The sequence below is a fragment of the Companilactobacillus formosensis genome (genome assembly GCF_005405305.1).
In the GTDB taxonomy this organism is placed as follows: Bacteria; Bacillota; Bacilli; order Lactobacillales; family Lactobacillaceae; genus Companilactobacillus; species Companilactobacillus formosensis.
In genome coordinates this window covers 1-57,671 of record NZ_BJDU01000006.1, presented here as the reverse complement: position 1 = coordinate 57,671, position 57,671 = coordinate 1, and the positions used below count along the sequence as shown (strand labels likewise).

The 57,671-nt window shown below is 35.7% G+C and carries 49 protein-coding genes and 1 pseudogene (1 of these 50 running past the window's edge); 29 read left to right on the top strand and 21 right to left on the bottom strand.

Features of this window, described 5'->3' with window-relative positions:
* Positions 1 to 1,727 carry the 5' portion of a sigma-54-dependent transcriptional regulator gene (locus tag FFM65_RS08055; protein WP_119316932.1) on the bottom strand. Its footprint begins 1,042 nt before the window's first position, so only the first 1,727 of its 2,769 coding nucleotides appear in the window; the start codon lies at positions 1,725 to 1,727; its stop codon lies beyond the left edge, outside the window.
* A gap of 142 nt (positions 1,728 to 1,869) precedes the next feature.
* Between FFM65_RS08055 and FFM65_RS08050 the strand changes: the two genes are divergently transcribed.
* A complete protein-coding gene (locus FFM65_RS08050) occupies positions 1,870 to 2,631 on the top strand; it encodes a DUF1003 domain-containing protein (protein WP_119316931.1) in 762 nt (253 codons plus the stop codon).
* 52 nt (positions 2,632 to 2,683) lie between these two features.
* Here the strand turns inward: FFM65_RS08050 and FFM65_RS08045 are convergent, their stop codons facing one another.
* Positions 2,684 to 3,859 (bottom strand): ammonium transporter, encoded by a 1,176-nt coding sequence (locus tag FFM65_RS08045; protein WP_119316930.1) that lies wholly within the window; start codon positions 3,857 to 3,859, stop codon positions 2,684 to 2,686.
* A gap of 184 nt (positions 3,860 to 4,043) precedes the next feature.
* Between FFM65_RS08045 and FFM65_RS08040 the strand changes: the two genes are divergently transcribed.
* The gene (locus FFM65_RS08040) at positions 4,044 to 6,059 is read left to right on the top strand and encodes a KUP/HAK/KT family potassium transporter (RefSeq protein WP_174795670.1); all 2,016 of its coding nucleotides are present in this window, start codon (positions 4,044 to 4,046) and stop codon (positions 6,057 to 6,059) included.
* A gap of 24 nt (positions 6,060 to 6,083) precedes the next feature.
* On the opposite strand, the gene FFM65_RS08035 is transcribed toward FFM65_RS08040, so the two are convergent.
* A complete protein-coding gene (locus FFM65_RS08035) occupies positions 6,084 to 6,638 on the bottom strand; it encodes a cysteine hydrolase family protein (RefSeq protein WP_119316929.1) in 555 nt (184 codons plus the stop codon).
* Positions 6,639 to 6,787: 149 nt separating this feature from the next.
* Between FFM65_RS08035 and FFM65_RS08030 the strand changes: the two genes are divergently transcribed.
* Positions 6,788 to 7,297: a hypothetical protein gene (locus tag FFM65_RS08030; protein WP_119316928.1), complete on the top strand. Its 510-nt coding sequence runs from the start codon at positions 6,788 to 6,790 to the stop codon at positions 7,295 to 7,297.
* A 26-nt stretch (positions 7,298 to 7,323) separates the two neighbouring features.
* Here FFM65_RS08030 and FFM65_RS08025 read toward each other — a convergent pair whose 3' ends face one another.
* Both FFM65_RS08025 and FFM65_RS08020 read right to left on the bottom strand, forming a co-directional pair.
* Positions 7,324 to 8,139: a hypothetical protein gene (locus FFM65_RS08025; protein ID WP_119316927.1), complete on the bottom strand. Its 816-nt coding sequence runs from the start codon at positions 8,137 to 8,139 to the stop codon at positions 7,324 to 7,326.
* 99 nt (positions 8,140 to 8,238) lie between these two features.
* The gene (locus FFM65_RS08020; RefSeq protein ID WP_119316926.1) at positions 8,239 to 9,099 is read right to left on the bottom strand and encodes an alpha/beta fold hydrolase; all 861 of its coding nucleotides are present in this window, start codon (positions 9,097 to 9,099) and stop codon (positions 8,239 to 8,241) included.
* 179 nt (positions 9,100 to 9,278) lie between these two features.
* On the opposite strand from FFM65_RS08020, the gene nagB reads away from it, so the two are divergent.
* On the top strand, positions 9,279 to 9,983 hold the full coding sequence (gene nagB / locus FFM65_RS08015; RefSeq protein WP_119316925.1) for a glucosamine-6-phosphate deaminase: 705 nt from the start codon (positions 9,279 to 9,281) through the stop codon (positions 9,981 to 9,983).
* A gap of 94 nt (positions 9,984 to 10,077) precedes the next feature.
* Here nagB and FFM65_RS08010 read toward each other — a convergent pair.
* Positions 10,078 to 11,812: pseudogene (locus FFM65_RS08010) on the bottom strand (1-deoxy-D-xylulose-5-phosphate synthase).
* Between the two features lie 153 nt (positions 11,813 to 11,965).
* Between FFM65_RS08010 and FFM65_RS08005 the strand changes: the two are divergent.
* Positions 11,966 to 13,339 (top strand): amino acid permease, encoded by a 1,374-nt coding sequence (locus FFM65_RS08005; RefSeq protein ID WP_162897845.1) that lies wholly within the window; start codon positions 11,966 to 11,968, stop codon positions 13,337 to 13,339.
* Between the two features lie 274 nt (positions 13,340 to 13,613).
* Here the strand turns inward: FFM65_RS08005 and FFM65_RS08000 are convergent, their stop codons facing one another.
* Positions 13,614 to 14,087, bottom strand: coding sequence for an RrF2 family transcriptional regulator (locus FFM65_RS08000; RefSeq protein ID WP_059074788.1), 474 nt, complete (start codon positions 14,085 to 14,087; stop codon positions 13,614 to 13,616).
* Between the two features lie 184 nt (positions 14,088 to 14,271).
* On the opposite strand from FFM65_RS08000, the gene lacA reads away from it, so the two are divergent.
* The 3 genes from lacA (at position 14,272) to FFM65_RS07985 (ending at position 16,031) form a co-directional block, all read left to right on the top strand.
* Positions 14,272 to 14,700: a galactose-6-phosphate isomerase subunit LacA gene (gene lacA, locus FFM65_RS07995; protein WP_057813448.1), complete on the top strand. Its 429-nt coding sequence runs from the start codon at positions 14,272 to 14,274 to the stop codon at positions 14,698 to 14,700.
* Positions 14,701 to 14,822: 122 nt separating this feature from the next.
* Complete coding sequence (locus tag FFM65_RS07990; RefSeq protein ID WP_059074790.1) at positions 14,823 to 15,296, top strand: RpiB/LacA/LacB family sugar-phosphate isomerase; 474 nt, start codon at positions 14,823 to 14,825, stop codon at positions 15,294 to 15,296.
* Between the two features lie 144 nt (positions 15,297 to 15,440).
* The gene (locus FFM65_RS07985; protein WP_119316924.1) at positions 15,441 to 16,031 is read left to right on the top strand and encodes a helix-turn-helix domain-containing protein; all 591 of its coding nucleotides are present in this window, start codon (positions 15,441 to 15,443) and stop codon (positions 16,029 to 16,031) included.
* A gap of 7 nt (positions 16,032 to 16,038) precedes the next feature.
* Here FFM65_RS07985 and FFM65_RS07980 read toward each other — a convergent pair whose 3' ends face one another.
* The 12 genes from FFM65_RS07980 to rpmH form a co-directional block, all read right to left on the bottom strand.
* Positions 16,039 to 17,256: a chloride channel protein gene (locus FFM65_RS07980; protein ID WP_119316923.1), complete on the bottom strand. Its 1,218-nt coding sequence runs from the start codon at positions 17,254 to 17,256 to the stop codon at positions 16,039 to 16,041.
* A gap of 328 nt (positions 17,257 to 17,584) precedes the next feature.
* Entirely contained in the window at positions 17,585 to 18,496 is a 912-nt protein-coding gene (locus tag FFM65_RS07975) for a Gfo/Idh/MocA family protein (protein ID WP_119316922.1), read from the bottom strand.
* 386 nt (positions 18,497 to 18,882) lie between these two features.
* A complete protein-coding gene (locus tag FFM65_RS07970; RefSeq protein ID WP_119316921.1) occupies positions 18,883 to 20,559 on the bottom strand; it encodes an adenine deaminase C-terminal domain-containing protein in 1,677 nt (558 codons plus the stop codon).
* 14 nt (positions 20,560 to 20,573) lie between these two features.
* Positions 20,574 to 21,635 (bottom strand): ABC transporter substrate-binding protein, encoded by a 1,062-nt coding sequence (locus FFM65_RS07965; RefSeq protein WP_119316920.1) that lies wholly within the window; start codon positions 21,633 to 21,635, stop codon positions 20,574 to 20,576.
* A 17-nt stretch (positions 21,636 to 21,652) separates the two neighbouring features.
* Complete coding sequence (locus FFM65_RS07960) at positions 21,653 to 22,654, bottom strand: ABC transporter ATP-binding protein (protein ID WP_119316919.1); 1,002 nt, start codon at positions 22,652 to 22,654, stop codon at positions 21,653 to 21,655.
* A gap of 10 nt (positions 22,655 to 22,664) precedes the next feature.
* Positions 22,665 to 23,450, bottom strand: a complete 786-nt coding sequence (locus FFM65_RS07955) for an ABC transporter permease (RefSeq protein WP_371851282.1) — start codon at positions 23,448 to 23,450, stop codon at positions 22,665 to 22,667.
* Positions 23,431 to 24,156, bottom strand: a complete 726-nt coding sequence (locus tag FFM65_RS07950) for an ABC transporter permease (protein WP_245954190.1) — start codon at positions 24,154 to 24,156, stop codon at positions 23,431 to 23,433. Before FFM65_RS07950 ends, FFM65_RS07955 begins: the two co-directional genes overlap by 20 nt.
* A 426-nt stretch (positions 24,157 to 24,582) precedes the next feature.
* A complete protein-coding gene (gene mnmG / locus FFM65_RS07945; RefSeq protein ID WP_119316917.1) occupies positions 24,583 to 26,490 on the bottom strand; it encodes a tRNA uridine-5-carboxymethylaminomethyl(34) synthesis enzyme MnmG in 1,908 nt (635 codons plus the stop codon).
* 19 nt (positions 26,491 to 26,509) lie between these two features.
* Complete coding sequence (gene mnmE / locus FFM65_RS07940; protein WP_059074778.1) at positions 26,510 to 27,901, bottom strand: tRNA uridine-5-carboxymethylaminomethyl(34) synthesis GTPase MnmE; 1,392 nt, start codon at positions 27,899 to 27,901, stop codon at positions 26,510 to 26,512.
* 144 nt (positions 27,902 to 28,045) lie between these two features.
* Entirely contained in the window at positions 28,046 to 28,888 is an 843-nt protein-coding gene (gene yidC, locus FFM65_RS07935) for a membrane protein insertase YidC (protein WP_059074777.1), read from the bottom strand.
* 30 nt (positions 28,889 to 28,918) lie between these two features.
* Complete coding sequence (gene rnpA / locus FFM65_RS07930; protein ID WP_010017928.1) at positions 28,919 to 29,260, bottom strand: ribonuclease P protein component; 342 nt, start codon at positions 29,258 to 29,260, stop codon at positions 28,919 to 28,921.
* Positions 29,261 to 29,326: 66 nt separating this feature from the next.
* Positions 29,327 to 29,467 carry a 50S ribosomal protein L34 gene (gene rpmH / locus FFM65_RS07925; protein ID WP_010625561.1) on the bottom strand — a complete coding sequence of 47 codons (141 nt, stop codon included), beginning with the start codon at positions 29,465 to 29,467 and terminating at the stop codon, positions 29,327 to 29,329.
* 498 nt (positions 29,468 to 29,965) lie between these two features.
* Between rpmH and dnaA the strand changes: the two genes are divergently transcribed.
* From dnaA to FFM65_RS07840, 17 genes are all read left to right on the top strand, one after another.
* A complete protein-coding gene (dnaA, locus tag FFM65_RS07920; protein ID WP_371851280.1) occupies positions 29,966 to 31,342 on the top strand; it encodes a chromosomal replication initiator protein DnaA in 1,377 nt (458 codons plus the stop codon).
* Between the two features lie 157 nt (positions 31,343 to 31,499).
* Complete coding sequence (gene dnaN / locus FFM65_RS07915; RefSeq protein WP_119316916.1) at positions 31,500 to 32,636, top strand: DNA polymerase III subunit beta; 1,137 nt, start codon at positions 31,500 to 31,502, stop codon at positions 32,634 to 32,636.
* A 238-nt stretch (positions 32,637 to 32,874) separates the two neighbouring features.
* A complete protein-coding gene (yaaA, locus tag FFM65_RS07910) occupies positions 32,875 to 33,084 on the top strand; it encodes a S4 domain-containing protein YaaA (RefSeq protein WP_010017924.1) in 210 nt (69 codons plus the stop codon).
* Positions 33,085 to 34,206, top strand: coding sequence for a DNA replication/repair protein RecF (gene recF, locus FFM65_RS07905; RefSeq protein ID WP_119316915.1), 1,122 nt, complete (start codon positions 33,085 to 33,087; stop codon positions 34,204 to 34,206). It abuts the gene before it with no gap.
* Complete coding sequence (gyrB, locus tag FFM65_RS07900; protein ID WP_059074775.1) at positions 34,206 to 36,155, top strand: DNA topoisomerase (ATP-hydrolyzing) subunit B; 1,950 nt, start codon at positions 34,206 to 34,208, stop codon at positions 36,153 to 36,155. Before recF ends, gyrB begins: the two co-directional genes overlap by 1 nt.
* A 16-nt stretch (positions 36,156 to 36,171) precedes the next feature.
* The gene (gyrA, locus tag FFM65_RS07895; RefSeq protein WP_119316914.1) at positions 36,172 to 38,664 is read left to right on the top strand and encodes a DNA gyrase subunit A; all 2,493 of its coding nucleotides are present in this window, start codon (positions 36,172 to 36,174) and stop codon (positions 38,662 to 38,664) included.
* A 201-nt stretch (positions 38,665 to 38,865) separates the two neighbouring features.
* A complete protein-coding gene (rpsF, locus tag FFM65_RS07890) occupies positions 38,866 to 39,162 on the top strand; it encodes a 30S ribosomal protein S6 (RefSeq protein WP_059074773.1) in 297 nt (98 codons plus the stop codon).
* Between the two features lie 37 nt (positions 39,163 to 39,199).
* A complete protein-coding gene (gene ssb / locus FFM65_RS07885) occupies positions 39,200 to 39,775 on the top strand; it encodes a single-stranded DNA-binding protein (protein WP_119316913.1) in 576 nt (191 codons plus the stop codon).
* 21 nt (positions 39,776 to 39,796) lie between these two features.
* Positions 39,797 to 40,033 carry a 30S ribosomal protein S18 gene (gene rpsR, locus FFM65_RS07880; protein ID WP_010017915.1) on the top strand — a complete coding sequence of 79 codons (237 nt, stop codon included), beginning with the start codon at positions 39,797 to 39,799 and terminating at the stop codon, positions 40,031 to 40,033.
* Between the two features lie 401 nt (positions 40,034 to 40,434).
* Positions 40,435 to 40,635 carry a helix-turn-helix transcriptional regulator gene (locus FFM65_RS07875; protein WP_119316912.1) on the top strand — a complete coding sequence of 67 codons (201 nt, stop codon included), beginning with the start codon at positions 40,435 to 40,437 and terminating at the stop codon, positions 40,633 to 40,635.
* Positions 40,636 to 40,665: 30 nt separating this feature from the next.
* Positions 40,666 to 40,950 carry a hypothetical protein gene (locus FFM65_RS07870; protein ID WP_119316911.1) on the top strand — a complete coding sequence of 95 codons (285 nt, stop codon included), beginning with the start codon at positions 40,666 to 40,668 and terminating at the stop codon, positions 40,948 to 40,950.
* A gap of 156 nt (positions 40,951 to 41,106) precedes the next feature.
* Complete coding sequence (locus tag FFM65_RS07865; RefSeq protein WP_119316910.1) at positions 41,107 to 43,107, top strand: DHH family phosphoesterase; 2,001 nt, start codon at positions 41,107 to 41,109, stop codon at positions 43,105 to 43,107.
* Between the two features lie 13 nt (positions 43,108 to 43,120).
* Entirely contained in the window at positions 43,121 to 43,576 is a 456-nt protein-coding gene (gene rplI / locus FFM65_RS07860) for a 50S ribosomal protein L9 (RefSeq protein WP_119316909.1), read from the top strand.
* A 7-nt stretch (positions 43,577 to 43,583) separates the two neighbouring features.
* Positions 43,584 to 44,957, top strand: a complete 1,374-nt coding sequence (gene dnaB, locus FFM65_RS07855) for a replicative DNA helicase (RefSeq protein WP_119316908.1) — start codon at positions 43,584 to 43,586, stop codon at positions 44,955 to 44,957.
* 20 nt (positions 44,958 to 44,977) lie between these two features.
* Positions 44,978 to 46,264, top strand: a complete 1,287-nt coding sequence (locus FFM65_RS07850; protein WP_119316907.1) for an adenylosuccinate synthase — start codon at positions 44,978 to 44,980, stop codon at positions 46,262 to 46,264.
* A 163-nt stretch (positions 46,265 to 46,427) separates the two neighbouring features.
* Positions 46,428 to 47,264, top strand: a complete 837-nt coding sequence (locus FFM65_RS07845; RefSeq protein WP_119316906.1) for an SDR family oxidoreductase — start codon at positions 46,428 to 46,430, stop codon at positions 47,262 to 47,264.
* 60 nt (positions 47,265 to 47,324) lie between these two features.
* Positions 47,325 to 47,756, top strand: coding sequence for an Rrf2 family transcriptional regulator (locus FFM65_RS07840; protein WP_119317447.1), 432 nt, complete (start codon positions 47,325 to 47,327; stop codon positions 47,754 to 47,756).
* 38 nt (positions 47,757 to 47,794) lie between these two features.
* On the opposite strand, the gene FFM65_RS07835 is transcribed toward FFM65_RS07840, so the two are convergent.
* Positions 47,795 to 48,721, bottom strand: coding sequence for a hypothetical protein (locus FFM65_RS07835; RefSeq protein ID WP_119316905.1), 927 nt, complete (start codon positions 48,719 to 48,721; stop codon positions 47,795 to 47,797).
* 73 nt (positions 48,722 to 48,794) lie between these two features.
* Between FFM65_RS07835 and FFM65_RS07830 the strand changes: the two genes are divergently transcribed.
* The gene (locus tag FFM65_RS07830) at positions 48,795 to 50,090 is read left to right on the top strand and encodes a hypothetical protein (protein ID WP_119316904.1); all 1,296 of its coding nucleotides are present in this window, start codon (positions 48,795 to 48,797) and stop codon (positions 50,088 to 50,090) included.
* 8 nt (positions 50,091 to 50,098) lie between these two features.
* Complete coding sequence (locus tag FFM65_RS07825) at positions 50,099 to 52,765, top strand: transglycosylase domain-containing protein (protein WP_119316903.1); 2,667 nt, start codon at positions 50,099 to 50,101, stop codon at positions 52,763 to 52,765.
* 64 nt (positions 52,766 to 52,829) lie between these two features.
* Here the strand turns inward: FFM65_RS07825 and FFM65_RS07820 are convergent, their stop codons facing one another.
* On the bottom strand, positions 52,830 to 54,281 hold the full coding sequence (locus tag FFM65_RS07820; RefSeq protein WP_119316902.1) for an amino acid permease: 1,452 nt from the start codon (positions 54,279 to 54,281) through the stop codon (positions 52,830 to 52,832).
* 298 nt (positions 54,282 to 54,579) lie between these two features.
* On the opposite strand from FFM65_RS07820, the gene FFM65_RS07815 reads away from it, so the two are divergent.
* Positions 54,580 to 55,713, top strand: a complete 1,134-nt coding sequence (locus FFM65_RS07815; RefSeq protein ID WP_371851281.1) for an LCP family glycopolymer transferase — start codon at positions 54,580 to 54,582, stop codon at positions 55,711 to 55,713.
* Between the two features lie 58 nt (positions 55,714 to 55,771).
* On the top strand, positions 55,772 to 57,316 hold the full coding sequence (locus FFM65_RS07810) for an ABC-F family ATP-binding cassette domain-containing protein (RefSeq protein ID WP_119316900.1): 1,545 nt from the start codon (positions 55,772 to 55,774) through the stop codon (positions 57,314 to 57,316).
* Positions 57,317 to 57,671: the final 355 nt, after the last annotated feature.

The window sequence follows — 57,671 nt, the reverse complement described above, 5'->3', positions numbered from 1 at the left end:
ACACTAACACTCTTATTGTCATTAAAGTTTTCTATGGAATTAATTAGCATGGTCAAATAAATTATTTCCATCTCTGGTAACTCAATCCCTAAATCATTATTAATTACCTGGGCAAAAGTCTGAGCAACGTGATATTCATTTGAATACTTAGTTTTGACATCATGAATATTAATATTTTGAACATTACTCTCTTGCTTATCCCTTTTATAATAAGAATCCACGTGCATTCCGACATAATACAGGAAGCGACGGTCAAATTTAACTTTTAATGCTTTTTCACCAATATTTTTTAATTTCAAAGTAACCGCAAAAACTTTGGGATCAATGAATTTTAATAAGTGATAATTGACATTGTTGTTGGAAATAAATTTATTTACATGTAATTTCAAATCATTCAAAACATATTTATAGATTTGTTCTTTATCCATACCTTTATTTTGTAAATAATTATATTTTTCCTCAATCATGTTATAAATATTAGAATCATCGTATCTATCCAAAGTTTCATTATTAAATTTTCCCGGTGAAATTAACGTTACAACATCAACATATTTTGAAATTTCCTTAGACCTTTGAATATTTTGGCTACTTGAAATCCAGTCGTCTCGAATCTCTTCTGGCAGATCTTTAATCCCAATTTTTATTTCATCGTTCTGATAAAGATTATTTAAAAAGGCCTGGGCACAAGTTAATTGAATTTGCGATTTCAGTTGACCAACATTTCCATAATTAACTGAATGAATCAAGGCATTGATAACATCGATATCAACTCGAAAAGCTTTTTTGACTCGTTTCGATTCATTCAACATCAAAAATTTGATTAACTCGACCTTTTCTTTCATACTCCGATCTTTTAAAGATGGAATTTGTATGGTCATTGGAATACGTCTTAAAAAAGTTTCTAACATCGTTGAATTAGGATTCTCGGTGGTAGCACAAATAATCAAAACATTGGCTTTTCTCTTCGTACCATTTTCACCTAACCTACTAAACAAGCCATTGTCGATAAAATAAAACAGCATTTCTTGTCCTTCGGGAGTTAACCGATGTACTTCATCTAGAAGCAGAATTCCTCCATCAGCCTCTTCAACCAATCCTTTATGGTCTGAATCAGCACCAGTAAAAGCGCCTTTCGCATACCCAAATAATTGTGATAATAGTAATTGAGGATTTTGATAATAGTCAGCACAATTAAAGCTTTTAAATGGTGCGTCTTCAGGCAAGATATGCTCATATTTAGCATATTCATATATTTTGTTAGCGAAAAAAGTTTTACCAGAACCAGTTGGCCCTAACAACAACATATGCAATCCATGTGGTGGATAATAAACTGCTGCTTTCGCTTGGGATATTGGTTTCTTTAAACTGCCATCAAAACCAATAATGCCTTCAAATGGATCTTTATTTTTAGTTAAATGTTCTTCAACTCTGTTATTTACATTTTGCAAATCTTTAATATCATCAAATTCATGCTTGGTTAAATCCCTAATCCCAAAAACATCTTCAATTGTTTTTAAACCTATGTAACCAACAGGATATGATTTAATTTTTATGATTTTTCCGTCTCGATACAATTTATTGAGATCAGAACTAACGTTAGGTCGATTTAAATGCATTTTTGTTGCTAATTCAGTCGCAGAAACTCCACCTTGTTTAATGATTGATTCTTTAGTGGAATCTTTATAAACATCTAGTATTTCATTAAAGACTTTCTCTATTCTCCTCATTGCTACTTCCTTTCCTCAATTTTTGCAATCGCTTACCATTCATTTTAAACATTATTTATATTTAATCTAGAATTGTTTTATTTTTGCTTTACAAACATCTCAATAATATACTGACACTGAATAACTCCAAGGGGTGTTAATTATGGCAATTAAAAAGAATCAAATTTGTGCAATCTGTGGCAATCGTTTTACTATCATGGAAGGTCTTTTCTTAAGAGATCTTAGCGATTTATTAAAAGAACAAGTCATTCATACTAACAGTTATGCTAAAGAATCATCGTTTATTTGTTTAAAGGATCTACAAAAATTACGTATTTCCAAAATGCAAGACGTTATCGATGATGATTTAAAAATTGACCATGAAATGAGCGATAAACTCAAAAAGGAATTGGCCAAAGAAACCTATGTCATCAAAAATATCAATGATACCGTCTATGGAAAACGTACTAAAGGACAAAAATTGGCTGATGGCGTGGCTAAATTTGGTGGTAGTTGGGGCTTTATCATTGCCTTTACTGTCATTCTGATAGTTTGGATGACCATTAACGTCATTCATCTTTTCGGAGTGAATTTTGATCCCTACCCATTTATTTTATTGAATCTATTCCTCAGTTGTGTAGCAGCTATTCAGGCACCAATCATCATGATGAGTCAAAACCGTCAAGCTGAACGTGATCGCTTTGATTCCGAAAATGATTATAAAACTAACACTAAATCAGAAATGGAAATTCGTATTCTTCATGAAAAAATCGACCAGCTAAATGAAGTTCAATGGCCTCATATTTTAGATATTCAAAAGATGCAAATCGAAGTTCTCAGCGAAATCGAAAATGAGATTCAATCGTTACGAGCCGAAAATAAGCCTAAAAAAGAACGTAATACTAGACATCCCAGTCGAAACTAAGCACAAAAAGGGCTCTACTAAAATAAATTTATTTTAGTAGAGCCCTTTTAATCTAAGCTAATTTAATTTCTGGTCTGATTCCAACGTCATCTTTCAAAGCTTTTTTCAGAACCGTTACAATTACTACACCCAGTACTGCTACGAAAACAATCGTAAATATAACGCCGAATATTTGTAAGCCTAACAATTTAAATCCACCACCGTAAAATAGACCATTCGTAACGACGTTTTCATTAACCGATTTAGTTGCAAATAAGCCAACACAAATTGAACCAATTATCCCACTGACACCATGGCATCCAAAGATATCCAGATAATCATTTAGATGCAATTGATATTTCAAGAAATTCATAAAATAAAAACTACTGATAGAAGAAATTATTCCAATTAAAAACGATCCTAAAACCGTTACATATCCAGTACCCGGAGTAATTCCCACTAGGCCACAAATACTACCTGTACAAATACCACTCAAAGTAACTTTGCCTTTATACATCTCTTCCAAAAAAATCCAGGTAATTAGAGCGCTGCAAGCTGCCACCGTAGTCGTAAAGAACGCATTGATAGCTTGGAAATTAACTTTTAAAGCACTCCCCGCATTGAAGCCGTACCAACCGATCCATAAAAGGACTGTTCCCAACAGTATCCATAACGGATTACCTTTAACTTGTTGCTTATATTGATATGGTCCACGTAAAGTAATTGCCAAAATCAACGCTGTAATACCAGCGTCAATGTGAATAACTGTTCCTCCTGCAAAATCCAATACACCTAACTTAGCTAGAAAACCACTACTCGACCAAACGATGTGAGCTAATGGATAATAAATCAAAAGCGACCACAATAAAACAAACAGGATGACGAATCTAATCTTTACACGACTAGCCATTGCCCCTAAAAATAATGCTGGTGTCAAAATTGCAAACATCATTTGAAAAAGTAAATAGACTGCAGTTGGCAATCCCGTCTGACCAAAAGTAGACGATAAGTCTATTCCTCTCAAAAAGAGATGGCTGAAATTACCTATTAACCCTAAATTATCTCCTTCAAATGAAGCTGAAAATCCAACGATGATCCACAATATTCCTGCTAATCCAAACATCAAAAAACTGTCGAATAAAATTCGGGTAACATCTTTGTGTGGTACAAAGCCACTGTAAAAAACAGCAATGCCAGGTACCATTATCCAAACCAACATAGTTGAAAGTATCATAAATACTACATTCATAGAAATCACATTCTTTTCACTGAAATTAACTATTTATTTTCAGTATTGTATTACGTTTTTTATTTCATGTATAACAAAAAGAATTACTAAAAAATGACAAAATCATAATAATTTTTAAATAGTTATAAAAAAACTATAATATAACTTGTATAAACACATATGATGAATTTTGAAGGAGCACATCATGAATAAAAGAATGTCATCACTGTCTACCTTGGGTATGTTGATTACTCTAGGTATCGTTTATGGCGATATTGGGACTTCGCCACTCTACGTTATGAATGCCATTATCAATGACGCTGGCACGATGGCTGATACCAAACCAGAGTATATTTTGGGCAGCGTTTCATTGATATTTTGGACATTGATGCTAATTACCACATTAAAATACGTTTTAATAGCTATGAAAGCTGATAACAACAATGAAGGTGGAATCTTTGCTCTTTACGCCTTAGTCAAAACAAAAAAATGGTTGATCATCCCTGCCTTGATTGGTGGTTCTGCCTTACTTGCTGATGGTACATTGACCCCTGCTGTTACCGTTACTTCCGCTATGGAAGGTGTCAAAGGACAACAATTTGGCAATTTCATTTTCTCTAACAAACAATCGACCGTTTTAGTCATCGTAACGATAATCTTGTTAACCATCTTTATCATTCAAAAATTTGGTACTGAAAAGATTGGTCGTTCATTCGGTCCAATCATGCTCATTTGGTTTAGTTTTATCGGATTAGCAGGACTATTCAATTTGTTAGGTAATTTAAGTGTCCTCAAAGCTCTTTCGCCAGTCTACGCTATTAAAGTTTTATTCAGTCCTGTCAATAAGACTGGTATTTTTATTCTCGGCAGTGTCTTCTTAGCCACAACTGGTGCTGAAGCCTTGTATTCTGATATGGGACAAGTTGGAAAACACAATATCTACGCTACTTGGCCTTTCGTCTATACAATGTTGATGTTGAACTATCTGGGACAAGCAGCTTGGGTCATCGCTAATTTTCAGAATAAACAGTACAACCATATTTCTGGCATCAATCCTTTTTATGAAATGTTGCCTAGCGATTTCAAAATCTTTGCCATTATCATCGCTACTTTAGCTGCCATCATTGCCTCTCAAGCTTTGATAACTGGTTCCTATACCTTAGTTCAAGAAGCAATTGGTTTGAAAATATTACCTCGTCTCAAAGTTAAATTCCCTGGTAAAGTGCAAAGCCAACTCTATATTGAATCAGTTAATTGGTTGCTCTGTGCCATTACCATTAGCATCGTTTGGGGCTTTGGTACTTCGGAACACATGGAAGCCGCTTACGGTTTAGCAATCACTTTGACAATGCTAATGACGACTTTACTCTTGCACCAATTCTTAATTATGAAAAAGCACCCTCTTGGAGCAAACATTTTCCTAGTTGTTTTCTTTGCCATTGAAGGATTATTCTTGATTTCCAGTTTGGTCAAATTCATCCATGGTGGATACGTTACAGTAATCATAACGATGGCAATTCTAGCAATCATGGTTATTTGGTACTTTGGTAATAAACGCCGTGATGCTCATATGGCTGAAAGTGAAAACGTCAATCTACTCGACTTCATCCCTCAATTGGAAAAACTCAGTCAAGATTCTTCAATTCCCACTTACGCCACGAATCTCGTTTACATGACAAAATTGGGCAAGGATTATTCCATCAAACGTTCGATTATTTATTCGATTTTGGATCAAGATCCCAAACGAGCCAAAGTATACTGGTTCATTACTGTCAACCAAACCGCTGCCCCTTATGAGTGCAATTACTCAGTTGATATGATGAATACGAGAAACGTCGTCAATGTTACCTTAAATCTTGGTTTCAAGAAGTCGCAACACGTCAATATTTATATTCGCCAAATTATTAACAGTCTATTGGACAAAAACATCATCGACCAACAAGCACCAACTTATTCGATGATGCCCAATCGTCGTGTTGGTTCCTTTAAATTCGTCATTCAAAACCAACAATTCCAAGACCTTGGAGCACAGGTTTATATGAGCGGTCTCGACAGAATGTTAATTGGTGGCCGACTCCTACTTCAAAACATTACCGTTCCTCCTGCCCTTTGGTATGGTCTGGAATTTAGTGATGTGGTTGAAGAAAAAGTCCCACTATTCTTGGGCAATCACACTGACCAATACTTAACTGAAAAAGAAATTCGTCATAATGTTAAATAAAAAAGAGACCAAATGGTCTCTTTTTTATAATACTTGTGCGCCTAAACTGGCTTTGAAATGACCTAAAGCCCATTCGTGTCCAGCTTGATTAAATGATGCCACAGCATTTTCATGAACGATAATATTGTAGTTTAAATTGTAGGCGTCAATTGCCGTATGTAGAACACAAATATCGGTACAAACGCCAACTAGATGTAGTGTATCAACCTTTCTTTCACGTAATCTAATATCAAGATCAGTTCCGGCAAAGGCGCTATAACGGGTCTTATCAAATAACTTAACTTGCTCACCATCGCTATGTTCGTCATACCAATCTTTTAGACTACCGTATAATTCTCGTCCCCAAGTTCCACGAACATTGTGAGGTGGGAAAAGTTTTGTTTCCGGATGATATGGGTCGTTTGGTTTATGGACATCAGTCGGGAACCAAACGAAATCATTATTTTGATACATTCTTTCTGCTAAATCGAAGATCTTGGATTCAATTGCCTGACCTGGCTCTTTACAAGTCAAAGCCCCATCATCAGCTACAAAATCATTCGTATAGTCGATAATCAGTAATGCTTGATGTGTAGACATAATTTTCCTACTTTCTTCTAAGTATTTAGTTATATCAAAATTATTCAAAATAAGTATTCAGAAGTCAATTTATCCAACTCTTTGTAAAAAAAATTTACATTCAAACCTGTGTTATAATCACTCTAATTAGAGGCTAGGGGCGTTAAATCATGCATAGAAAATATCGTGAACCTATCAATAAAAAATATTTAATTATTTCATTGGTTGCCGTATTAATTTTCGCAACTGTCTTATCTGTTTTCACTTTTAAAACATCTAATCAAGCTACTACCAAGGCACCAACGACTGAATACAAAGCTATCAGAAAAAGTCTTGATCACAAATTCAATCAAAATGGCAAAGTCGTCACGATCAAAGAGGATCACAACATCAATGACGATACGAGCAAGCATCCCCACACCGTTATTGTCGTTCGCCTAACTGACAAGCAGACTCAAAAGTATTTAAAGGCTTCTTTTGAAGCAGTCCAAAATAACCAAGCAACTGACGACCAAAAAGATTATATTCGTGCTTTACAAAATATCGTCGCCAATCAAGCTAAGAAACTGGACAACAATTATGATGTTATACAATTTGTCTACAAAGATGGTAAATCATTCGTTCCAGTAGCCAGCTCGCAAAAAAATCGCAATTTAATCAAACTCGTCAGTACAAAGTAAAAAACGACCAATTTGGTCGTTTTTTTTTACATAAAGGGATCATTTCTGCCCATATAATAACCTTCGTCGAACCCAGCATCATAATCACTATTGCCTAAATCTGAACCACTACCGGGATGATTATGCATATACTTCCAAATTAAGTAAATAGCAAGGATGACAACTATTGTTCCCAATGTGTATAAAATTCTATTTCTAACTCGTTTTATATCAGCAATTTCTTTAGATTTTAGTTTCTTCGAACTCTGAGCAACATCTTGCAACTTAGGTTCCAACCGAGCTGCTAACGCAAATAAAGCTTTCACTTGTGTGTCCTTATTATTGGATTTAAAATCATTTGCCAATCCTCTTCTCAGTTTCCAAAACATTAAATCAGTCACATAACGATCAGCTTGTTCAGACGCACTGAAAAAGATCTTTTTATCTTTTAAATCTAAAATTAAATAATTGCTTTCATTATCAATATCGTCATTGTCTAAACGCATATCGATGTATTTTTCTCGGCCATACAGGAGATAACCTATGTTAGTGCCAATGTTGCCAATAATATTAGAGGATGCATCACGTGAATCAACCTCAGCACCAGTCATTTGCACAAAATCATTGATATCAGTTGAATCGTCAAAAATCAAAACGTATAGTTTTTGTGGATGAACGCCAGTATAAATATCATCGTTGATTGCATCAAGCTGGTCATATTGAGCATTAGTGATAAATTCTCTATTTTCATAAACGTAGTCACCTGTATTAGGTCCACCAAGCCCATCCGCCTGTACATCCTGTGTCGAATACAAAATACCGATAAAAGCTAACAACATTGCCAGTAAGTATCTTAGTTTCATAACGCACCCTCCATACTTAGACAATATCACTTAATCCTTAATTTGGGACAAAAATTAGGCAATAAAAAAATCCCAGATTTATCATCTAGGATTAAAAAGTTAATCAGCGTCGTTCTCGCTCTCTTCTTCTTTTTTCTTAGTTGTTGTTTCATCGAATGTGATAATCTTTTGGGCAATTTCTTGAGGTTTTTCCATCATAGCTAAATGACCGGCACCCTTGATATCTTCTATTTGTAAATCAGGTACACGACCGATTGAAGCTTTAGCATCTTTGATTCCATTTTCTGTTAAGATTTGGTCCCCTTCACCAAACATGGCTAGCGTCGGAATCTTAACTGCACGCAAACGTTTATTTAAAGCTTTTTCTTCCAAATAATCCATTGGCATTTTTTGCAAGAACTTAGCTGTCTTGTGATCGACCAAATTAGCCGCTTCATCAACGATTTTAGGATTTTCCAAACTGCTACGGTCAAAATCCTTATCAAAGTACAAAGCAGATTTTACTGGCGATTTAGCAAGCTTACCTAATAATGGAATACTTGCTACAGACGAATGAGCGTCCATGTCAGCGTATTTATCGTTAGCAGGTGTATTTAATAGGACTAGCTTAGAAATCGTAAAGCCACGCAATTCTGCCATATTTACGGCAACTAAACCACCGACACCATAACCAAAGATAACTAATTGATCAGTAATCTTTAATCTAGCGATCGACTCTAACATGTTCCATGCTTCTGCATCGATCGTATAGTGATCATTTTTAGCCTTAGTTGATTTGCCTTGACCTAATAAATCAAGTGCTACAACGGTATATTTGTCTTTTAGATAGGGAATAATTGAGTTGAAATACTCAAGGGAACCACCAAGACCGGGTACTAGAACGATAATACTCTTAGTATTGATGCCTCTAATTAGATTTGTGTTTACACTGCCCTCAGATGTAGATAATATTTTTTCCAAATTTTTCTGCCTCTTTAGTTTTTTCTCTTATTAAAAAATATACCTAACTTGTGAAGATTTTGCATTGATTCTAGAAATTTTTAATTTATTTTTATTTAATGACACTATTTTATTGACAATTTACTAAAAATGAATTAGATTGGACTAGACCAGAAAGATAGAGATGGGAGATTAATAAGATGAACATAATTAAAGTAAAAGATCAACAAATGGGTGGAAAAGAAGCTTTCAACTTAGTTAAAGCTGATATCGAAAATGGTGCAAAAGTTTTGGGATTAGCAACAGGTAGTAGCCCAATTACACTTTACAACGAAATGACAAGCAGCGACATCGATTTTTCAAATATGACATCTGTTAACTTGGATGAATACGTTGGTCTAGAAGCTGATAACAAACAAAGTTACCACTACTTCATGAATGAACACCTATTCAGCAAGAAACCTTTTAAGAATTCATATGTTCCTGATGGTTCAAATCCTGACGCAGAAGCTGCTACAAAGGCTTACGACAAGATTATCGAAGACAACCCTATTGACCTTCAAATTCTTGGTATTGGTAGAAATGGTCACATCGGTTTCAACGAACCAGGCTCACCATTTGATGGCAAGACTAGAAAAGTTGGTTTGACAGAATCAACAATCGAAGCTAACACTCGTTTCTTTGATGATGAAAAAGACGTTCCACGCTTTGCCTACTCAATGGGTATCGGCTCAATCATGAAAGCTAAGAAGATCGTTCTTCTAGCTTACGGCGAAAACAAAGCTGACGCTATTGCTGCTACTGTTGACGGTCCTGTTACTGAAGACTGCCCAGCAAGTGCTTTACAAAACCACCCAGATGTAACAATCATCGTTGATGAAGCTGCTGCATCAAAACTTAAATAATTGATAAATATAACGATAGTCCTAATTAATTTTAGGGCTATTTTTTTTCGCAAAAAAAGCATTGATAATTATTATCAATACTTTTTGTCTATCATTATAAATTAGCTTTAATTTCTGTAACGATTTGTTCTGGCGTCAATTTAAATTCATGCCACAATTCATCTGTAGTTTCATGATCATTGAATCGTTTAGCAGCACCAAAGTTTAGAGTACGCATCTTAGTATTGCCATAGAAACGACTTACTTTTTCACCAAAACCACCGCTCAAGCTAGCTTCTTCTAAAGTAACTACTAGTTGATGATTTTTTTTCCAAATCAGTTAACGTTTTTTCATCTAACTCTGAAACATCACGTGGATCGATCACTGTTGCATCAACGTCAAGCTGTTGTTGAACTTCTTCAGCCAAAGGCAACAAACTGCCGACACCTAGAATTGCGACTTTTTGACCAGAATGCAAAATATTCATTCTATGTGCATCAAAATCAGCTAATGGTGCCGAATGAACATCATTACTTGGAACTCTGATTGCAACTGGACCATTATTTTGGTGCAAAGCATAATGCATCATAGCTTGTAATTCTTCTTTAGTTGTTGGAGCTAAGTAAGTTAAACCAGGAATATTACTCAACATTGCTAAATCAAAAATTCCTTGATGAGTTGGGTCTCCAGCACTGATACTTCCCCCAGAAACCATAATCGTAACTGGCAATTTGTTGATACCTAAATCATGTGACAATTGGTCATAAGCCCTTTGCAAAAATGTTCCTGATTCAAAAGCAATTGGACGTAATCCCATCTTTGTTTGACCAGCAGCCAAAGTAATTGATTCTTGTTCAGCAATACCAACATCAAAATAATTCTTAGGGTGTTTTCTGCCAAAGCGTTTCAAATCATACATTCCAGGAATGGCAGCTGTAATAGCTGTAATTGGTGTACCTGCTGTAAATTCTTTTTCTAGTTGATCGTGAATCACATCAGTATATGTTTCTCCAGTTACTGGATGTAAAGTTTTTCCAGTAGCTAGATCAAATGGTACATGCCAGTGAAAGGCTTCTTTGTGATCGACAGCTGGTTGATAACCATGTCCTTTTTCCGTGTGAACGTGTAAAACGATAGGGTGATCAATGTCCTTGATTTCTTTGAACGTCTCTAACATCGTTTCTAGATCATTACCTTTTTCAACATAACGATAGTCAAGTCCCATAGCTTTAAAGATGTTGTGAGAGCTTTGACCGTTAGTTTCACGTAATTCCTTGAGTCCTTCATAAAGACCACCGTGATTTTCAGCAATTGCCATGCCATTATCGTTGACTAAAATAATCAGATTAGATTTTAAAGTAGCAGCAATATTCAATCCTTCCAAAGCTAAGCCACCAGATAATGAGCCGTCACCGATCACCGCCATAACGTTACCAGTTTCACCTTGCAAATCTCTAGCACTAGCCATACCGGTTGCTAAAGCTATCGAAGTTGAAGTATGACCAATATTGAAGAAATCATGAGGACTTTCTTCCGGTTCCGTATAGCCACTGACATCATCAAAATGTTTCTTATCAAGCCATGCTTGTTTTCTACCTGTCAAAATCTTGTGAGTGTAAGACTGATGTGAAACATCCCAGACAACTTTGTCGATTGGTGAATTAAAGATTGTATGAAAAGCAATCGTCAACTCAACCACACCCAAATTTGGTCCGACATGTCCTCCGGTTTGACTAACTTTATTTAATAGTACGTAACGTATTTCAGCAGCTAATTTTGTTAGTTGTTCAAGTGATAGTTTCTTCAAATCAGCTGGTTCGCTAATTGTATTTAAAATTGGTGTTTCCATTAGTTTCCTCGTTTCTTTAAATATCGATAAATTAATTCTAGGCCCTAAACCTAACTTTAGGTCAAGAAATAAATCAAAGCTTATTGACAAAATATCTTAACGACAAGTAACCTAGTAAAGTTGTGTTAATTTTTTAGGTGGTATTTATGGATTATGAAAGAAAAATTATTTAAAAAAGCCGACTACAAACAATTTGTAGCTGGCGATGCTCAATTTGAAAAAGTTTTAACGCGAAACAATTTGATCTCCATGGGAATCGGAGCCATTATCGGGACAGGAATCTTCATTCTACCCGGTATTGTCGCCTATGGAACTGCTGGACCGGGAATTACGGTTTCCTTTATCCTAGCCGCAATCGTCTGTATTTTGACAGCGATGTGTTTTGCAGAATTATCTTCGACCTTTCCTGTAGCCGGTAGTACTTATTCATACGGCAGTATTATCTTCGGTCAATTTCCCGGTTGGCTGATTGGTTGGGCTTTGTGTTTGGAATACATTTTAGGAGTATCAGCTGTCTCTTCAGGATTTTCGGCTTACTTTGTCAGTCTGTTCAACAGTTTTGGCATCATCCTTCCTAAAAGTCTCGTTGGACCATTTGATCCTAGTCACGGTAGTTTTATTAATCTACCAGCAATAATCGTTCTACTTTTGATTTATTTTCTTTTGCGTCGTGGTATTCAAGCTTCGACAAGAATGAACACCGTTATGGTTTTCGTCAAAATCGCCGTTGTTTTAACCTTTATCGGCGTAGGTTTGTTTTACATTAAGCCAGCCAATTATCATCCTTACTTCCCAATGGGAGGTTTTGGTGTTGTCAAAGGAGCTGCCTTAGTTTTCTTCGCTTATTTAGGATTTGATGTCATTCCATCATCAGCACCGGAAGTTAAAAATCCTCAAAAAAACATTCCTATCAGTATCATGATTTCATTAGCCGTTTGTGCATTCTTGTACGTTCTTTTATCTTTTGTTTTGACCGGAATGGTCAATTATAAATCACTCAATTATGCTGATCCTGTAGTATTTGCTTTGAATTATGTCAAATTAGGTAAATTAGCCTTCTTGATTACTATTGGAGCTTTGGCAGGGATGTTTACTATGATGCTCAACACAGTCTACGGTGGTTCACGTCTAATTTATGCTTTGGGCCGTGACAAAATGATTCCAGAAGCATTCGGTAAAATCGATAAAAAAGCTAAGATGCCTATTTTATCTCTCAACACGATTACTATCTTGGCAGTTTTATTAGGTGGTTTCGTATCACTTAACGAATTAACTAGTTTAGTTAATATCGGAACTTTAGTTTCCTTTACGTTCGTAGCTTCAGGGATCATCAAATTACGTCATCGTAAAGATGTTCCCGATAGTGAATTCAAAGTTCCCTTCTATCCTTGGCTACCAATCATTTCAGTTATTCTTTGTGTTTTATTGATGACTCAAGTAAGTATCAATTCTTGGATAACCTTCATCGGTTGGTTTGCAATTGGTGTAGTTGTCTATTTCACTTACGGATACAAAAAGGTCAACTGAGACCGTATCGTTATAACGGTTAAATCCGAGTAAAGTCCTCAAATGTGTTTTGCCATTCCGGACTAGAGGTTTTATTTCTTATATCAATAAATTAAAAGCATCTACTTAGATAAAGTGTGCAGCATGCGATACACACTATATATCTAAAGTAGATGCTTTTTGAATTGCACGAAATAAATAATAAAAACGTTATAGTCGGTACTGAGCATCCACAAAACGTAACGGACGACGACGTCTAACAGTAACCTAACTAAAAGCGAGATTCTTTTAAGTATTATTTAGCGACAGTCTTAATCCATTCATCCAAATCATCAATATCATAATTTTCTTGAATCTGTTTCATCATCGTATTCAAAGTAATGCTATTCATTGTTGTTTTTAAAGTATTCTCAATATTATCCATCGCCGAACTAACCGCACAAGGCTCTAATTTAGGCTTGTCTTTATTTAAGAACTGCACCAGCAAGTGTTGACTAGCAAAAACCTTTTCTCGACCTTCGATAGCCATAAAGACCTTATAAAAATCAATTTCATCAAGTGGTATTGCCAAAGAAAAACCACCTAGCTTACCAGGAGACGATTTTACTAATCCTTCCTTTACTAGTGATTTAATTGTTTTTTTCAAATACGAGTGTGATACATGAAGCCGTTCACTTAGTGCCAAAGAGTTGATATGCTTGCCCTTTGGTAGCCGAGATAAGATTAACAAAACATAAATAGATTGTTCCCAACCTGATGATATTTTCACTTGACACACCTTCTTCATAAAACTATTATCGTTATTAGGGATACATTATATCCCTAAATGATTTGATTAAACATTTGTCTTAATTTTATCATCTAATATGTTGATTAGAAAGTGTTTCTGAGGGGTCAAATGAACACTTCTAATGCACATAACAATAATAGTTCGTGGAAAAGAGGAAGTAAATATGCAAGTAGTTTTAGGTTCTGATAAAGACGGATTTGAACTAAAAGAATTCGTTAAGAATAATTTGACTAAGCAAGGCTACGATGTAATCGATCTTACACCTACTCCTGCTAAGGACTTTATTGAATCCTCATTGGCAGTTACTCATAAGGTTCTTGAAAGCGGTATTAAAAAAGCAATTATGTTTGATGCTTATGGTGTCGGTAGTACTATGGCTTCCGATAAAGTTAAAGGTATGGTTACAGCCAACGTTGAGGAAGAACGTACTGGCCATATGACAGCTTTACATAATGGTGCTAAAGCAATTGCCATTGGTTCTGGAATTGTCGGACCACAATTAGCTTTATCAATTATTAACCGTTACTTAAAGACTGATTATGCTGCTGGTAGACACCAAGTACGTCTAAATATGCTTGAGGAGATGATTTAATTATGGCTACTGATAAATATGACTATGATGAAGATAGAGCTCAACCTGAGTACGTTGATCCAAAAATTGATAAGCACACTATTGTTGCTTTAGCTAATGATCACATCGTAACTGATCTAAAGATGTTGATTTCTGATCACTTAAAGTCTGAAGGCTATCGGGTCTTAGATGTCGGAACTTACGATCATACAAGAACTCACTACCCAATTTATGGTAAACGTGCTGCTGATGCAGTAAACGACGGCCGTGCTGACTGTGCTATCGTTCTTTGTGGTACTGGTATTGGTATCGGTACTGCTGCAGATAAAAATGACGGTATCCGTGCTGCAATCGTTGGTAATATTGCTCAAGCTGTTTATGCCAAGGAACAATTGAATGCTAACGTTTTGGCCTTTGCCGGAATTGTTTTAGGACGTGATTTTGTTTTCGATATCGTTGATTATTACTTAAATGCTAAGTACAAGCCAGACGATCACAATAAAGATTTGATTGATAGAATCAACAAGATTGCTACACCAAATCCTGATCAAACTGACAACCCTAATTTCTTCGACAGTGAAAATAAGAAATGGGCTCAAGGCATTTATCACGACTAACTAAAAAATTAATTATATTTGAATTTTACCCCCAAAGTTGTTCTAACTTTGAGGGTATTTTTGTGTTATTTACTATGCTTAGAATCTTTGCTAGGTTTCCAGCAACCATAAGTTTAATATCAAAATTGAAAAGAGGAGATAACGATGAAATTTGGCAATCATTTGAAACAAGAACGACTACAACGTAAATTTACTCAACAAAAAGTAGCACAAGATTTACATGTCTCTCGACAAACTATTTCCAGTTGGGAAACTGAACACAGCTATCCCGATATTGATAGTCTGATTCGTTTGAGTGACTACTACCAGGTTTCATTAGATCAACTTCTCAAGGAGGATACTGGTATGACCGAATATTTGAAAAAACAAGAAATCTTGCAAAGCATTAGACCCATCATTTGGATCTTGACAGCAATCGACATTATATTCCTGGGCTTTCTCATGCTGAGCCTGTTCGATATTATCAAGCTAACAGCTTTAGTCAGCATAATCATTTTTATAATGGGACTCTTAAACATTACCGCTATGATTATTCTTGCTCGTTTTAAAAATAAAATTGAAGAAAGGTCCAACAATCAATCTATCGCTTTGAAAATGGTGCCTTTTCTAACCGTTCTATCTTTAATTGCTGCTTTAATACTCTACTTTGCTAATGAATATAAATTCTCTGGCCTTTTCACAGGAATATTTGCTGGTCTTTTAGTAATTATGATAGTGAGAAAATTTAAAAAATAACAAAATTCTATTTTTGTCGTACAGAAGCAGTTTTTTTATTAATTACGTATAGTAATCCAGCTACCACTAAGATAATTACCCATAACTGAATCGGAAAGAAAAATATCAAGAAAATTCCGCCAATGATTGGTGAAACCATTTCTGACAAAAATGTCGTAGCCACTACTGCTACAATCAGCAATTTATCAAAGTTTGGTAGCAACTGAGCTGCCGCAAAACCTAAAGTCATTGCCGCAAAAGTTAATGGAAAAATATCTCCTCCACGCCAATTGAAATTTAAACACCAAGCGAGGAAAATCAGTTTTAAAATTGCCATTCCAATCAAAAATAAAGCTGTCCTTTGTGACCAGTCACCTACCAATAGATGCAAACTATGTTGACCTGAAAATAGTAATTCTGGCTCTAATAAAACAATAACTATGATTCCTAAAGCTCCAATTGCTACTTTCACTGACAAGGACAAAGAAATATTGGACATTTGCTTAGTAAAAACACGATCTCCCCACTTGCAAATTCGAGCAAAAATCATTCCGAAAATCATTAATACCGGTACAATCCAAATTTGTTTTACATTCCAATTAGTTTGCCCTAGCTTGGTCACAAATGATGGTTGATCAGTTTGACGTAATAATAATCCGAAACTAATGACACCGTTGAGAGCGAATATTCCATACAATATTTTCTTCTGTCTAACGATTTTGGTAGCTTTGGGAGCTATTTTTTGATCATATTTTTGTCGATATGCAAAAGGATTGAACAATCGTTGCATGCGTTCATTAACTTGAAGCTGTTTTAATTCATCGTAGTGAAAATATAAGTAACGTAAATTATCAGCTTGCCAAATTGACAGCGAAATAATGGCGCTTAATAAGGCCGCTTCTGGTCCAACTCCAGCTCCAAAAGTTAAAATAACCAAAGTAATCAATAAATTAACGAAGACATCTTGATAATCAATTGTTTGACTGGTTTTTAACTCTACTATTGAATCATGAGCTGTTTTAGGAAGATTTGGCCATTTTTTCAAAAGAAAATACAAAATAAAACTACCAACTACTACCAACAAAATCTGTAGTAATTGATTATTTGTCATCCAAAGTAATTGATTATTTGTCATCCAAACTGACTCCGACAATAAATTTTCAATTATTAAAAATAAAGCTGCAATCACACCGATAACAGCACTTAAAATCAATCCATAACTAACTAATGCTATTCTTTTTGTCATTTGTACGCCTTTTAAAAATTTATAAAATTATAAAAAAAACTCCACATAAAATGTGAAGTCTTCGTGATAAGGTGCATCGATTTTCCAAACGCTAATGCGCCAACCAAATTCCCTTATCTAGGTTTGGCACCGCCAGTAGTATGACATGCTTTCCTAGTACAAGTCAATTATTTTTTAAACTACAATTAGTTACTTCTCATTTAAAAAATCGGATTCTTTTTCAATCTTCAAGAGTTTTCGATCTTACTACATCAAGCTTTTATTGTAATTTGTTCCACATGGAACATCTTGTAGCAAAATTCATATCTACCCCAAGATATTGGGTCAATTATTTTTGTAAGGATTTCACCAAATCAAAACATAATTTATGACTTAAAATGGACGATTCTGGACTTACTGGATTATCTAAATGTTCACTCACAGCTTTTAGAAAGGCACGAATAATCGGATCAAAGCCTCTTGTTACTAAAGTCTCTTCCCAATCTGGACGTGAAGTTTGTGTCGTCATCCCAGTTTGGAAAGTTTCCAAAAGATTCAAGTTCGTTACTGTTTGACGTGTTGTTGATCCTTGAACAGTCGACAATTCCAAGTTGCTGCCGCCGACCATATTCGTAATTACCTGAACGTGACTCTTTTGACCTTCAATTGTGATATAACCTTGTTCCAAATCACCTTCGTCATTAGTTACTACAAAGTTATTCACTCGTTCAATTTTTTCATCCATCAAATAAAGAGCCGTATCTACTGAATGAATCATCAAATCAAAAATAGCAAATTCTGCTGGTTGGGGCGAATTCTCACGAATTTTTTCTGAGACAATTGTTCGCTTATCAGAAATTTGTTTCAATTTTTGATCAAATGGTGCGAAACGGCGGTTGAAGCCACAAGTTAGCATCAGACCCCTGGTTTCAGCTAATTTATACAATTCTTCAACCTGATCCAAATCTTCAGAAATTGGCTTATCAACATAAACATTAATATCATTATTTAGCAGCTGTTTAATGATTTCATAATGAGTTTTAGTTGGCGTATGTACAAAAACTGCCAATGGTTTCTCAGCAATCAATTCATCAAGTGTTTGATGGAAGTGCTTGAAACCATACTTAGTTTCCAACATTTTACCTTTTTGTTCATTTCTAGTAGTTAAATGCCACTCAAATTTATCTTGTAATGTAGCCATAACTGGTAAATAAGCCTTTTGTGCAATATTTCCTAGACCGATGACTCCAATTTTTTCCATACTATCACCTCTTAAAATATTTCCTGAGATATCTTTCGAACAAATCCAAAGGATTATCTGTAATCGTTTTCGAAACATCTATTGAAACAATTTTACCACCAATGATAGTTTCTTCGAATCCAAATCAATTAAATGAATCCATATTGGCATTATTTTAAAGTCTTTTCATTAATCATAACGTCGTTACGTTTTTGATTATCACTCGATAATTTCCTTGTTTTGTGTAGTTTGCTAAATGCTTATTTAAAAATGGATGATCAATCCTGCTATGTTTTTCACGTTATAACGCCTATCAGTTTTATTTATCATATGATAAATAAAACTTAAAAATAAAACTCTAAAAGAATAAAAAATATATTCTAATAGAGTCTTATTCACTATCTCGATTATTCTTCAAAGAGTGGGACCTTACGTTGTGATTTAACATCAAACATCCCTACATCAGAAATCTTTAATTCTGGAGAAACTAAAAGTGAGATTGTCGAGAAGGACATTATTTCGTTGAAATTGTGATATCCCAAGTTTTGCATTTCTGTACGTACTTGTTTAATCTCCTCTGCTAATTCAGCTACTGGTTTTGAACTAATGATTCCACCAATATTTAATAGCGCATTCGCAACTAATTGACCATGTTTTACTACAACGTAGCCACCTTGCTCATCCATCAATTTGTGTTGGGCTACGACCATTGATTCTAAGTCAGTCCCCATAACCATTAAGTTGTGATGATCGTGAGCCCAAGTTGTTCCAATAGCTCCAGATTTATTCAAAGCATTTTTTACCAAAGCAAAACTAATATTGCCATTTTTACCGTAACGTTCTTGAACCATCAGTAACGACAAACCTGCACTTTGCCAATCTACTAAACCATTCTTAACTGCTAATCTTTCTTGAACGTGTTTTGTAAAAGTACCTTGTTGGTTTATTTCAATTACATTAGCTAAAACACTAGTTTTGTCACTTGATAATTCTAAATCAGCCGTCGTTATTTTTTTAACCTTAACTGAGTTCTTCAATGATGCCGGAAATTCTGGTTGTAACGGCGTTATATCAGTGCTTAATTGACCGGATTTATAAACTTCTTGAATATTAAATCGTTGTGGATCATCTAAAAAGATCAAGTCAGCTACTCTACCTGGAGCAATTGCACCACGGTCATTCAAGGACATCCTTCTAGCAGGAGTGTAAGTTGCCATGTAAATAGCTTTTTCTGCTGGCATTCCCATATCAATGGCTTCTTTAACGATAACGTTCAAATGTCCATTAACCAAATCGTCAGCCATCACATCATCAGTTACAAAAGCTGCATATTCATAGAAATTGTGATCAATAATCGTCTGCATGTTTTCTTTTGACATTGATTTCTTTTGGAACTGGATAAACATGCCATTGTTGATTCGTTCAACAATACTAGTTGGCGTTTGATACGTATGATCAGATGTAATTCCACTAGCAGCAAATTTAGCTAGGTCTAAGCCAGAATATTGAGGACAGTGTCCCTCTAGAGGCATCGTTGGTCTGAGTTCTTTACATAGCTTAATAAGCTGTCTAATTAAAGATTCTGGTTGTGAAACTATTCCCTTAAAGTTCATCGCTTCACCTAAACAAACGATTCTAGGATCTTTAAGTAATTCTTCCGTCTCTTTTAGTCCAATCACGCCGCCAGTAGTTTCCATTTCAGTTCTAGTTGAAGGAACTGAAGAAGGTAGCGCATAAAAGACATCAATAATGCTCTTTTGAGCCATGAAATCTTTTAAACCTTTGATTCCAGCCACATTTGAAATCTCATGTGCATCGGCGATGACCGTCGTTGTTCCAAATTTAACGGCTTCATTTCCAAAATGAGCGGGATCAGTCATGGAACTTTCTATATGCATATGCGAATCGATCAAACCAGGGATAATATAACGATCATGCGCATCGACGATTTTTTTAGCGTCAAATTGTAAATTAACTCCAACCATTAAGATTTTCCCGTTTTCAATTGCAATATCTTTTCTTTCAAATTTTTGTGAAAAAGTATTAAAAACTAGTCCGTTTTCAATCAACGTATCTACTTGCATTTTCAACTTCCTTTTTAGTTCATAGTTTGATTCCATTGTTTGATCCATGATGGCAATTCTTTGTTAACATAATTGAAATCAATCATCTTAGCGCGTTTAGCAGTATCGCCATAAGTCATATACTGTGGATCTTTCAATGTTACTGATGAATTAACTGGAGCATTATTTAATGAATTTGATTCAGCAACTTTAGCTTGAGAAGCTTTGCTGATACGGTAATCGATGTACTTGTATGCTGCATCTTCATTTTTACTATTCTTCAAAATTGAAACTGTATCATAGTTAGCATATGTGCCTGATTCTGGAACCATGTATTCAACATCAGGAGCAGCATTCTTGATCATCCCAACAGCAAAGTCACCTACAACGGCAGCATCGATTTCACCGGATTTAAACATATTGGCTAGATCAGAAGATTTAGCATAAGTCTTTACTACATTCGGTTTCAAAGCTTTCAATTGTGCGAAGGCTTGTTTTTCATCAACCTTTCCGTTGTCTACAAAACTGGAACTTGCTTGAAGATTTTGAGCATGTTGATTAGCAATATAAACCATCGCTGGACCAAATGTTGTTGCAATATCAGGAATAGCAATTCTACCTTCTAATTTCTTATCCCAAAGTTGATCCCAGGAAGTGATTTTGCCAATCTTTTTAGGATTGTAAATAATCCCGATACTATTGACTGTATAAGGAACACTATTAGTTTCCTTAGCTAATTTTTGTTGATCTTTTGAAAGATATTTGAAATTCTTAATCTTACTGAAATCAAGTTTCTTGAATAAATTCTTGTTACTACCAGCAACGGCATTATTTTGAGCCAATTCAATGACATCAACGCCAGAATTTGGATTGTGTGAGATTTGCGTGAATCTAGAAGAACTGTCCCCGAACTGACTCTTAACTGTTAAATTGTTAGCTTTAGCAAATGGATTAAAAACATCTCTAGTCATTTGTTTAGTTGCTAAACCAAAAGTTGAAACAGTTAATTGTTTATTGGCAGTTTTTCCACATCCAGCAACTGTCAATGCAATCAAAAGCGTTGTAACGATAGTTAAAATCTTTGCAAATTTTTTCATATTTCCACCTATTTATTTTATTTATCCTCTAATTCAATTAGTGATTGTTTATCAAAATATAAAGTTAGTTCAGAGCCTATTTGATAGTCCCTATTGTCAGTATCAACTTTCATTCGACCTAATTCTGTCTCAACGATATATTGATAACAATCACCTAAAAAATTACGGGCTGTTATCTTGCCCTTTAAAGTATTGTTTCCCGTACCCACTTTGATGTTCTCGGGTCTAATTGTCAGATACTTACCTGAATTCGTATCGTTATAACTCCAACTATGTTCCGTAGCCCACTCCTTAGAGATAAAGTTGTCATAACCAATAAATTCAGCTACAAAACGTGTCTTTGGATGTTGATAAATTCGTTCAGGCGTATCAAGTTGTTCAATCTTGCCTTTATTCATTACCGCCACACGATCTGAAATGGCGAAGCACTCTTCTTGATCATGAGTTACAAAAATTGTTGTCATTTTCATCTTTTTTTGTAAGCGACTAATTTCTTCACGCATTTCTATTCGCAACTTAGCATCCAGATTACTCAAAGGTTCATCTAACAATAAAACATCAGGATTAATAGCTAAAGCACGGGCTAAAGAAACTCGTTGTTGCTGTCCACCAGATAATTCACTTGGCATTCTATCTTTCAAATCTATCAAGCCGGTCGTTTTCAAAATACTGACAGTTTTTTCTGAAATTATTTCTTTAGATAATTTTTTACGCTTTAATCCAAAGGCTACATTTTGAAAAATTGTCATATGAGGAAATAAAGCATAACTTTGGAAAACCATTCCGAAATTTCGCTTGTAAACTGGTACTTTGGAAATGTCTCTTCCAGAAACTTTAATAGAACCACCTTGAATCGGTAACAGTCCCGATATCAGCCTTAACATGGTCGTTTTTCCGCAACCACTAGGTCCTAAAATCGATAACAATTCACCATCATTAATTTCCAGCGACAAATCTTTTAGAATTTGTTTATTTTTTTGATACGAAAGAGTTAGATCTTCTATTTTTATTTGTGCCAAAATATGTCTCCTAAGTTAGTTTGTTTAATCCCAAATACTTCTCAGCAATCATCATCAAAGCGGCTGTGATGAGCATTAAAATAACTGATACTGCTGATACAGTTGGATCATAATTGTTTTCCAAATAATTCAAAATGGAAGTTGGTAGCATGTTCAACGATGGTCCATTCATGAATAAAGTAATTGGAATATTGTTGAAAGAAGTAATAAATGAGAGGATAAACGCTGCCAAAATACTCTGTTTAATATTAGGAATAACGACTTTGAAAAATGTCACGATTTTGTTATACCCAACCATCCAAGCAGCTTCTTCAATTCGATTGTCGAAATCCATCATCCCTGCTGTCAATAAACGAATGACGTATGGCAAGCACAATAAGCAATGTCCAATTAATAAGCTCAAAAACAGTGGTAAACCAAAACTAATCACTAGTGTTTGATAAAGTGCAAAACCAATAACAATTTCTGGTATTAAAGCTGGACTCAAGAAGATATTTTGGAACCAACTCTTATGATGAATCTGAAAATGGGTTAATGCATAAACGGCCGGGATCCCAATTAACAAGGCAATTGCCGCCGCCAAAATGGCAACTATAAAACTCATTTTCATTCCATCAACGAAATCTGGTTGTTGAAATACATTGTGATACCAATTCAGTGTGAAACCTTTAATTGGAAAAGATATTGCTGTCTCCGTTCCAAAAGAAGTAATTATGACTATCATCAGTGGCAAAATTAATATCAGCAAAACAATGAAACCTATCACTGATGAAAATCTAATTTTTGATTTCAAGATTATTCCTCCGATCTAGCATCTTAGAAACCTTATTCAAAACAAACATCGTTACAACAGCGATAACCGTCAAAACAATTGCTATCACGCTGGCACTAGTCCAGTTGCCTAGAGTGATCGATTGTTGTTGCAATAAAGTAGCTAGAACCATGTTTTTATTTCCACCTAATAATTGTGGCGTGGTATAAGCAGTTAGTGCTCCTACAAAAACCAAAATCGAACCAGTAAATATTCCCAAAGATACTTGTGGCAAGATAACTTTAAAAAAGACAACTATCGGCCTAGCTCCCAAGACTTCAGCAGCCTCTTCTATCTCACCGTTCAATTGTGAAAAAGAACTGACTAATGAGGTAATCATGATTGGTAGAAATAAATAGACCGCTCCAATAATGATGGCAAGATTCGTATAAAGTAGCGTTAATGGTGCATTGATCAAGTGAAGCTTTATTAGGAAATTATTGATCACTCCGTTCTTACCAAGAATCATTATCCAAGCAAAGTTTCTCACGACTGCATTAGTTAATATTGGAAAAAGAACGATAATACTAACTAGTTTTCGCCAATTTCCATTCAAGCGCGAAATCCAATAAGCAGTCGGCAATCCCAAACCTAAAGTTACTAACGTTGTAATCACAGCAATCATTAATGTTCGGTAAATGACTTTTAAGTTATTACTGCTTGAAAAGAATAATTGATAATTTTCAAACAAAGAATTCCCACTAGTAAAAGTTGGAATAAACATTCTTAGCACTGGATATATCAATAAAATAATAATAATTAATAAACCCGGCAATAAAAGAAAAGTGGTAGATCTTTTCAAAATTGTTCAACCTTTCTATTTGATCTGATACACAACAAATTATACTAAAACACGAACAATGTCAATAATTTATTTTTTATCGTTCGTAAAATATAAAATCAAGTGAATTCTTAAAATTAATATTTTTTTATTCATTTGAACGAACACTACTAACAAAGGATTTTCATTCAGAAAGTTCATTTATTTCAGAAAAATAAATATCGGTACAATACACATTGTCAAAATTTAATTTATAGTTGTTCATAACGCTATAGCGCTAAAATTGTGCAAAAAAAAAGCCATTAGGATTTTTACATCCCAATGACATTTTTTTAATTATTTTGCTTCAGGTAACTTAGCAATTTTACCTTGTTCAATATAAACACTCAAAATTCCAATATCAGCTGGATTGACACCACTGATACGACTAGCTTGAGCAATTGTTTGAGGATTGATCTTGCTTAGCTTTTGAACAGCTTCAGTAGCTAAACTATCAATCTTTGTATAATCGATACGTTCAGGAATCTTCTTCGATTCCATCTTCTTCAAACGTTCGATACGCATTTTTTCTTTCTTGATGTAGCCTGCGTACTTAGTAGCGATTTCTACTTGTTCGGCTACACGACGATCAACTGGATAATCAGCTTCTCCAACCATATCAATGATATCTGTATAGTGTACTTCTGGTCTTCTTAAGAAGTGGTCAGCCAAGATTCCATCCTTTAATGGTTTCAAATCATGGGCCTGTAAGAAAGGTAAGGCCATCTTAGGTGTGATCATCTTACGTGAAAGACGATTTAATTCCATTTTGATAGTTTGACGCTTTTCTTTGAAGGCTTCATAACGCTTGTCACTAATCAAACCTAGCTTGTAGCCATAATCCGTCAAACGTAAGTCGGCATTATCGTGACGTAAAATCAAACGATATTCAGCGCGACTAGTCAACAAACGATAAGGTTCGTTAGTTCCCTTAGTAACTAAGTCGTCAATCAAAACACCAATATAAGCTTCATCACGACGCAAGATAAATGGATCCTTACCTTCAGCACGCAAAGCAGCATTGATACCAGCCATGATTCCTTGTCCAGCAGCTTCTTCATAACCAGAAGTACCGTTCATTTGACCAGCTGTAAAGAGGTTCTTAACGATCTTAGTTTCAAGGTTCAATTTCAATTGCCAAGGTTCGATAACATCATATTCGATAGCATAACCAGGACGCATCAACTTAGCATTTTCCAATCCAGCAACGGAATGCAACATCTTCAATTGGATTTCTTCAGGCATTGAAGTTGAGAAATCACCAACGTAGTATTCTTTAGTATCCTTACCTTCTGGTTCCAAGAAAATTTGATGTCTTGGCTTATCAGCAAAACGAACGATCTTATCTTCGATTGAAGGACAATATCTTGGTCCCACACCCTTGATCACACCGGAGAACATTGGTGCACGATCAAGGTTTTCACGGATGATTTTGTGAGTATCAGCGTTTGTATAAGTCATCCAGCAAGAAATTTGATGTTGTAAGTAATTTGAATCTGGCGTCTCAAATGAGAAGTGATTTGGTTCTTTATCACCAGGTTGTTCAATCGTTTTGTCAAAGTTAATTGTGTTTTTATTAACACGTGGAGGTGTACCAGTCTTGAAACGTGTCAATTTAAAACCATGCTTTTCAAGATCTTCTGAAAGTTTGATTGAAGGAATGCTGTTATTAGGACCTGATGAATACATCAATTCCCCAATAATAATCTTTCCTCGTGAAGAAGTACCAGCTGTCAAAACAACTGACTTAGCATGATATCTAGCACCTGTAGCGGTGATGATACCTTTGCAGACGCCATCTTCAACGATCAATTTTTCGGCGATTCCTTGACGTAATGTCAAATTAGGTTCGTCTTCTAGAACGTCTTTCATCATACGGTGATACATATTCTTATCAGCTTGAGCACGCAAAGCTCTAACTGCTGGACCTTTACCAGTATTGAGCATTCTCATTTGAATGTAAGTCTTATCAATGTTACGACCCATTTCTCCACCTAAGGCATCGATTTCACGAACGACGATTCCCTTAGCAGGACCACCAACAGAAGGATTACATGGCATGAAAGCAACCATATCCAAGTTGATAGTAATTAAAAGCGTTTTTTGGCCCATTCTGGCAGCAGCCAAAGCAGCTTCTGAACCAGCGTGACCGGCACCTACAACGATGACGTCATAAGTCTCTGAATCAAATTCCTTAATATCCATTCTTTATTCACCTATATACTTATTTTCCTAAACAAAATTGTGAGAATAATTGCGTAATCAATTCATCTTGATAACTTTCACCCGTAATTTCTCCGAGAGTGTCCCAGCAAGCCGTCATATCGATTTGTACTAAGTCGATAGGCATTCCTGCTTCAATTCCAGAAATAACGTCATTGAGGCTATTTTTGGCCTTACGGAGCAATCCGGCCTGACGAGCACTAGTGATAATAACATTGCTACTACTGTTATCCTCAATTCCGGCATTGAACAATTTACTGATAGTTTGTTTGATTGTTTCAATCCCATCATTTTTGATAGCTGAAGTCTTCAAGATCACATCGTCAGCTTTCAATTGCACGACTGAATTTGGAGTAATGATTGGCATCAAATCAACTTTATTAAAAATCACGATTCGACGTTTATCTTGAGTAGCGTCAAGTAATTCCAAATCATCTTCTTCTAATTCACGACTGGAATCTAAGACTAAGATCACCAAATCTGCACCCTTTAGTGCCGCCTTAGAACGTTCAACACCAATTTTTTCAACTTTATCGTCAGTGTCACGAATACCAGCAGTATCGATCAGTTTCAAAGGTACACCATCGATATTGACGTATTGTTCCACAACATCTCTAGTTGTTCCGGCAACATCAGTAACGATAGCCTTGTCTTCATCCAAAAGTCGATTTAATAAACTAGATTTCCCAACATTAGGTTTTCCAACAATCGCTGTAGCTAAACCATGTTGCAAAATTTCACCACTATCAGCTGTCTTCAATAAACCATCGATACTCTTGCTGACAGTTTTAGCTTTTTCCAAAAGCATCTTGGTTGTCATCTGGTCAGTATCGTATTCTGGATAATCGATATTAACTTCAACTTGAGCTAATGAATCCAAAATTTCTTGACGCAAATTAGAAATCAAATGATGCAAATTTCCATCCAATTGATTAACAGCCACTTGCATAGCCTTGTCAGTCTTAGCACGGATCAAATCCATCACAGATTCAGCTTGTGTCAAATCAATTCGACCATTCAAAAAGGCTCGCTTAGTAAACTCACCTGGTTCGGCCATTCTAGCGCCATAAGCCAACAATAATTGGAGAACTTTATTGGTTGCAACTATACCCCCGTGGGTATTTATTTCAATGATATCTTCGCGTGTAAAAGTCTTTGGTGCTCGCATTACGGAGACCATAACTTCATCGACCAAAGAATTATCGCTAGGGTCATAAATGTGACCATAATTGATCGTGTGACTAGCAACTTTGGCTAAATCGCGTCCCTTGAAAACTTTTTTAGCGACATCGACTGCTTGATCTCCCGACATCCTAACGATTGAGATTGCACCTTCCCCAGGAGGCGTCGAAATTGCAGCAATAGTGTCATATTCGGTTACTGAACTTGGCATAAATTATTTCCTTCCTTGTTTTTGAGCATAAAAAAAGTGCATAATCCGCCAATGTTTGACGGAAAAGCACCTTGACTACTTTTCTATATACGATATATGAATAATTTCAAAAAATATCTTAACGAGATTTTTTAAAATTGTCAATTATTTTCGATTCTTATAAATACGCTTCTTAGCTTTTCTAAGTCGACGTTGTTTTTCTTTCTCAGCTTCCGCAGCTTCTCTTTGTTCACGACGATACTTGAACGGATTTTGGAAAGCCAATGTCTGGAGAACTTGGAACGCATTAGTTACTACCCAGTAAATTGTAATAGCTGATGGGAACGTTAATGCTGGTACGAAGATAAAGATTGGCATGACCCAAGTCATGATCTTTGTCGTCGAATTTTGTGTTGGCTGTGAGTAGCTAGAAATGTAAGTACTTAAGAAAGTAAATACAGCCGCTAAAATAGCCATAATGTAATATGGATCAGCTTTACCAAGTTGCATCCATAAGAAACTACCATTACGAAGTTGAGTTGTCTTATAAATAGCTTGATACAAAGCAAACATAACTGGTAGTTGGATTACCAATGGTAAACATCCAGCTACAGGGTTTACTCCCGCCTCACTATAAAGTTTTTGTGTCTCATCACGTAGTTTTTGTTGAGTATCCACATCTTTAGCAGAATATTTCTTTTGAAGAGCCTGCATTTGAGGTTGGATCTTCATTTGCTTATTCATACTCTTGATTTGGTACCAGTTAAGTGGCAACAAGATAACTCTCACTAAAATAGTGAAAATTATGATGGCCCAACCATAACTGTTATTTACTAATGAAGCTAACCAAAGAATGAATCTAGAAAAACTATAAATAACGTAATGATCCCAGAATCCCGTACTATTGCTTGTGATTGGCTCGTTTAGGTTTGAACATCCAGCTAAAACTAAGACAACACTAAGCAGTAGAGCAACACCTATGTATTTCTTTAAGCTTTTTTTATTCACTTTTACACCTATTAGTCATATTTTTTAACTCTATTTTAATACATTACCTAATTTCAATAAATGTACAATATTTTTTTTCGTCTCAAACATATCTAAATCTACTGCCGGTTTTCTAGCTATAATCAAGAAATCCAATTCAGCAGGAAGCTCTGGCTTCAACTCTAATAGTGATTGGCGTACATATCTCTTAATACGATTACGACCAACTGCTGTATGTGAAACTTTCTTTCCGACTGAAAGTCCTACACGAAAATGTTTTTGTCCCTCTTTAGGCATTTTGTATAAGACAAAATTGCGATTTGCAACTGAAGCCCCGTTGGAATAGACATATTGAAACTCATTTTCTTTTTTTATTCGATAGCTTTTTCTCATATGTCACCAGTCTACTCTCGTTTTGTAATAAAAAAAGACCACCAAATGTTTAGTGATCCTTCAAAACTAAGCTGATAATACTTTACGACCCTTTTTACGGCGTCTTGCTAAAACTTTGCGACCATTACTTGTACTCATTCTCTTCATGAAACCATGGACGCGTTCACGGTGACGCTTCTTTGGTTGAAATGTTCTCTTTGTAGTCATCAGTAAACCTCCTGACTCTTATATTTAATTAAAATTCACTTCTTCAGACAATTGCTTAACTAGCATATCATGTTATGACGATTTTTTAAATAACTAATTTCCTATAAATACAAGTTTTTTTTAGAAAGTTTTTCGCAATTTCAATTGTGGATAAAAAAATAAAACTTTCATAACCTTTTTTATCCACAGACGTTTTAACAGAGTTTTGCCCTGTGGATTTTTACTGTGTTTTAGTTATCCACAGGCTTGTTTACTTCTTGTTTTTTCTCTGTAACACCTGGTATTAGTGTCTTCTGTGAGTTATCCACTGTGAACAAAGTTGTTAATAATTATCCACAGGTTGGCTTTTCCACAAGGATGTGTATTAAGAAATTACCTGTTGTTATTTCTTCTAAATTTAAACGTGTGTTCTGTGGAAAACTATTACTTAGAATGATAAACTATAAATTGTCATTTTAGGGAAAAACTTATCCACAACTACAGATTGGGGGGAAATAATTGCAAAATATTAATAACTCAACAGATCCAAAACTGACTGAATTTTGGGATTTCTTTACTAATAAGTTAAGATCCCAATTAACTCCAGTCAGTTATTCGACTTGGGTTGAAAGTGCTAATCCCTTATACATTGATGGAAATAACATTTTTATTTCTGTACCTACTAAACTTCATAAAGATTATTGGGAACGTAACTACACGGAAAAAATTGCTATTTACTCATATGAATTAAATGGAACTGAACTAAATCCAATAATTGAAAATGATGAAGAATCGACAAAAAAAGAGGAACAAACAATTGCTCCCCACGTTGAACCAGAAACTACTTCTGCTCAACCCAAACATGTCTTTCATAATTCACATTTAAATCCGAAGTATACTTTTTCTTCTTTTATTGTTGGTAGTGGTAATCAGATGGCACATGCGGCCGCACTTGCAGCTGCCGAAGATCCAGGTGGAGTATACAATCCACTCTTTATTTATGGAGGCGTTGGTTTAGGAAAGACGCATTTAATGCAAGCCGTTGGTCATCAAATGATCAAATTAGATCCATTGGCCAAGGTTAAATATGTGACTAGCGAAACCTTCGCGAACGACTTTATCAATTCAATTCAAACGAGAACTCAAGATGAATTTAGACAGGAATACCGAAACGTCGATCTACTATTAATAGATGATGTTCAATTTTTCGCTAAAAAAGAGGGGACTCAAGAAGAATTCTTCCATACATTTAATGAGCTTTACGAAAATGGCAAGCAGATCGTGATGACTTCAGATCGTTTGCCAAAAGAAATCCCGGAATTGCAAGCACGTTTAGTTTCCAGATTTACTAGCGGTCTTTCAGCTGATATTACAGCACCGGATCTTGAAACTAGAATCGCAATCCTACGCAACAAGGCAAAAGCCGAACATCTAGAAATTCCAAATGACACATTATCTTACATTGCAGCGCAAGTTGACACGAATGTACGTGAACTTGAGGGTGCACTTATTCGCGTTCAAGCTTATTCAACGACTCAAAATACTGATATTACTAAGTCAGTCGCTGCCGATGCTTTAAGAGATTTCAAACGAACCAGCGATCGCAACGGACTTTCAATCAGTAAGATTCAAAACAAAGTTGCCAAATTTTATCACGTGACTGTTCAAGATATCAAGGGCAAGAAACGTGTAAAATCAATCGTTGTTCCACGACAAATCGCGATGTATTTATCTAGAGAATTAACTGATAAGTCTCTACCACAGATTGGAATGGAATTTGGTGGTAAGGATCACACGACAGTAATGCATTCTTGTGATAAAATATCCGAATTGCTCATTAAAGATGCTGACTTGAAACGGTCAGTCAACGAACTAAAAGATGACCTCAGAAATTAACATGTTAATAACTTTAAGTTTTTCCCACAGTTATCCACAGCTGTTAATAACATGCATTTTTCAATGAGAATCAACTATCAGAAGAGTTTTCCACAATTTTAACAGTGCCTACTACTACTTCTATCTTTATATTAATTAATTAAAAAGGGAGTTACCTATGAAATTTTCTATTGATCGATCAAAGTTCATTAATCAAACTAGTAACGTTCAAAGAGCAATTTCGACAAAGACAACTATTCCTATTTTGACAGGAATGAAATTAGATCTTTCGGAATCAGGCTTAACAATTACAGGAAGTAATTCAGATATTTCTATCACATCATTTATTTCCAAAGATGATAGTGATAATGATTTAAAAATCGAAAGCACAGGTTCAATTGTTTTACCTGCTAGATTTTTCAATGAAATCATCAAAAAACTTCCAGGAGACAATTTTGAATTAGAAGTTTTAAACAACAATCAGACTTTAATTAAATCTGGAGTTTCAGAATTTACTATTAACGGCTTAGATGCAGTAAATTATCCACATCTTCCAGAAGTAGAAACTGATAACCAATTAGTTTTACCAACTGATGTTTTCAAAGAAGTTGTTAACCAAACAGTTATTGCCGTTTCAACTCAAGAAAGTCGTCCAGTTCTAACTGGTGTCAATTTCTTAATCACAAGTGAAGGCCTAACAGCAGTTGCAACTGATAGTCATCGTCTTTCACAACGAAAGATCAATATCACCAGCGACGAAGATTACAATTTGATTATTCCTGGTAAGAGTTTGACTGAATTAGTTAGAACTATCAGCGATTCAGTCAAAGAAATCTCAATGTCAATTTCAGAAAATCAAGTTCTATTCAGTTTTGATAACATCATGTTCTACTCAAGACTACTCGATGGAAGATATCCTGAAACTGATCGCTTGATTCCTGACGAATCCAATACTCGTTTAACTTTTGATTCATCAAGTTTCCTAGCTTCAGTTGAACGTGCTTCACTTCTTTCTCATGAAAGTAGAAACAATGTTATCAAACTAGAAATCAAAGCTGTTGATAAAAAAGCTACACTTTACGGAAACTCACCAGAAGTTGGTACCGTAGAAGAAGTTCTTGATTGCGAAAATATCGAAGGCGATGATTTAGAAATTTCCTTCAACCCTGATTACCTAAAGGATGCTTTAAGATCATTCGGAAGTAACACAAATATTGAAATGAGTTTTACTTCTCCATTGCATCCATTTACTTTAAGACCAGTGGAAGATCGCGATAATTTCGTTCAACTTATCACGCCAGTACGAACATTTTAATGTGAATAACTCAAAATAGACTGAACTTTCGGTTTGGTCTATTTTTTTTGTTATTTTAAATTTAAAGACGGTATATTAGCGATTGGACTTTTTTCAAGTGATTTTAGTGGGTGGATACTGATTATTTGAAAAATTGCTTAAATCGCCTGATATTTCGTTCTAAGTTGTCTTTTATTGTGAAAACAACTATAATATTGTTATGTCATTAATGGATAAATCTAATAAATAGGGTGTTACTATGTCTGAAAAAATTAAGCTAGAAACTGAATTCATTACTTTAGGTCAATTATTGAAAGATACCGGAGTCATTGCTACTGGCGGTCAAGCCAAGTGGTTTTTACGAGAAAATTCAGTATTACTTAATGGCAGTCCTGAAGATCGCCGTGGTAAAAAGTTACGCTCTGGAGATGTTGTAGTTGTTGGTGAGCAAACTTTTGAAATTGAATAAATGTTTGTCAAAGAACTAAGACTTCAAAATTATCGCAACTACGAATCCTTAAACGTCAATTTTTCACCCGCTATCAATGTTTTTTTGGGAGAGAATGCTCAAGGCAAGACCAATTTATTAGAGTCTATGTACTTTTTAGCTCTGACGAGAAGTCATCGGACTAGCAATGACAAGGATTTAATTAGATGGGGCAGTGATTTTGCCAGGATTTCTGGGACAGTGATCAAAGATAATTCCAGTCGTTTGAAGTTGGATTTGGTCATTAGCAAGTCAGGTAAAAAAGCGAAATTGAATAATTTAGAACAACGTAAGTTATCCAGTTATATCGGTAATTTGAATGTTGTTCTTTTTTCGCCGGAGGACCTTTCGATAGTTAAAGGCAATCCCGGAATCCGCCGCAAGTTCATTGATATGGAATTTGGTCAAATGTCTGCACAATATTTGAAGACAATGAGCCAATTCAAAGCGGTTTTAAAGCAAAGAAATGCCTATTTGAAAAAACTTCAGCATCATCAAGCTAACGACATGATTTATTTGGACGTTTTGTCGGATCAATTTTCGGCTTACTGTGCTGAGGTTGTTTTTTCGCGTTTACAATTCTTACAAAAATTGCAAAGCCATATTGAAAAGATTCATGCAAATATAACTGAGGACAATGAAAATCTCAAAATTGTTTACAATACATTTTTCAATACCGATGGAAAAACTCTTGAAAATATTTACGATGTTTTCAAAGACAATTTCAAACAAAACTATCAAAAAGAAATCAAACGTGGTGTGACCTTATTTGGACCACATCGTGATGATATTAAATTCTTAGTCAATGAGAAAAATGTCCAAGATTTCGGTTCTCAAGGTCAACAACGTTCAGTTGCATTGAGTTTGAAGTTAGCCGAAGTCGAGTTAATCAAAGATCAGGTAGGGGATTATCCAATTTTGTTACTGGATGATGTTTTATCCGAATTAGACCATAAGAGACAAACTCATTTGTTGTCGTCCATTAAGGAAGGTATTCAAACTTTCATTACGACGACTTCAATTGACGATGTCGATCCAGAATTAGTTAAAAATCCTAATATTTTAAATATTAATAATGGCAAAGTTCAACAGGAGGAGATTTAATGGCTGAAGACAGAAAAGCTGAGCTAGAAAAAAGAGAAGAACAAGTCGAAGAATATGATGCAAGTCAAATTCAAGTTCTTGAAGGACTAGAGGCTGTTCGTAAACGTCCTGGTATGTATATCGGGTCGACTAGTAAACAAGGTTTACACCATCTTGTTTGGGAAATTATTGATAATGGTATTGATGAAGCTTTAGCTGGTTTTGCTACAAAAATCGAAGTGACTGTTGAACCAGATAATTCCATTACCGTAACTGATGATGGTCGTGGTATTCCTGTCGATATTCAAAAGAAAACCGGAAAACCAGCTCTAGAAACTGTTTATACTATCTTGCATGCCGGTGGTAAATTCGGCGGTGGCGGATACAAAGTTTCTGGTGGTTTGCACGGTGTTGGTGCTTCCGTAGTTAATGCTTTGAGTAGTGAACTAGATGTTCAAGTTGTCCGTGGTGGTAAACGTTACGGAATCGATTTTGAACGTGGAAAAGTTAAGCACTCAATGCACGTCTTAGGTGATGCCGGCGAATTCGATCACGGAACTCGTGTTCATTTCGTACCCGATCCAGATATCTTTACGGAAACTACTGTTTACGATGACAAAGTTTTGACAACTAGAATTCGTGAATTGGCTTTCTTAAATAAGGGATTAAAACTTACATTTACTGATAAAAGAGCCGATACAGCTGAAAAATTAGTTTTCCACTACGAAGGTGGAATTAGAAGTTACGTTGAATATTTGGATAAGGAAAAGGACGTTCTATTCGATCAACCAATCTATCTTGAAGGTGTTCAAGACGGAATCACAGTTGAAGTTTCCTTGCAATATACAGACGAATTCCATACTAATTTGATGACTTTCGCTAATAACATTCACACCTATGAAGGTGGTACTCATGAAGTTGGTTTTAAGACAGCTTTGACACGTGTTATTAACGATTACGCTCACAAAAATAAACTATTAAAAGATACTGAAAAATTGTCTGGTGAAGATGTTCGTGAAGGAATGACAGCTGTTGTTTCTATCAAACACCCGGATCCACAATTCGAAGGTCAAACTAAGACAAAATTAGGAAATTCTGATGCTAGAACTATTACTGATCGTCTTTTCAGTGAGCATTTCTCTAAGTTCTTGATGGAAAATCCTGATATTGCTAAGAAGATTGTTGAAAAAGGTTCACTTGCTACTAAAGCACGTTTGGCTGCTAAGAGAGCACGTGAAGTAACTAGAAAGCAAAATGGTCTAGAAATTAGTAATCTTCCTGGTAAATTAGCCGATAACTCAAGTAAAGATCCAGAAATTTCTGAATTATTTATCGTCGAGGGTGATTCTGCCGGTGGTTCTGCTAAAACTGGTCGTTCCCGTTTGACTCAGGCTATTTTGCCAATTAGAGGTAAGATTTTGAACGTTGAAAAAGCTTCAATGGACAAAATTTTAGCTAACGAAGAAATCAGAACCCTCTTTACAGCTATGGGGACTGGTTTTGGAGAAGACTTTGATATTTCTAAAGCTAGATATCACAAAGTTATTATCATGACCGATGCCGATGTTGATGGTGCTCACATTAGAACCTTGCTGTTGACATTGCTTTATAGATACATGCGTCCGGTCGTTGATGCAGGATACGTTTATATCGCTAAGCCACCTTTGTATCAAGTTCGTCAAGGTAAGATGATGAGATACTTTGATACTGATAAAGAAAAAGATGACTTTGTTGAACAATTGCCACCAAAGCCAGAACCAAAGATTCAACGTTACAAGGGTCTTGGTGAAATGGATGCTGATCAATTGTGGGAAACAACTATGGACCCAGAAAAGAGAAGATTGGACCGTGTTAACTTGGATGATGCGATTGAAGCTAACAAGATTTTCTCAATGTTGATGGGTGATAAGGTTGAACCTAGAAGAGAATTCATTGAAGCAAATGCACGTTATGCAGAAGTAGATTATTAAGGAGGATGGCAATTTAATGGCAGATCATAGAATAGAAAATGTTAACTTGACAGAAGTCATGAAGAATTCCTTCGTTGACTACGCTGCTAGTGTTATCGTGTCACGTGCGCTACCAGACGTTCGTGATGGCCTCAAACCAGTTCATCGTCGTATTCTTTATGGTATGAATGAGTTGGGTGTTACACCTGATAAACCATATAAAAAGAGTGCTCGTTTCGTTGGTGACATCATGGGTAAATATCACCCCCACGGTGATTCCGCTATTTATGAATCAATGGTTAGAATGGCGCAGGATTTCAGTTATCGTTATCCACTAGTTGATGGACACGGAAACTTTGGTTCAATCGATGGTGATCCACCTGCTGCTATGCGTTATACAGAAGCTAGAATGAGTAAGATGGCAGTGGAAATGTTGCGTGATATCAACAAAGATACTGTTGATCTTATTCCTAACTACGATGGTGAAGAAAAAGAACCAACTGTTTTGCCAGCTAGATTCCCTAATCTTTTGGTTAACGGAGCTACTGGGATTGCCGTTGGTATGACAACTAACATTCCATCACACAACTTAAAAGAAGTTATCGATGCTTTGCACATTTTGATGAGAAACAAAGATGCAACAGTCGCTGACTTGATGAAGGCAATTCCCGGACCAGATTTCCCAACTGGTGGTATCATCATGGGTCGTTCTGGTATCAGAAAAGCTTATGAACATGGTCGCGGAACAATTATCTTGCGTGCCAAGGTTGATGTTGTAACGAAGAAGAGTGGCGCTGAACAAATCATCGTGACTGAACTTCCATACATGGTCAACAAAGCCAAATTAGTTGAAAGAATCGCTGATTTAGCACGTGAAAAGAAGATTGAAGGAATCACTGATCTAAACGATGAATCCGATCGTGAAGGTATGCGTATCGTTATCGATCTTCGTCGTGATATGAGTGCATCCGTTGTTTTAAACAATCTTTATAAGTTGACACAACTTCAAATTTCTTATGGTATCAATATGGTTGCTATCGTTGGTAAGACACCTAAAGTCTTCTCACTAAAAGGCGTTTTGGTTGAATACTTGAAGCACCAAGAAGTTGTTATCAGAAGAAGAACTGAATATGAATTAAAACGTGCTCAAGCTCGAGCTCATATTCTTGAAGGTTTGAGAATTGCTTTGGATCACATTGATGAAATCATCAAGATCATCCGTGGTTCTCAAACGTCAGCTGTTGCTAAGCAAACTTTGATGGACAAGTTCAAACTATCTGATAAACAATCACAAGCTATCCTAGATATGCGTTTGGTTCGTTTGACAGGTTTGGAACGTGACAAAGTTGAAGCTGAATACCAAGATTTGTTAGTTAAAATTGCTGACTACAAAGATATTTTGGCTACACCTGAACGTGTTGATAAAATCATCTACGACGAATTGCTTGAAATTCAAGAAAAATTTGGTGACGACAGAAGAACTGAAATCCGTGCTAGTGAAGTTGCCAACATCGAAGATGAAGATTTGATTGAAGAAGAAAACATCCTAGTCGTTTTGACACACAATGGTTACATCAAACGTTTGTCAGCGGATGAATTCCGTGTTCAAAATCGTGGTGGTCGTGGTGTTCAAGGAATGGGTGTACATGATGATGATTTCATTGAACAAATGATTTATACCTCAACTCATGACCGTCTATTATTCTTCACTAATGCTGGTAAAGTTTACCGTATCAAAGGTTATGAAGTTCCTGAATATGGACGAACAGCCAAGGGTATTCCAGTTATTAACTTGTTGAATATTGAAAAAGGCGAGAAGATTCAAACTGTTATCAACGTCGACAAAGATGTTGATCCAGAGAAGTCATTCTTGTTCTTCGTTACTAAACAAGGAACTGTAAAACGTACACCTGTAACTGATTTTGCCAATATCAGACATTCTGGTCTTCGTGCTATTACTCTAAAAGACGAAGATGAATTAACTAATGTCTTCTTAACTGATGGTGAAAAAGTTATCGTTATTGGTACTCACAAAGGTTATGCCGTAACATTTAAGGAAAGCGATGTTCGTCCAATGGGAAGAACTGCTGCCGGCGTTCGTGGTATTAAACTTCGTGATGAAGACTACGTTATCGGTTCTTCAATTGCTGAAGCTGGTCAAGAAGTCTTAACTATTTCTGAAAAAGGTTATGGTAAGAGAACTTCTGTTGAAGAATATCCAGTCAAAGGTCGTGGTGGTAAAGGTATCAAGACTGCCAACGTTACTGAAAAGAATGGTCCAATTGCTGGATTAATGGTCGTTAATGGTGATGAAGACATTATGTTGATTACAGATAAGGGTGTCATGATTCGTTTTGAAGTTCAGAGCGTTTCTCAAACTGGTCGTGCAACATTAGGTGTTAGATTGATCAAAGTTGACGATGATTCAATTGTTTCAACTATGACTAAGATTGCTGAAGATGAATCAGATTCTGATGATGACGATCCAACTGAAACGGCAAATGAAACTACTGAAAATAAAGAAGATTAAAAAATAATCGTTTCTGCGTAATTTGATAATGTATCCAAACAGGGATGCGTGTCAGGCAGAAACGATTTTTTTGTTTTTAGTTCTAGTAATTGGAGAAAGTTTATGATAAACTTATACTTCGTGAGTATAAAATGTAGTTAATTTATGCTCCTTGTTCTTTCAAAAAGAGAGAACCATTAGACCATAAGGAGGTGTACAGTCATGGCTGAAGCACATTACGAAATCACATATATCATTAAACCTGATATGGAAGAAGACGCAAAGAAGGCATTGATCGATCGTTTCGATAAGATCATTACTGACAACGGCGCCAAAGTAATCGACTCAAAAGACTGGGAAAAGAAACGTTTAGCATATGAAATTGCTAATTATAAAGAAGGTATCTACCACATTATCAATGTAGATGCTGAAAACGATGAAGCAATTAACGAATTCGACCGTCTTTCAAAGATTGAAGATAACATTCTTCGTCACATGATCGTTAGACGCGAAGACTAATCTTGTTTCACGTGAAACAATTTAAGGAGGCAGATAAATGATTAATCGAGTAGTTTTAGTTGGACGCCTGACACGTGATCCAGAATTAAGATACACTGCTAATGGAGCAGCGGTTGCTAGTTTTACAGTTGCTGTAAACAGACAATTTACTAATTCTCAAGGTGAACGTGAAGCCGATTTTATCAATTGTGTCATTTGGAGAAAAGCTGCCGAGAATTTTTCTAATTTCACTAATAAAGGTTCTCTTGTAGGTATTGATGGACGTCTTCAAACACGTAACTATGAAAACCAACAAGGACAACGAGTATATGTAACAGAAGTAGTTGTAGAAAACTTCTCCTTGTTAGAATCTCGTGCCGAAAGTGAAAAGAGAAACTCCGGTAACAATTCCAATCAAGCGCCTAGCTACAATAACAATAATCAATCAAATCAGTCTCCATTTGGAAATAATAATAACAATTATGGAAATAACGCTGGCAACAGTAATTTCGATAATAGTAACAACAATTCTAATAACAATAATCAATCTAACAATTCTAACAATAATAGTGGCGATCCTTTTGCTAACAACAGCAAACCGATTGACATTTCTGATGATGATTTACCATTTTAATATAGAAGGGAGCAATCTATAATGGCCCAACAAAGAAGAGGCGGACGTAGAAGACGTAAAGTTGACTTCATCGCTGCTAACCACATCGAATACATCGATTATAAAGATACAGAATTACTTAAGAGATTTATCTCAGAACGTGGTAAGATTTTGCCAAGACGTGTTACAGGTACAAGTGCTAAGAACCAACGTAAGCTTACTGTAGCTATCAAGAGAGCAAGAATCATGGCTCTATTACCATTCGTTGCTGAAGACTAATTCTTCGCAGTTAATTAAAGATCACTTTGATGGTGGTCTTTTTTTTATGCGCTCTTTGCGGCTTTGCCGCTTAGAGCGCATTATGCAAGCGACCTTGTGTCGACTTGCGAACCATTGATTTTGGCCTTGCCGCTTAGAGCGCATTATGCAAGGGACATTGGTCAGCTTGCGAACCATTACTTAGATTTTGCCACTTAGAGCACATTCTGCATCTTTTTAGAAAGAGAGGAATCTCAATTTAAAAGATGCTTTTTTTATATTCTTTAAGATGAATAGTCAATGGTATCTATGATATCGCTTACCAAAATATGTCATATATATTTGATAAAATAAAGAATCGGATCGTATACTATAAATGTAAAATATATATGACATTTTTTTAAAAGAAAAAAGGTGTAGTTATGAATCACGTTCGTGAATATCGTCGTGCTAAGAAGTTATCGCAAATGGCACTGGCGGAAAAAGTCGATGTAGCTCGTCAGACAATCAATCTAATTGAAAATGATAAATACAATCCATCGTTAGATTTATGTTTAAAATTGGCCTGGGAATTGGACACAGACTTGAATACATTATTTTGGAGAGATAAAGAAAAAAGTTAAAGTATACCTAAAGTTGAGAGAATGGAACACATGCAAAAGCTAGATAAAAAACTCATCAAATGGTTCATTGGGAAAAACGTCTTCGTAGATGAAAGAATTCAAAAAGAAGTTGGAATTTTTGCTACGAGAACAGTATTTATTTTGTTTGTCTTTGAATTAGTATTTGGATTTGGGATCAGTGTTGGCTTTTGGATTTTGCATTCTTTATTCAGTTTTAAAGAGATAATTTCAGCTTTAATTTTCACAATCTTTTTCACATTTTTTATGACTTCTTATGAAAGAAGACATGTAAAAACCGTCAAAGATGACGAATAAATAATCAACATCAGGATTCTCAAACTATGTTAGGAATTCTGATGTTTTTGTTTCTAAAAGCTAATGATTTTATGACTTGATTTTCGATGTAATATATAGAAGAAAGAAGAAGTCGGCTGTGATAAAATTAAAGGGTATATCTAAGAGGGGATATTTATGAAAAAGATAAAAGCTAATCTGAAATTCTTCCTTTCTCGAGTTGATCATTCAACTCAATTAACAGCGATCTCTTTGATTGTGATGTTGTTTTCGATATTAATCGTCGGCTTGATTCACGGTTCTATTGCCGGATATATCCAAGCTATTTTGGTGATTATTTCGTTGATTTTATTTGTTTATCTCTTCCTTTTATTAGGTGAGAAGGCAGGTAAGTATACTAACAATCTGCAATATCGAATTGATCGAGGAACAGACAATAGTTTCGTTGAGTATCCTTTGGGCATACTTTTATACGATACTGATAAACAAATTCAATGGGTGAATCCTTATTTTGTCGAAAAGACAGGCTTTAACCCATCTAACAGTATGACTATTGCTGATATATCAGCTCAACTATCTAATTTGGTCGATGATGTAGGTCATGCAGATAGTCGTACTATTCAAATTGATGACAAAGATTTCCTAGTTCAGATTCAACCAGAGCTAAAAGTAATCTATTTGTTTGATATTACGCATTATTCTAAAATTGAAAAAAGATATGAAGATAATCGTTCGGTCATTGGTCAAGTCTATTTGGATAATTATGCCGAAATTACTCAATCAATGAGTGATCGGGATATTTCTAATTTGGACAACTACGTTACTAACGAATTGTCGAATTGGGCCTTTGATCAGCAAATGTTCTTGAAACGAATTGATGATGATCATTTCTTCATTATGGCTTACACAGGTAAAATCTTTACAATGGAGAAAAATGGTTTTAAAATTCTTGATACGATTCGTGAATATACTTCGCAACAAAATGTGCCTTTGACTTTGAGTATGGGCTTTTCTTACGGTGTCGATGATTTGGATAAATTGAACACTGAAGCGCAAAAAAACCTTAACTTGGCATTAGGTCGTGGTGGCGATCAAGTTGTTGTTAAGGAAATCGGTGAAAAAGCTCGTTTCTATGGTGGCAATACTGACCCAATGGAAAAGAGAACTCGTGTCCGGGCTAGAATGATCAGTGAAGCCTTGCAAGAATTATTAAAAGATAGCGATCAAGTTATCGTTATGGGTCACTCACATCCCGATATGGATGTTTTAGGATCGTCTTTAGGTATTAGACGGATTTCCTTGATGAACAACACACCATGTAAGATCGTCATCAATCCTAATACGTTGCATTCTGATGTCAGTCGTCTTTTGGCAATGGCTAAAGAAGAACCAGATATTCAAAAGGATATTATTTCGCCAGATGAGTCAGTTGCAATGAAGACGTCAAAGACTTTAATCGTAATGGTCGACCATTCTAAGCAGAGTATCTCAATCAATCCTAATTTGATTGACGGTGATAATAATAAGGTCGTCGTCATCGATCACCATAGACGTGGTGAGGAATTCCCAGAGAATCCAATGTTGATCTATATTGAACCATATGCTTCATCAACTAGTGAATTGATCACTGAAATGCTTGAGTATCAACCTAAGAATAAGAAGGCTATCGAAAAAATCGAAGCTACAGCATTGTTAGCCGGAATTACAGTCGATACGAAGTCATTCTCACTTAGAACTGGTACAAGAACCTTTGATGCTGCTAGTTACCTACGTTCTGTGGGTGCTGACGAAGCTGTCATCCAAAACGTTTTGAAAGAGAATGTTGATTCATACATCCAGAAGAGTCATTTGATTGAAACAATTACGATGGTCAATGGTAATATGGCAGTATGTTTCGGTGAAGAAGACAAGACTTATGATCCTGTCATCGTAGCCCAAGCCGCTGACACATTGTTGTCATTAGATAATGTTGAAGCATCATTTGTCATTAGCAAACGTCCCGATGGTCGAGTAGGGATTTCGGCTAGAAGTTTGGGTAATGTTAATGTACAAGTTATTATGGAAAAACTTGGTGGTGGTGGACACTTGTCTGATGCCGCAACACAAATTTCTGATGCTACGGTAGCCCAAGCCAAGGAACAATTAGTTGCAGTTTTGACTGATTCGGAGAAGAAATAGAGGAGGACTAAGAATGAAAGTTATTTTCCTAGAAGACGTAAGAGGTAAAGGTAAAAAGGGTGAACTAAAAAATGTCGCTGACGGTTATGCCCAAAACTTTTTGATTAAAAATAAGAAGGCTATTGAAGCAACTAAACAAAATGTTGCTAAATTAAAAGCTGAACAAAATCGTGAAGCTAAGGATTATGAAGCTGAAAAAGAAGAAGCTAAAAAAATCAAAGTCCAAATTGAAGATGACAAGACAGTTGTTGAAATTTTGGCTAAAGCTGGAACTGATGGCCGTCTCTTTGGTTCAGTAACAACTAAGAAGATTGCCGAAGAATTAAATAAACAATATGGACTCAAAGTTGATAAGCACAAGATGGTACTTTCTGACGGCGTCAAATCACTAGGATACATCAATGTACCTGTGAAGTTGTTCGAAGGTGTCGAAGCTACCATCAGAGTTCACGTTGCTGAAAAGAAGTAGGATATAAATGAATAATGAAATAACTTCAAGAATACCGCCCAATGATAAGGATGCTGAGCAAGCCGTATTAGGAGCGGTTTTTCTAAGTCAAGATGCTCTAATTGAAGCGATGGAATACGTTGAAGCAGATGATTTTTATCAACACGCCAATCAACTAGTATTTCAAGCGATGATGAATTTAAACGATGCCGAAGAACCGGTTGATGTCGTAACAGTTCAAAATGAATTAGATCGAGCAAATCAAATTGAAGATATTGGTGGAGTTAGTTATTTGGCCGAATTGGCTAATGCTGTACCAACAGCTGCTAATACGACTTATTACGCCAAGATTGTTAAGAATAAATCAACTTTGAGACGCTTGATCAATGCTGCGACTGGTATCGTCCAACGCAGTTTTGATGAAGACGAAGATATTGACAGTATCATCGACCAATCTGAAAGAGAAATTATGGATGTGTCTGAGAATCGGAATCATAAAGGGTTCCGTCGTATCTCAGATGTTGTTAAAGCTTCTTTTGAAGAAATCGATAAATTGTATGACCAAGATAGTGATGTTACTGGACTTTCCACTGGCTACAAAGATCTTGATGCGATGACAACTGGTTTGCACAAAGATGAATTGATTATTCTAGCTGCTCGTCCTGGTGTTGGTAAAACAGCCTTTGTTTTAAATGTAGCTCAAAATGCAGCTACTAAATCCAATGCTACGGTAGCGATGTTTTCGCTAGAAATGAGTGCTGAGTCATTAGTTAACCGTATGCTATGTTCTGAGGGTAGTATCGACGCAAACGCTCTGAGAACGGGTAAATTGGACGAGAATCAATGGAATAGTTTAGTAGTAGCTATGGGAAGTTTATCCCGGACTAATATTTACATTGATGACACTCCTGGTATTAAGATGGCAGAAATTAGATCTAAATGTCGTCGACTTTTGAAAGAAAGTGGGCATTTGGACTTAGTAGTTATCGATTATTTGCAATTAATCGAAGGAACTGGTCAAGAAAATCGACAACAAGAAGTTTCAGTTATTTCTCGTAATTTGAAAAAATTAGCGAAAGAACTTCATGTGCCAGTAATCGCATTATCACAGCTTTCCCGTGGTGTCGAAGCTCGTCAGGATAAAAGACCGATGTTGTCAGATATCCGTGAATCTGGTTCAATTGAACAGGATGCGGATATCGTTGCCTTTCTTTATCGTGATGATTATTATCGTGATGAAGATGGGGATGACAATAACGAGGAAGAACCTGAAGACCAAGATGTCGGTGAAGTTGAAGTAATCATCAGTAAGAACCGTTCAGGTCCACGTGGAACGGCCAAGTTATTGTTCGTGAAATCTTATAATAAGTTTTCATCGATAGCGAATATTCCAGAAAATTAAATAGTGTAGGTGTAGAAGAAATGACGACAGTTGTTGTAGTAGGTACCCAATGGGGCGATGAAGGTAAAGGTAAGATTACCGATTATTTCAGTGGCGAAGCTAATATTATTGCACGTTACCAAGGTGGAGATAATGCCGGCCACACTTTGAATATCGATAACAACGTTTACAAATTAAGATCTGTTCCCTCAGGTATTTTGTATTCAGATAAAACTAGTGTTATTGGAAATGGGGTTGTTTTAAACCTCGAATCACTTCAAGAAGAATTGAATCGTCTCCACGAACAAGGAGTAGATACAACTAACTTGAAGATTTCTAACCGCGCTCAATTGATTTTGCCTTATCATATTCAATTAGATAAGTTGCAAGAACAAGCTAAGGGTGATTCTAAAGTTGGTACAACTAACCGAGGAATTGGACCTGCATATACTGACAAAGCTTCACGTGTTGGTATTAGAATGGCTGATATTCTTGATAAAGACTTATTCAAAGAATTGTTAACACAAAATCTTGAACAAAAGAATGCATTGTTTACTAAAATTTACGGTGCTGAACCAATGAAGTTTGATGATATTTTTGAAAAATATTACCAAATTGGTCAAGACTTAAAAGATCGTGTCATTGATACTTCTGCTTATTTGAATAAAGAATTAAAGAATGGCAAAAATGTCCTATTTGAAGGTGCACAAGGAATCATGCTTGATATCGACCATGGTACTTATCCTTATGTTACTTCTTCAAATCCTGCTGGTGGTGTAACTACTGGTGCTGGGGTTGGTGCTCCTTTGATCGATAACGTGATTGGAGTCGTTAAGGCTTATACTTCACGTGTCGGTGCTGGTCCATTCCCTACTGAACAACTAAATGATACGGGTGATTTCTTGCGTGAAGCAGGTCATGAATATGGAACTGTTACACATCGCCCTCGTCGTGTTGGTTGGATTGATTTGGTTGTTTTGAAGCATTCATGTAACGTGGCTGGTGTGACACACTTGTCATTGAACTGTTTGGATGTTTTGACTGGTTTAGACGAAATCAAAGTCTGCACTGGCTATGACTTAAATGGCAAGATTATCGATGAATATCCTGCTAACTTGAACGTTTTGGCTAAGTGCAAACCAGTTTACAAGACCTTCAAGGGTTGGACTGAAGATATGACTCAAGCTAAGAGTCTCAACGAGTTGCCACAACAAGCTAGAGACTATCTTGACTTTATCAAAGACCAATTAGGCGTTGAATATGCTACTGTTTCAGTTGGTCCTGATCGTGAACAAACTATTGAAGTAAATGATGTTTGGAAAAACTAATTATAAATTCTAAGTCACTGAGCGTAATGCTTGGTGGCTTTTTTTGTCATTGTGTTTGAAAAATCTAAATTCTTGCTTTCAAAATTATACATGTTAATATAATAAATACAAGTTAATAATAAAGTAACATATAAAACAAATGTTTATGGAAGAAGGATTTTTTATGACAAAATATGCAATCACAGGTGCAACTGGTCACTTTGGTCAAAATGCGCTCAAAAAATTAGTTGAATTGGTTCCTGCCACAGATGTAGTAGCTTTGGCTCGTAACATTCAAAAAGCACAAGCAATCGTACCTGAAGGTGTGGAAGTACGTTTAGGTGACTATAACGATGCAGAACAATTAACTAAATCACTTCAAGGTATCGACAAATTACTCTTCATTTCCTCACAACCTGGTGGAAAAGTTGCCCGTGCTACTCAACATGAAAATGTCGTTGCTGCTGCTAAAAATGCTGGAGTTAAGTACATTGCCTATACAAGTTTTCCACATGCTGATACAGCTACAGCTCCTTTAGCAAGCGATCATCAGGTGACTGAGAAATTGATCAAAGAATCAGGAATTGCTTATTCGTTCTTGCGTAATAATTGGTATTTGGAAAATGAGGTTGATTCGTTAAAAACTGCTGCAACACAGGGATTAGTATATTCAGCCGATGGCAAAGTCGGTTGGGCCTTGGAATCAGAATATTCAGAAGCTGCTGCTTTAGTATTGGCCCAAAATAACCCTAAGAAAATTTATGAATTTGCAGGAAAGAGCAGAACTTATCAAGATTTGGCCGATGCCTTAAAGGTTAAAGCTACGAAATTGAGCGATGCAGAATATAGTCAATTATTGCAAAAATCAGGGATGGATGAAGGAACAATTCAAGTGATTCTCTCCATTCAAGATTTGATTACTCAAGGTAATTTAACGGAAGATACAACCGACTTGCCAGAGGTTTTAGGTAGAGAATTGACACCATTGTCAGAAGCACTCGAAACAATCGTTGGTAAATAATGTTTGTCAAAGACCTGCTTTGTACCTTATGATATTAAGAAGTGTGAAGGAGTGATGATGTTGAAGTTTTCCAGTAAATTGAGTGATGGCGTGCATATTTTGGCATATGTTGATATTTGTAAAGATGGTGATCTTTCAAGTGCGGCAATCGCCAGTAGTATCGAGTCCAACCCCAGTTTAGTTCGACGGATGATGTCGAGATTGAAAAAAGCTGGTTTGTTACAGAGCGCCCCTGGAAAAGTTGCTCCTAAATTGTCTAAAAAGCCTTCTGAGATAACGTTGTTGGATGTTTATCGAGCCATTGAAGACAATCAAAACTTGCTCCACGTTGATGAAAAAACCAATCCCAAATGTATCGTTGGTGGCAATATTCAGGATACCTTGCGTGAGGTTTATCAAAAAGTCCAAAATGATGCTGAAGAAAGCATGTCACAAGTGAGTTTGCAGGATATTATTGATGGTATCTTACGTAATAATGAGAAGAAAAAATAAAATAAGCCTGGTCAGAACAAATTCTGATCGGGCTTATTTTATTGATTTTTAGAATCGGTCGAAATAATGCCGCGTTGTAAGTTGATGAAACGTCCACTATTACGACTGAAAGTTAACGTATAGTAATAACTATTGTCTTTATTTAACTGTTTAATATAAATTCTAGTATAACGAGGGACATCGGAAACTTGATAACCGACGATACTGGAATTGCTGACTCGTGAATTAGAATTTTTAGCTAAAGTATACAAACCAACATTGCTTTTATCGGGATTCAGACCTAAATTGATAGAGATCTGGTTGAAGTTACCAGGCTCGTTAGCGTTGGTGTCAGTTAAATTAGAATTGATGATAGCTGTCTTTAATCGTTGCATGAAGGCGTCTGCTTCGGTCGTACCAAACTTGCCTAGCTCAATATCTTTAAAGACGTATTTTGGTGGATATTTGTTAGACTTAGTATTGAGATATTTGGCTGAAGTGATTGTGTCGTTTTTGTAATAAAGTCGGTAACGGTAACTAACGATGTTCTTCGTATCGTCATAACGATTACAACTAACGGTAATGTACTTTCCATGGCTATCTTTACCGAAATTTAACAAGGTCATTTTACCGATATAACGGTGTGGCTTCTGATGAACCTTCTTTAATAAAGATTCTTCTTGGTCATTGGATAAAAATGACAGCTGTTTTGTATTATCATAGTCATCATTGATGGAGCTGATTAGATTCAAAGCCTGCGTTTTGGAATTGCTTAAGTCAGCTTTCAACGAGATAGCCTTAGGTGCAATGTCTTCGTCAATATTGTTAGGATTAACGATCAAAGAAAACGGGATGGTTAGACTTGAGATGCCATTGATTGTTTTGTCTTTGATTTTTCCTAAGTTAAGGGCGTATGAGAAAATAATGGCGATTAATAGCAGAAGAATAACGATCCATTTTATATATGTTTTGTTTAATTTTTTCAAAATGTTCACCCTTTATTTGCAGGATAATTTACTATATATAATAACAAGATGAACTAGATATTTGGGGAAAATTATGAAAGATAAGAAAGATTTAAAGACTAAAACTAAATCTGAACGATATTTATTGATGGGTGCCGGAATCGTCGGTGTGATCACTGCCATCATTTTCTTTGTCATGCTTTCAAGAGGTGTCGTCAATGCAGTTGTTACGTCTAAAATATCTAGTCAGTATCAAGATAAGGAATTAGAAGTTCTTAAAACTGATTTGAATTATAAGACTTTAGATTTCATTGGTAAATTGATTGATGTTAGTGATGGAGTCATCATTACTCCCGATAATGAGAAGAAGTATCAAGAACTTGAAGCCTATATTCAAGCTAGAAAAGACCGTTCTAAGGAGGTTAATTCCTTTTATGACGGTAAAAGTCACTATAAGGATGACGTTACTGAAACTAAAATCAATGACTTAGATAAAAGCCTATTGAAAGAAAAAAACCAAGATGTCTATCAGAAATTACGTAATAAACTCGATACGATTCAAATTTGGTATGAACAGACGCAAGATGCCGATAAATATTTGAGTAAAACTTGGGATGGTTTTAATTCTGATAAGAGTAGTTTGAGTTTTAAAAAGATTTCAATGGTTAATACTTATTACAAATTGATCAAAAATAAAACATCCAAGAATCACTGGACCCAAGCGGTTAATCAAATGGATAATTACTTTGCCAATAATAAAGGTGAGAGTTCTAGGGTAGCTGCGGCTAAAGAAGAATTGGAAGCTTTAAAAAATTCGCCTTTGACGGAAAAATATACACCAGCTAGTGTTGATATTGTTTCAAGTATGAATTCAACAACCGGAGCTTCAGATGCGTTGGATCAAGCTGGTATTACTAGCAAGAATGTGCTTTATTACAATTCTAGCAAGAATACTTTAGCTTTGATGACGAGGGTTTCTGGCAAATATGTTGCTGAAGATGGTTATAGCAATGTTATTAGTTCCAAAGTAAATTCGGGTAAATATACTGTTAAAAAGCTTGTGGATGCTAATAGTTCCGATGCTATTGTTACCGATAGTGATAATAGTGATTTTGGACAATATATCAATAATGCAAGCATCAGCGAATTAACTTCGATGGGCTTAACCGATCCTGATAATACGACAACTGACTTTAATTCGGCTACACCGGTCTTCTGGTTCAAGAATAATTCAGCTTTGACTAGTTCAATTTACTTTGGTGACAATTCAACGATTGGTTTCATTTATGCCGGGTCAACTAGCTATAACAATGGTATGCAAATTAGTTCATCAGATTTATCTGATTTGATGTCACAAGTTTCTACAGGAACGACATTCTTTGTTAATTAGGGGTAATTATGCGTAAGAAAAAAATGGAACATAAATTAATCAAGAAAAGAAAAAAATGGCCCTGGATTCTTTTGACATTAGTTTTATTAATCGTTTTAAGTGTCGGAGCTTTTTGGTGGAAATATGGGTATGAAATTAAAAATACGATTGCTGACGGTTATTCTTATAGCCAAGGCTTGAAAAAATCTGATTTTCATCCCCGTAATTCGACCGTTATATATGATCGTAACGGTAAGGTTATTAAAAAATTGGCTCAATCAAGTTCAGATTACACACCAATTAGTAAGATCAACACTAAGATAAGTAAAGGCTTGGTGGACGTTGAAGATCAACGTTTCTATATTCATCATGGGGTCGATCTTTACGCTATTATGCGTTCAGTCGGTTCAACTATTTTGCATCGCCGGACTGAAGGTGGTTCAACACTGACACAACAATTAGTTAAGAATGTTATCTTACAAGATCAATCCCAAAACCTAACGCGTAAGCTCAAAGAAATGGTTATTGCACAACAATTAGAGAAGAAATTTACTAAGTCGCAGATTTTGGAGTTTTATATTAACAATGTCTACATGGGTCACGGTTCATATGGATTTAGTGCGGCGTCTGATTACTATTTCTCGGAAGATCAAAATGATTTATCGATTGATAAAATAGCTATGCTAGTCGGTATTCCCAACAATCCAGTCTATTATGATCCTGTTCAATATCCGGAGCGAACAAAGAAACGTCGGAATATGATTTTGTATATCTTTAATCAAAGAGGTTTGATTTCAAAAAAGACTTATCAAGCAGCTCGTAAGAAACCTTTAGGATTGAAACTAAACGAAAAGAAATATGATAATGATGTTTCTAATAATTATGCTCTGAGTTACGCAGTCTACGGAGCGACAGAAGAATTAATGAAATCATCTGGATTTACGATGCGTTATGATTTTAAAAATGCAGCTGATCGCCAGGCATATGATACGAAGTATCAACAAGAATATGAACGTGCTCACGGTCAATTAATGGATGGTGGTTACACGATTCAGACAACGATTGATATGGACGTACAAAATAAAGTTGAAGACTTAATCAAGCAAGTTTATTCTCCTTATACTGGCCGAACAGCCAATGGGAAGTTGACTCCACAAGTTTCTAGTACGGTAGTGGATAACAAAACTGGCGACGTTATAGCGGTAGTTGGTGGTCGAACTACTGATGGGGATCAATTTAATCGAACGATAAATGGGTATCATCAACCAGGTTCAACTGCTAAACCAATCGTGGCTTATGCACCAGCTTTTGAAAGAGGATATTTACCACAAAGTACTGTCATTGATTCGACTGTAGGTAATCCTGTCGTTCATAACTGGTACAGTGGCTATACTGGTAGTACAACGGTTCGTCATGCATTGGAAAATTCAATCAATACCGTCGCTTATAAGTTAGCGGCTCAAGATACTAATGGCACTTACTATAATGATATGGTCAAAATGGAATTTGCTCGATTGTCGCCAACCCAAAAATTGGATCCACGATTAGCAATTGGTTCCTTTAGAAATGGTGTAACAACAACCGAAATGGCTTCAGCGTATAGTTCATTTTCACGTGGTGGGCAATTCATTCATCCTAGCAATATTTCTAGTATTTACGATAATGATAATGATCGCTATATTTATCAAAATACTCATATGAAAAAAGACGTCTACACTAAGAATGCTAGTTATATGATGATCAATACGATGCAGTCAGTTATTAGTGATGGGCTAGGGAAAGATGCTGCTTTAGATAATTACAAGTACACGGCTGGTAAAACTGGTTCAACTGATGATAATTATGATTCATATTTCGTTGGAATGACACCAGACTTTACAATCGCTAATTGGACTGGTGATGATAAAAAAGAAGATAGTCTGAATGCTTCTGAACGTCAGCTTGCTATGAAAGCTTTTAAATCGGTTGGCGAGTACTTAGTTGATGAAATGAAGCAAAAGGATGTTGATTTCAAGAAACCAAGTACTGTAACAGTCAGTGGTAGTAACTTGTCAGTTAACACTAAGGCTGAAAAACCAAGCATTCAAGATATCATCGATAATGATTTTTCTAAATACAATACTAATCAAGCTAATAAGAATGAAAATCGTTTGTACAATCTTGATTATCGAATCATTTATCATTTGACGAAGAAAGAAGAATTCAAACGAGAAAGAAAAGTTCAAAAGGCAATTGATAAATACAACGACAATCCAATCATTAAGGAATCACAGTACAATAAGAAATTAGATGAGCTACAAAAGATTCGTTATTTGAATAGTAATGTTAAACGTCAAAGTGCAAAGAATGACTTTAACAAGCAGATTTTACAGCTTCAAAAGGACTTGAACTTGAGTCAAGCGATGTTCCAAGCTGCTAAAGATAATAAGAAGGTAGCCCAGTTTGAATCTGAAAAAGAGGCTATTGAGGAACAACGTGAGAAGAAACGTCAGAACATGGTGGATAAATTAATGCCACAGTACAATTCGCAGCTTCAAAAAGTAAAAGATGCCTACAAGAATAATGATTCTGATAAAGAAGATCAAAAGCAAAAACTGATCGATATCATGAATGAAATTAGAAGTTACGGTGGGAATGTTCCGGATCTAAAAATCGATAGTAATGGCAATTCCAACTCAACTTCTACTACAAACTAAAAAAGACCCTCTAGATTGATTTCTAGAGGATCTTTTAGTTTAATATCCGTGCAGTAGATATTAACTATATTTCATCTAATTCAGAATTAGTACGTTTAGCAATAGCAGGTAAAATCAATCCCAAAGCAATCAAGGCAATTGGTGTGATGATATTAAGTGCTAGTTGGAACCACCATGATGATGGATCAGTTGCCATATTCATCTTAGGCACCATACCTAGAATGCAGGCAAAGGCTGTTAAGAAGAAAGCCCATAGTCCGAAACCAAAGCCGACGTATTTGTTCTTAACAAACATGTAGTCTGACTTAAATTTATCTAGTTGACGACAAAGCATCATGTAGGCTAAGAATACCCAAAGGTAACGCATAGGCATAACGATTGAGTTTAAGTTCAATAGCCAGTTGTATAAATCGTTCATTCCGTTGATTCCAAGGGCAGGAACGATGATTAAGATAGAAACCAAAATTGCTGTTAACTTGTAACCATTGATGGCAACGCCACGTTTGTTTTTCTTCAAAAGTCCTTTAGGGATGAATCTCTTATCAGCATCACCTAAAAGCATACGTAATGGTGCATCGATGGAAATAGCTAGAGCAGCAGCTGAAGCTATTGTGTTGGTAATGGCAAAAGCCCAAACGAATAAGTTACCAACGTGGAAACTATTACCTAAAAATTGGAAAGCTTGGTAAGCACCGTTAGCCATCAGATCAGCTGGAATGTGATTTGAGTTAACGATCATACCAATAGCAAATGATCCTAAGATTGCAGAAACAGCTACCATCACGGCTAAGACGATCATACCGAGTGGGAACTCCTTAGAAGCATTTTTAGTTTTATTAACATAAGGTGAAATTTTTTCCGAACCACCAACGGCGAAGACTAACATAGAGATCGTCGTGAAGTATTGGAAATCAAACTTAGGAATATAAGTGTGGATATCAGTCATGTTTGGTGTAGCGATTTGGACATGAGTGATAAATGGAGCACTGACACCTAAGATGATAAATAGCATTGACATAGCAAACATTGCAATACCAGCAATACTACCAAGATTATTCAAGGTAGCAGTTCCTTTACTAGCTAACCAGACGAAGAGCAAGAAGATAATTAAACTTGCACCTTGTACAACTAGTGGTGAAGCAGTTTTGATGAAAGAACCATTTCCCTTGAATAACCAACTCAAACTAACCATGATGATTTGTGGTTTTTGAGCAAGATATGGAACGTGCACTACCCAATAAGTCCAGGCAGCAAAGTAGGCCAGTTTATTATTAGAAAGAGCTTTAACCCAAGAACTAACTCCTCCACCAGCCTCTTGAAAAGCGGATCCCAATTGTCCCACCATTAAAGTGTATGGAACAAAATAAAGAACCATGATTAAAATCCATGATGTTACAACGGCTAAACCTTGATTAGCAAAGTTGTTGATAACATTATTAAGACCCCAAACGGTGGTAAAACCTAACAAGGCAATGTTCCACCATCTAAACGTCTTTGCATTACTTGCATCTGACATTATTCAAATCCTCCTACGGAAGAAATTATACATGAAATATACAAGAAAAAGTTCTAAATAATGAGATAGATATTCGCTTATGTTTTAATTAATAAATAAGAAAAATATTTTTTGTAAAATTGACAGATTGTGTCAAAAAATTATAATTTAGGAATGCGGCTATTTAAAATTTAATTTTAATTCAATTGAATTAAGCTGTATAATTGCATCCTATCTACTATAATATAGAGAGAATTTGTTTTTAAGGTAGATAGCAAATTAATCGGAGTTTATTATGGATAACAATAAGAACGACAATATGTCTAGGCAGCATCGGCAAAGATCTCGTAACAGTGCCTTAGCTTCTAATAACGGTGGAAAGATTAAACGTCCATTTGTTAAGATTCTAGGATTAGTATTCTTAGTTATGATTTTTGTCATGGGTGCTTATGGATTTAGACTTTATGCTCAAGCTCAAAATTCATTGGGTAAGACTTATAAAGCTATTGATGGTAAAAAAGTTTCAACAAGAATCAATGATAAAAAGCCAATCTCAATTCTTTTATTGGGAGTTGATACGACTGATAACGGAATTAGAGATACAGAAACTAATTATCGAGGGAATTCGGATACGATGATCGTTGTAACGGTTAATCCTAAAACTAACAAGACGACAATGGTTTCCGTTCCACGTGATACAATGGCTCAAATTTGGAAGAGCAGTACTAATAACACCAAAAAAATTCAAAAAATCAATTCAGCTTACAACATCGGCAATGAAGGTAGTGCGGTGGCAACAACTGAGAAATTGTTGAATGTGCCAATTGACTACTATGTTAAAGTAGATTTTAACTCACTTAAGCAGATTGTTAACGCTGTTGGTGGAGTAGATGTTAATGTACCATTTAGTTTCTCTTACGGTGATACTGGTGAGAAAGAATCTCATTTCAAGAAGGGTAAGATGCATCTGAATGGTAAGCAAGCACTAGATTACTCAAGAATGCGTTATGAGGATCCTGAAGGTGACTATGGCCGTCAAAAGAGACAGCGTCAAGTTATCACGGCGATTATTAAGAGTGCTGCTAGTGCCAATACGTTTACGCACTATCAAAAAGTTTTGAATAGTATTTCTAGTTCAATGACTACTAATTTGAGTTTTAGTGATATGCAGTCAGTCTTCTTTAATTATCGTGGAGCTGCCAAGAACATTGATTCTGATCACGTTCAAGGATATGGCTCAATGATTAATGGTTCTTCATATGAAGTGGCTCCAACTAAAGAATTGCGTCGAGTATCAAATAAATTAAGAAAGCAACTAGGCCTTTCTGAAGAACAACTGAATAATGAAGAAACTAGATTAAACACATTGAATGAAGCTAGAGGATTCTCATTTGACAGTGGGACTACAAATCAAAACTATACAATCTTTACAAGAGATCAAACGTCAGAATAATTTGGATAAAGACTGGGACAATAGTTTCAGTCTTTTCTTATGTATAAAGGAGATAAATATGAGTGTTTTAGAGGTACATGATTTAAGTCAGCAATTTTTGGATAAGAAATTGTATGATTCTGCCAATCTACAAGTTAATAAAGAGGATCATTTAGGAATAATTGGTCAAAATGGAGTAGGTAAGTCTACCTTTATTAAGATTTTAACTGGTCAAATTGAACCAGATGAAGGAAAAATCACTTGGAAGAAGCATTTAACAATTGGTTATTTGGATCAACAAGCTAGATTAGCACCAGGGATGACCATCTACGAATATTTAAAGACAGCGTTTTCAAAATTATATGAAACAAGCGATAAGCTAAACGAGATTTACATGAATAATCCGACAGATGAGGATCTTGAAAAAGCTGGAAAACTCCAAGAAATCTTAGATGCCAACGATTTCTACGAGTTAGATACCAAAATTCAGCAAGTTGCGACAGGTTTGGGACTAGATGCTATTGGTTATGATCACGATGTCTCAAAACTTAGTGGTGGTCAACGTTCTAAGATCATTTTGGCTAAAATTTTGCTAGAACAACCAGATATGATTTTATTGGATGAGCCAACAAACTACCTAGATACTAACCACATTGACTGGTTGGCTGATTATTTGAATAACTTTAATGGTGCCTTCATCGTTATTTCCCACGATTATAACTTCCTAGATCGGATCATTAATTGTGTGGCTGATTTTGAATTCGGCAAGATTACTAAATATACGGGATCTTTGAAGCAAGCTCTTAAACAAAAAGCCGCTAATCAAGAAACTTATATGAAGGCTTACGTCAAGCAACAAGAAAAGATCTCTAAGACTAAAGCCTATATTAGAAAGTTTAAGGCTGGCTCTCGTTCTAAGAGTGCCAAGAGTAGGGAGAAGCAATTAGCTCATATGGATGTCTTAACACCTCCAGGGAGTAAAACAGCTGCAAGTTTCGCCTTTCCATATGTTGAAGTACCTAGTTCTCGTATGATGTTGGATGTTAACAATCTAAAAGTAGGATATGATGGGAAAGCCCTCTTTGATAAAGCCTTAAATTTCTCCATTGTTAGTGGAGAGAAAATGGTCATTAAGGGATTCAATGGTATCGGTAAGTCTACGTTGATCAAAACATTATTGAATATCCTTAAGCCAATCGATGGTAACTTTGAATTCTCAGAGACTACAAAGATAGGCTACTTCAAGCAGGATCTAGTTTGGAAGAATAACTTAGAGTCACCATTCCAATATATTAGTGATAAGCATTCTGAGGAAGGTGGCAAGGAGGTTAGACGTGTTCTCGCTAGAACTGGATTAACTAACCAACAGATCATGTCGCCGCTACGTTCTCTATCTGGTGGAGAACAAACTAAGGTCAAGATTGCTGATTTGATGTTCGACAACACTAATTTTCTATTCATGGACGAACCTACAAACCACTTGGACGATGAGAGTAAAGCAGCTTTACGTAAAGGACTCAAAAACTACGATGGATCAATGATTCTAGTTACTCACGAAGAGGATTTCTATAGTAGTGATTGGATTGATAAGGTCTTGGATATTGAAAAAATAAAAGAAAATTAGCTATTTTCAAAAAAAAATGAAAAAATGCTTGCATTGGTTTACCATAAACGGTAATATATTACCTGTTGTCACGAGAGGTCAACAGCTTCAACGGTTAAGCAAGATATTTGCTTGAAAGTTGAAATAATTATTTTAAATAAGTTCTTGACATTGAGTTATGAACTTGTTATGATAATTAAGTTGACTCGTAAGAGCAACGAGCTAACAATTTGATGAATCTTTTCATTAAATTGTTAGAAAAATTATTTTAAAAAGCTCTTGACATTAACTTGTCAGCTTGATAAAATAATTAAGTCGCTGATGAGCGTAAGCGCTTAATCAGCTGGTAGACCTTTGAAAACTGAACAAAGTTTTA

Excerpts from the sequence above, each read along its gene's own strand:
- FFM65_RS08050 (WP_119316931.1), top strand. The coding sequence starts at position 1,870 with ATGGCAATTAAAAAGAATCAAATTTGTGCAATCTGTGGCAATCGTTTT.
- FFM65_RS08045 (WP_119316930.1), bottom strand. The coding sequence starts at position 3,859 with ATGAATGTAGTATTTATGATACTTTCAACTATGTTGGTTTGGATAATG.
- FFM65_RS08040 (WP_174795670.1), top strand. The coding sequence starts at position 4,044 with ATGAATAAAAGAATGTCATCACTGTCTACCTTGGGTATGTTGATTACT.
- FFM65_RS08035 (WP_119316929.1), bottom strand. The coding sequence starts at position 6,638 with ATGTCTACACATCAAGCATTACTGATTATCGACTATACGAATGATTTT.
- FFM65_RS08030 (WP_119316928.1), top strand. The coding sequence starts at position 6,788 with ATGCATAGAAAATATCGTGAACCTATCAATAAAAAATATTTAATTATT.
- FFM65_RS08025 (WP_119316927.1), bottom strand. The coding sequence starts at position 8,139 with ATGAAACTAAGATACTTACTGGCAATGTTGTTAGCTTTTATCGGTATT.
- nagB (WP_119316925.1), top strand. The coding sequence starts at position 9,279 with ATGAACATAATTAAAGTAAAAGATCAACAAATGGGTGGAAAAGAAGCT.
- FFM65_RS08005 (WP_162897845.1), top strand. The coding sequence starts at position 11,966 with ATGAAAGAAAAATTATTTAAAAAAGCCGACTACAAACAATTTGTAGCT.
- lacA (WP_057813448.1), top strand. The coding sequence starts at position 14,272 with ATGCAAGTAGTTTTAGGTTCTGATAAAGACGGATTTGAACTAAAAGAA.
- FFM65_RS07990 (WP_059074790.1), top strand. The coding sequence starts at position 14,823 with ATGTTGATTTCTGATCACTTAAAGTCTGAAGGCTATCGGGTCTTAGAT.
- FFM65_RS07985 (WP_119316924.1), top strand. The coding sequence starts at position 15,441 with ATGAAATTTGGCAATCATTTGAAACAAGAACGACTACAACGTAAATTT.
- FFM65_RS07980 (WP_119316923.1), bottom strand. The coding sequence starts at position 17,256 with ATGACAAAAAGAATAGCATTAGTTAGTTATGGATTGATTTTAAGTGCT.
- FFM65_RS07975 (WP_119316922.1), bottom strand. The coding sequence starts at position 18,496 with ATGGAAAAAATTGGAGTCATCGGTCTAGGAAATATTGCACAAAAGGCT.
- FFM65_RS07970 (WP_119316921.1), bottom strand. The coding sequence starts at position 20,559 with ATGCAAGTAGATACGTTGATTGAAAACGGACTAGTTTTTAATACTTTT.
- FFM65_RS07965 (WP_119316920.1), bottom strand. The coding sequence starts at position 21,635 with ATGAAAAAATTTGCAAAGATTTTAACTATCGTTACAACGCTTTTGATT.
- mnmG (WP_119316917.1), bottom strand. The coding sequence starts at position 26,490 with ATGGATATTAAGGAATTTGATTCAGAGACTTATGACGTCATCGTTGTA.
- mnmE (WP_059074778.1), bottom strand. The coding sequence starts at position 27,901 with ATGCCAAGTTCAGTAACCGAATATGACACTATTGCTGCAATTTCGACG.
- rnpA (WP_010017928.1), bottom strand. The coding sequence starts at position 29,260 with ATGAGAAAAAGCTATCGAATAAAAAAAGAAAATGAGTTTCAATATGTC.
- rpmH (WP_010625561.1), bottom strand. The coding sequence starts at position 29,467 with ATGACTACAAAGAGAACATTTCAACCAAAGAAGCGTCACCGTGAACGC.
- dnaN (WP_119316916.1), top strand. The coding sequence starts at position 31,500 with ATGAAATTTTCTATTGATCGATCAAAGTTCATTAATCAAACTAGTAAC.
- yaaA (WP_010017924.1), top strand. The coding sequence starts at position 32,875 with ATGTCTGAAAAAATTAAGCTAGAAACTGAATTCATTACTTTAGGTCAA.
- recF (WP_119316915.1), top strand. The coding sequence starts at position 33,085 with ATGTTTGTCAAAGAACTAAGACTTCAAAATTATCGCAACTACGAATCC.
- gyrB (WP_059074775.1), top strand. The coding sequence starts at position 34,206 with ATGGCTGAAGACAGAAAAGCTGAGCTAGAAAAAAGAGAAGAACAAGTC.
- gyrA (WP_119316914.1), top strand. The coding sequence starts at position 36,172 with ATGGCAGATCATAGAATAGAAAATGTTAACTTGACAGAAGTCATGAAG.
- rpsF (WP_059074773.1), top strand. The coding sequence starts at position 38,866 with ATGGCTGAAGCACATTACGAAATCACATATATCATTAAACCTGATATG.
- ssb (WP_119316913.1), top strand. The coding sequence starts at position 39,200 with ATGATTAATCGAGTAGTTTTAGTTGGACGCCTGACACGTGATCCAGAA.
- rpsR (WP_010017915.1), top strand. The coding sequence starts at position 39,797 with ATGGCCCAACAAAGAAGAGGCGGACGTAGAAGACGTAAAGTTGACTTC.
- FFM65_RS07875 (WP_119316912.1), top strand. The coding sequence starts at position 40,435 with ATGAATCACGTTCGTGAATATCGTCGTGCTAAGAAGTTATCGCAAATG.
- FFM65_RS07870 (WP_119316911.1), top strand. The coding sequence starts at position 40,666 with ATGCAAAAGCTAGATAAAAAACTCATCAAATGGTTCATTGGGAAAAAC.
- FFM65_RS07865 (WP_119316910.1), top strand. The coding sequence starts at position 41,107 with ATGAAAAAGATAAAAGCTAATCTGAAATTCTTCCTTTCTCGAGTTGAT.
- rplI (WP_119316909.1), top strand. The coding sequence starts at position 43,121 with ATGAAAGTTATTTTCCTAGAAGACGTAAGAGGTAAAGGTAAAAAGGGT.
- dnaB (WP_119316908.1), top strand. The coding sequence starts at position 43,584 with ATGAATAATGAAATAACTTCAAGAATACCGCCCAATGATAAGGATGCT.
- FFM65_RS07850 (WP_119316907.1), top strand. The coding sequence starts at position 44,978 with ATGACGACAGTTGTTGTAGTAGGTACCCAATGGGGCGATGAAGGTAAA.
- FFM65_RS07845 (WP_119316906.1), top strand. The coding sequence starts at position 46,428 with ATGACAAAATATGCAATCACAGGTGCAACTGGTCACTTTGGTCAAAAT.
- FFM65_RS07830 (WP_119316904.1), top strand. The coding sequence starts at position 48,795 with ATGAAAGATAAGAAAGATTTAAAGACTAAAACTAAATCTGAACGATAT.
- FFM65_RS07825 (WP_119316903.1), top strand. The coding sequence starts at position 50,099 with ATGCGTAAGAAAAAAATGGAACATAAATTAATCAAGAAAAGAAAAAAA.
- FFM65_RS07820 (WP_119316902.1), bottom strand. The coding sequence starts at position 54,281 with ATGTCAGATGCAAGTAATGCAAAGACGTTTAGATGGTGGAACATTGCC.
- FFM65_RS07815 (WP_371851281.1), top strand. The coding sequence starts at position 54,580 with ATGTCTAGGCAGCATCGGCAAAGATCTCGTAACAGTGCCTTAGCTTCT.
- FFM65_RS07810 (WP_119316900.1), top strand. The coding sequence starts at position 55,772 with ATGAGTGTTTTAGAGGTACATGATTTAAGTCAGCAATTTTTGGATAAG.